The following is a 57,671-nucleotide window of genomic DNA, read 5'->3' as shown; positions in this document are numbered from 1 at the left end:
TTACATGACCGGGAAGTATAAATCCATCGATGCTTGTCGCTTTATCTTGGACCAGAACCCTTAAAGCTTCAGGTACTGTCTTATGAAGGTTGTAGATGCTAAAGTTTGCTAAGCCTTCCTGCTTCGCCACTTTAACGGCATGTGCGGTAGCAGGTGCAGTTGTCTCAAAACCAACCCCAAGAAATACTATCTCACGGGATGGCTCGGCCCTTGCAAATGACAGCGCCTCCAGTGCCGAGTAGACTAATCTTATATCCGCGCCCCTTGCCTTGAGCTCGGCCAGACTCCCTTTAGTGCCGGGTACACGCATCATATCGCCATATGTTGCAATGGTTACCCTATTATCCTCTGCTAGTTGCATAAAGGCATCGATATCGGCATCGGCGGTCACGCAAACCGGACATCCAGGCCCGGAGATAAGCTCGACCTGCTGCGGTAGCACACCTCTAATGCCAGCTTTGCCTATCGCCATCGTGTGCGTGCCACATACCTCCATCAGCTTAACTGGGCGGGCTGCGACCTCATGCAATTTCTCTGTTAGTAGCTGGAAATATCTTTTCTTATCAAGCTTCGTAATCACGGAGTACTTCCTCCCACGTCTCAAGTGAAGCACTTGCCTCTTCCTCTGAAACTACACTAATCGCCTGCCCAGCATGAACTAGTACCCAATTTCCAACGCTTGCATTTGGAACAAGGATAATACCCACCTTCTTTATGTTTCCTAAGACATCAACATCGGCGGTAAAACCACCCTCGTCTATCGAGACGATCTTTGATGGAACGGCAAGACACATGCGCTGTAATCCTCCTGGTTTAATTAGAAAGTTATGCACTTGCGCTATGTTAATACCCAACCTGGCAAGAAATTAAAAGCCGTAGTGCTGCCCTTTAGGCACCAAACAAAAAGTAGTACAGCCCTTTACAACCTTACGACTGCTAAACAGGGCTAAAGCCCTGTACTGTTGTCGCCAGCAGCTAACAAAAGCTGTCCCAGCGCTATTCCGCCATCGTTCGTTGGTACCTGACGGTGAAAGTAGGGCTCTATGCTATACCTGGGAAGAGCTTTGGCTAATCTGCTTGCAATAAAGCGATTTTGAAAAGTACCTCCCGAAAAAACTACTTTGTCTGTCCTGTAACGGGCGGCAAGTCTTTTTATCATATCGCAGATTGCTGTTGCGATTGTTTGGTGAAAACGCGCTGCAAGCATGTCAGCGTTGGTACCTCTTAGTTTGTCCTCAGCCATGTCTCTTACAAAGCTCCAAGATAAGTAAAGCATCTTGTCTTCTATTATCTCGTAACCGTATGGTTTGGCTTCAGAAGCTCTATGTGCCATAGCTTCCATGCGCATGGCAGCTTCTCCCTCGTAAGTCACTCTGCCTGTAAAACCGCATAGTGCGGCAGCAGCATCAAAGAGCCTGCCGCAGCTTGATGAGGCTATACCTAAAGAATCGCTTTTTATCTGAGCTTCGACAAAGGGCAAAAGCCCACCGCTGTCTGGCAATACTTCAAGAACCTTGTCTTTATCTTCCCACATATCAAAAAGCAAAACTGCGGCCATCTGAAGAGGGTTCTTGATAACACCGTCACCCCGAGGCTGGATGAAAGGCATAAGTGAGCCAACCCTCTCAATACCGTAATAATCGCCGTAGAAAAACTCAAAGCCCCAAACGGTGCCGTCTTCTCCATAGCCCGTGCCGTCGCAGACAATACCTAAGACCTTTTCGTTTAAATTGTTATCAGCCATGGCTGATGCAAAATGCGCCTTGTGATGCTGCACCTTTATAAGCGGCATATTAAGGTCTTGGGCATATGCTTGGGCAAACTTGGCACTCACATAGTCGGGATGCAGGTCGCAGACAACTTTCTCGGGCCTGATTTTTAAAAACTCGCTAAAAAACTGGGCACCTTTTTTATACGCGTCAAGATTCTTAAGATTATCTAGGTCCCCAAAGTACTGGCTTAAAATTGCCTTGTCTTTTTGGGCGTAGGCAAACACGCTTTTCAGGTCGCCACCTGCCGCAAAAACTGCAGACACGGTAAGGGGAAGCCGTATACCCTGGGGCACATACCCCCGCGAGCGCCGTATTAAGTAGGGATTTTTATCAAATAGCATGACAACCGAATCGTCGGCCCTGTTTACTATCTCACGCTTGTGTATGACAAATGCATCCGCCAGGTCGCTTAAGTGCGCGTAGGCATCTTCTTCGGTTATGATGAGTGGGTCACCGCTGATATTGGCGCTTGTCATTACCAGTATAGAAAGCTCTTCATCAAAAAGCCCGTAGTGAAGAGCGGTGTACGGAAGCATTACGCCAAGCGTATCAAGACCCGGGGCTATATCCTCGCAGAGTTCGCTTGAGAGTCTTCTCTCAAGAAGCACAATTGGCCGCGCCGGAGACGTTAAAACCTCTTCTTCGCGAGCTGATAGCCTGCAATACCTACGAACAGTCTCCAAATCTCGGCACATCAGTGCAAAAGGCTTTGCATGACGCCTCTTCCTCTCGCGAAGTAGACGCACCGCGCGAGAATTGTGCGCGTTGCAGGCAAGGTGATACCCACCAATTCCCTTGATAGCTAAGATGTATCCCATCTTTAAAAGAGCGCGGATATCTTCATTAATAGGTGCTCCATCTGCAGATGTTAGCATCAGTTGCGGACCGCAGGCCGGACAGGCATTTGGCTCCGCATGGAACCGACGGTCGGTGGGATCTCTGTACTCGGCAGCGCAGTCCTTACACATCTTAAAAGCCTGCATAGACGTATTTTTACGGTCGTATGGTGCGGCGCGGGTTATAGAAAAACGCGGTCCGCAATTGACGCAATTAATGAATGGATAGCCGTACCGGCGGTCTTTTGCATTCCAAAACTCGCGCAGGCAATCCGGACAGGTTCCGACATCGGGAGGGATGGATACATCGGTGTCGGAGACGCTTTGACTCTCGTGGATAAAAAATGTGCTAAATCCCTCCAGCTCTACATCTTTTACCGATAGTCTCTCGATGCGAGACAGTGGTGGCGGAAACTCACGGAGATCATCAATAAATTGCGCTACCTTTCTAGCTTCGCCTTCGAGCCTTATGGTAACACCTGCCGTAGTGTTTATCACCCAACCGTTTAACCCAAGGGAAACGGCAGATTTATAAACATGAGGACGAAAGCCGACACCTTGTACAATGCCCGTAACGCGAATCTCTACTGCCCTTTCTTCATGGGCTAAGCGCACCATGAGTTACTCCATTGCTCTTACTTTAACAATTTTGCGTCTTTTGGTGGCCAGAAGACAAAAACAGCCTTAGCAATAACATTTTCTCTTGGGAGCTGACCCCAGTAGTGACCGTCAAAGCTATGGTTGCGGTTATCTCCCAACACAAAGAGCATATTATCTTCGACCCTTACCGGACCATACGAGTACTTCGGTTTACTGGCTCCGGGAACATTATACACTTTACCGTTCACATAAACCTTACCATCACGAATTTCAACGGTATCTCCAGGTAATCCGATTACTCTTTTAACCCAGGGAAACGTTGCTTTCGGATCGACACTCTTTGGAACATTAAAAACAACGATATCGCCACGTTCAGGATTTTTAAAGTAATATAGGGCTTTTACGGTAAAAAGTGAATCACCTGCATGAATTGTAGGCTCCATGGAACCTGTCGGTACATCTCTTCTTTCTGCTACAAACATTCGGATTCCCAATGCTAAAACATATGCAACAAGAAGCAAGACTAAAAACTCTGCTACAGAACTCCAAAAACTTTTCTTCAACTAGAGTACCTTCCTTACTAGGGGTCAGAAGCCAGGGTCCTGAACCCTATATTTGTTCTTCTGCCTTCAATATCGACTCTGCAACTTGCTTTAGTGATAGCTGCTTATCCATACTCCACTTCTGCAATTGCCTGAATGCACTCGCTTCATCAAGGTCGAGCTTTTTCATAAGCGTGCCTTTTGCGCGCTCAACCAATTTACGTGTTTCAAGCCTGTCTTCCAGGTTTCTAACTTGCTTTTCAAGCTCCTGCATCTCCAAAAACCGGCTGCGCGCAACTTCGATAGCGGGCAGCAAATCTGATTTGTTAAAAGGTTTAACTAGATAAGCCATTGCTCCAGCCTTAATCGCCTCATCAATAAGAGACTTCTGACTATATGCCGTAAGCATCACAACAGGACAAATCCCTGCGGCGGTTATCAATCGTGCAACCTCAATTCCGTTCATCCCCGGCATCTTGATATCCAAAATTGCCAGGTCGGGCTTCAATGTTTCGGCCAGCTCTAGCGCCGTCTCCCCATCCCAAGCCTCGCCAACTACTATATGCCCAAGTTCCTCGAGAATCTCTTTTAAATCGAGACGAATTATCGCTTCATCTTCAGCAATTAATACCCTGAGCCTCGACATATATACCCCTTCACTTGATTAAAGAATCTGACTTTGCTCATCCGGTACCGGTACCTTCACTATAACTTTTGTCCCACCGTTGCTTTGCATATCCCAGCTACCACCAAGTTCATCGGAAACAAGTGTATGCACTATTTGCAATCCTAGGTTGCTGTTTTTAGATATATTGAAACCCTTTGGTAGCCCGTTCCCATCATCGCTAACAGTCATGGTAAGCGATTTACCGCGCCGCATAAGGTCAATAACAATCTTTCCGGCCTTTCTTTTTTCATACCCATGCTCAACAGCGTTTTGAACTAACTCGGTTAAAACAAGGGCAAGGGCAGTAGCAACAGGAGCCGGTATTTGTCCACCCATCCCTTTGGTAATAATACTTATCTTTTTCTCAGGATGAACCAGACTGCTTTGAATCATGGCGTTAATGTTGTCAGCAATCTCTTTAAAATCTAAAGTGCCGCTCCTGCTTTGCGATAAAACCTCATGCACAACGGCTATGCTTGAGATGCGCCCGACACTTTCTAAAAGAGCTTGGCGAGCCTCCGGCGATGTCATCCTGCGCGATTGCAGCCTTAAAAGACTTGCAATCGTTTGAAGATTATTCTTAACACGATGGTGTATCTCTCTGATAGTAGCCTCTTTTATCTTGAGTTGCTGCTCTCGAGCACGCACATCGGTAATATCCCGCACAATTGCAACAACCCCTTTTACTCTGTCTTTTTCAATTAAAGGAATTGCTCGCTTGATTAATGTAACACCCTTTTCAACTACCTCGCGCCTGATTGCCTTGCGATCCTCTAGAGCGCTCGATATCGGTGTCTCATCAAGCCCAAGTTTATATATCGAGCTACCTACCAGCGAATCCTGAACGCCAAGCCGCCGATAAATCGTGACGGCATTTGGGCTCGCATAGGTAATATTGCCGTTAAAATCCACACGGAGTAGGCCGTCGCCTGCTTCTTTTGAAGGCGAGAAGTTGATTCCAACGTCAACTCCTTCTTCTATCATGTGGATTAGGTCATCTGCTGAGGCCATATACATTTTTTCCATTTCACTCGGTCGCCATTCGTCAGGTGAGCGGCGCTCGCTGGTCATAACAGCTATGACTTGTTCGCCAGACTTTATAGGGATTGCGTAAATCCGGATGGGAGTACCATTTGGATCTTTGCCATCTGCCTCAACTCGTTTGCCATCAGAAAAAGCTTCAAGCACTGCTTTCGGTGGTTTTTTAATGATCTGGCCAACTGCAATATCGGGCCTCAACGATATTGAAGTGTTGGGTTTAGCTGCAGCTACGACAGCCATCTGGCCGTTGCCTACCGGACAATATATGATAATATCCGAATAGCTTAAGTCAGCGATAAGCTGGATATTTCTGCCTACCGCTTCGATCTTTTCTATTTCCTGACCACCTAAATTAGCCACCTTGCGGTATGGATCTGCTGTTTGCAAACTATTTCCCCCACATAGAGCTGGGAACTTGCATCCAAGAACAGCCCTATCGTTGATTTGATTTTATCATGTCTTTCATGCAGATGCATTGATTTGACTCTCTCCTTCTTACTATATGGCCTGCAATACAGCTTACGCATGTCATTGCTCTGAGCTGAGTAAACCAGTATACTGGTTCATGACAACCTATAGTTCGGTAGGTGTACATACGAGTGTTTATGGCATCATCAAGCAGCTATAAGCGGTATTCTAAGCTCATTGACTTACTGCTTATCGTAGCACTAGTCGTTTCAATATATGCGATAGATAAAGTGGTAGTTGGCTGTGCATGGCCGGCCTTACACCAGGCAGGCAGCAGAAACGCTGCAGACCACAACCAGATAAAACTTGCCGCAAGAAACACAACTATACTGACTATAAACACAAAATCCGCCGAAAAAAGCAACGCCATTGCCGCAACCAGCAATGGCAAATCAAGCACAGCAGCAATCTCAAAGCCAGCTGCAAATCTTTCTGCCACGGCCCAGACAATCCCAAATACCGCCCGTGTTGGACAAGTACGCTCATTCAGCATATATAAATTCAACACAAGGAGCAAAATTAGAACACTAAAAGCAAGTTTAGTCGCTGTGGGAAAACATACCGATATATGGATAGACCAGGTAACTCCAATCCCAAACAAATCAGTAACTGCCCTCCTGGATCACTTTGACGAGCGTATTTATTCCAAGAACATCAGCTACTTTGCAAGTGAAACAGCTGCAAAACGGGCTTCACACATAAGTATACTTATCACCAATTTAGGAGAGATGGATGGCTACTTCGACCCAAACGATATTGCCAGCCAGAATCAAACAACAATGCTTTACCTCAACTCAAAGGTTGTCAAAAACGAGCCCTCTGAGGCATATAACACGCTTGCTCATGAGTTTGAGCATTTGCTTTATTATGTCGGCGGCGGTGCAGATATCGCCTGGCTTGATGAGGGCATGGCGGTCTACGCCGAGTACCTAAATGGCGGTTATCCAAAACTTTATGTAAACGATTTTAAAAACAACCCTAACGTTAAGCTGGCAAACAGCTTCTCCTATTCAAACAATAACTACGGTGCAGCATTTCTATTCATCGCCTATGCCGCAGACCAGGTTGAGAAATCTCGCCATTCTGTGCCGTTATTCCTGCAGTCGACCATCCGCAACTCAAACAACGGGCTACCCGGCATAAACGCAACTTTGCATAAATATATCTCCAACCCAAACTACAACTCCTACAGTGAAATCTACCAACCCTGGCTGCTCATTGACTTCGCAAGCAAGCTTAAATTGAAAAGCGCATAGGCAGAAATGGTAGGATTGACTAATTCAACGACTTTTCCTGCCCTCAGCACCTCCCCACCTGCTAATTTACATCTGTATGTTTTACATCTATATGTTTTCCTGCTTCCTCCGAATCTCCTCAGAAAACCCAGAGGCAAGAATACCCGCTGGCAATGCAAACATGCCGATTCCAAGGATTGCCACTATGGCTCCAAAGATTTTTCCTAAAGGGGTAATAGGATACACATCACCGTAGCCGATAGTCGTAAGAGTAACTACTCCCCACCACATAGAGGCAGGGATATTTGGAAAAGCCTTAGGCTGAGCATCATGTTCAGCGTAGTAAATCAAGCTTGAGGAAAATACTAGCAAAACAGCAATTACAAATAAGATTATTGCAAGCTCTGCACTTTTAGCCCTCATTACCCTTCCAAGAGTCATCAACGATTCAGAATACCTACCTAATTTAAACACACGAAAGATTCTAAAAAGGCGCAGCACCCTCACGAACCTTAAATCAATCAGTACCGCAGGAATATAGAACGGCAGAATAGCAACTAAATCTACAATAGCCAGCGGTGTGATAGCATATCTTAGCCTTCCTAAGATAGGTCTTCTGTATTTTTCACTAGCGGTGATGGTCCATAGCCTTAGGATATATTCAATCGTAAAAATTGCCACCGAAAATGCATCAAATAATACAAAGAAGCTTCTATATCGAGATGAGATGCTCTCAACCGTCTCAAACATTACCGCAATTGTGCTTGCTATAATCAAAGTCATTATAAAAACGACAAAAACCCTGCTGGTTAAATCCCCTGGAGGTGATACTTCTATAATCTCATATACACGCTCTTTTAACATATGCGCTTCTATCCCTCCTTAACCATCATAGAAATTTGATCCTTAACAATCGTTATTTATGTGATTAAATCTGCAAACCCCCAATACAGATTTACCCTGGTTGATAGCGGCCGTTTTTTTGTGTACCCAAATAGGTTACAGCAGTTATAAGCATTTCTGTTGTAGATACTTTCAAGTGGTTGCTGCAGTTTATCGCTAAGAGTCGTTTTTCCGTTATTTCCTTTACTCCACTACAGTAAAGCTCGTGCTTCGGCTAACACTTTTGCCACCCATCGATGCGGTTACAGTAATTGGCCAAGTTCCAAGTGTTGTCCTTGTCCCAACTATCCACGTCCATGAAACATAACCATTTGCATCGGCTACTTTGGTTCCAAGCCCCTGAGCACGGCTGGGTCCACTCTTATACATGACCACAATACTGCAAGTTGCACCCGGCGTCGTCTTTGCTACCAATGTTACAGCATTACCACGTGAAACCGGCGATGTAACAGAAACTATATCAAGTGTTAGTTGTGCAGCTGGAGCCTGAGTAGTAGTTGATGCGGGTTGAGTTGTCGTAGTGGTTGGCGCCTGGGTCGTGGTCGTAGGCAGTGTCGTTGTGGTTGTTGCTTGCGTAGTTGTAGTTCTCGCCTGTGTAGTTGTTGTTCGCCTTATACGCTCTCTTTGTGTTGCCGTCGTTGTAGTTGTCGTTGTTGGCGCACACCCTGAGAAAATAGTTGCCAGAATAATAAGTGTAGTAAGCATTTCACCACCGTGAGTTGGACTGCGTAGCACCCCAAAGCAGCGCTCTTGTTATCGATTAGAAACTTAGTGGTATAATCACAGACTCAACTCATCAGCTAGACAAAAATATTCTTTAAATTTAAAATAGATAAGGTCACCTGCCGAAGTGGCGGAATTGGCAGACGCGCTGGTCTCAAAAACCAGTGAGGGCAACCTCATGCCGGTTCGATCCCGGCCTTCGGCACAAAAAAAGACCCGTAGGATCGGGTCTTTTTTATTACCTATCGCCCGCATAACAACTCACCTTTAATAGGCATAGGTAAGCAGGCTAAAGTCCTGCGCTACTTTTCTGTTGGCTAAAACTTTGCGCTGCGATTCACTGCAATTAAATCTATCAATCGGCGATCTTAAATCGTAAATCGAAATTTCCTAGATAACCCAATCGCTAATAAAGCCCTTGGATTTTGCTTCACTTTCCTCTGAAGAAGCTTTGAACTTGCCATCCAAGCTTACAGCAATTATTGCAACGTCGTCGTTTAGCTTCCCGCCTGAGTATTCTTGGGCAGCTTCAAGCAGCATACCAGGAATCTCTCGTACATTAGGCCGGGCAACACTTAGTGACGTGTTGATTATTCCTTCCTCGCCAAAGAAATTGTCGGCACCTTTTCTTGCCTCAAGTAACCCATCGGTATAAAGAAGTATGACTTCATCGGGTGACAACAAATCGGTAAAGTCGTCATAATCGGCGCCGATCAATACGCCGAGAGGGGTTGAACCAATACTGAGCTGCCGTACTGCCAGTGTCTCATAATTTATAATGATTGGCGACGGATGCCCTGCGATCGCATAACGCAATTTCCCTGTCCTTGGGTCGATAACAATGTAAGCTATAGTAATAAAATGACCCGGCGCAAGCTGAGAGCTTATAACCCTGTTGGCACGCGCCAGGACCTCCGCAGGAGAATCGCACTCATATGCAAAAGCTTTTATAGTCATCTTGGCTAGGGCAGTGGCTGTTGCAGCCTCCAAGCCTTTACCCGACACATCACCTAGCACGATGCCGATTTTGCCATCCATAAACTCTATGAAATCATAGAAATCTCCGCCGACTTTGGATTTATTGGTCGCTGCGCGGTAAAGCAGGCCAATATTGATACCCATGAGGTTATCCGGCACAGCTAGAAGAGCATTTTGCAGAGTTTCTGCAACATCTCGCTCTCTGCTGTATAGGTTTGCGTTTTCAATTGCAACGGATGCCTGGCTAGCGACAGCCTCAAGCAGCGATATGTCGGCCTCGGTAAATATCTTACTTCCCATCATCGCAACTTGAATTGTTCCGAGAATGCGATTCCCGATTAAAAGAGGCGATACAGCAACCGCATTTATTCCCAGTGCAATCGCATCTGCAGATGCCCTGGGGTCATGCCTGTAGTCGTTGGTAAACACCGACTTCTTAAATCTAACCGCAGATTCAGCCAAACCTAGATCTTCCGGTAACTTCGCGCTTGCAACAGGCTGGTTTGCAATAATCTTATACCTGCACTTAACCTTCCCGCCCTCTTCATCATCACAGAGCCCGATTGACCCTAAGTCCGCACCAACCAGCTCTACCACATTCTTAACGGTCTTTTCAAGAAGCTCGGTAAGGTCCAAGCCGGATGATATATCCAGAGCGATTTTATTTAAGATTCTCAAATCCTCATTTGAGGCCTTGAGTTTAAGTTCGGATTGGCGCGTCTCCTCATACAGGCGTGCATTCTCTATCGCTACAGCCGCCTGATTTGCCAAAGCCATAAGTAGACCCATTTCTTTTTCGGTAATTTTGTCCTGGCTAAGCAACGGAGTATAAAGCCCTATCGCACCCAAAGCTCCGCTACCCGATATAAGAGGAAGTGTTATCGCCGTATTTATGCCGATATCAACTGCATCATCTTTTGGAATAAAATCGGTCGCAGCCTGATCTCTTACTATAGACGGTTTGCCCGTCATGAGCACCTTACCGATCTCTCCCTGCCCAGCCATTAACCTTGTACCTGCAAAATTGACGTTCTTCTCGCTCCAGAAGTGATCAATAACTATACTCTTTGTGCTTTCCTCATAGAGCGCGACCCAGACTGCCTCCGCTTTAAAATAGGTTTTAAGTGCGTTGACAATTGCATTTTCAACAAATGGGATGTTAAGTGCTAAGTTTATCCGCTCGCCAACCTTAACCAAACCGCTTAGTTCTTCCACGTATTCTTTTAAGTTAACCCGCATCGCGTCAAAGCTCTCTGCAAGGTCTTCAATCTCGTCGCCGGTTATAATTGGCCCAATTTCCTCATCAAAATTGCCCCTGGCGATCGCATGTGCTTTACTTGCAAGCTTAACCATTGGCTTTACCATTCTTCCGCTAATCCAAAAACCAAGGGTCACTGCCAACAGAGCAACTAAACTTGTTGCTACGGCACTTCTTAGAACATCATCCCTAATCGGTGCCAGGATTTCCTCAACCGGCACGAAGGAACCCGCACTCCAGCCTATGCTTCGTATCGGAACCTGCGCACCCATCCGGTATGAATCATCTACCGGAAATATCAATCCGTCTGAGGTATATTCCTTGCCCGATTGTGCCACTTTAACAAAGTTATAGTTGCTCCAGTCACGCTCAGACATAGGTTTGTTGGGATACTGGTTCTGATAAACAAGCATTCCGTTGCTGTCTGTAATGTTATACCCACCGCCGGGAACTTCAACGGTAATTATTTCATTCAGTCTCGTAGAATCGATTGAGGCAACCATAACAGCGGCTAGCTTCCCGTTATGCCATATTCCAGTAACAACGTCGAAACCAATCCCCCCGTTTTCATGGAGATGAATCGGGGTTACAGCCCATTCTCTGCCACTGCTTAATGAGTTGATATCAAACCTGTTATGCGTCTCTTTATGTCCTATAAGAGCGGGGTCGGATGATGCATAGATTTGGCCATCAAGCCCTACATAGTCCATGCTAAATACCGGGTATCTACTTGCTATTCTTGCTAGATACCCGCTTGCATCGGTGCTCGTATAATTATTTTCCGTAATCGCAATACCCACGGCCTTTTCGGTAGTCGAAACCTCTTTTATAAAGTGATCAAAGTTGCTTGCGATATTGCGGGCAAAAGCAACTCTTGCAGTCATGATGGCCTGGCGCTTATCATTGTAATAACTATAGTTCGCAAAGACGATCGCGAAGATTAAAGGTATGGTTATCACAAGATAACTTAAGAGAAGCTTTTTCCTGATACCTTTCCGAGACCTAAATACGCCCAATATGCTCATATATTGATTATCATTGTCGCCGGTATTTAAGTCAAAAGCAGCCGGGAGCATGCTCATTGGCCTTTCTTAGGCCATTTCAAGGCCTGTTTTGCCTAGTAACTGCGTTGGTCGGCCAGAATAATATATTTAAAAGTATAGAAGCCTCTCCAAACTATGGGGAGGCTTTTTTGTCAGGCAAGGCGATTGCCACGCTGCAGAAGCCCTTCCTAGGGTTTCTAATTTTTTTCGTCTTGCCTTTTAGCTTCACAATCGTGTATTTGTGATTCACGAAATCACAAATTAATTATAACAGCTAAGCGCTATAAGCACCATACCGTAATCCGAAAATTATTGATTTACCCCTAAAGGGTGAGAGTAAGCCCATTTACAATTTGAAATTCAGGATTGTTTTAGTGGTTGAGTTTTAGTGGTTGACCATTTCACCGGTGTTTAAGTTGATAGCTTTGGGATCTGTTTGGGTGTACACTCCGATGTTTCGCAATCTTGCATATCTTTTTTCAACGAGTTGCTTTGGATCAACATTTTTTAGATCTGCTAGTGCTTTTTCAAGCTCTTTTTTAACATCGCGTGCAACAAGTGCGGGAGCATGATGTGCTCCGCCCAGGGGTTCTTTTACCACAACATCAATGATCTTAAGCTCGAGCAACCTTTCGGCGGTAAGACCCAGCGCTTCGGCAGCTTTATCCGCCCCTCCTCCGCCATCCCAAAGAATACTTGCACAACCTTCAGGGGTTATAACCGAATAGTAGGCATTCTCAAGCATTATTATCCGGTCACCAAACCCAATAGCAAGAGCACCACCGCTGCCACCTTCGCCGATGACCGTCACAATAACTGGCACTTCAAGTACACTAAGCTCCATCAAATTCTCGGCTATTGCCACAGCCTGGCCTCTTTCTTCCGCCCCGATACCGGGATACGCACCCTGGGTGTCAACAAAAGTAATCAATGGCAAGCCAAATTTATTTGCCATCTTCATTAGCCGCCTTGCTTTGCGGTAACCCTCAGGATGAGGCATTCCGAAATTTCGCGCAATGTTCTCTTTAGTATTGCGACCCTTCTGGTGGCCGATAACCATCACCTTCTCGCCTGCAAGGCGTGCCAGACCTCCGATTATCGCAGGGTCGTCCCTGTACGTCCTATCGCCATGAAGCTCTATGAAATCGGTAAATATCGCTTCTATATAATCGCTCGTTCGGGGCCTATCAGGATGCCTGGCAATTTGTACCTTTTGCCAGGGAGTAAGGTTCGAGTACGTTCGTATGCGCAGCTTCTGGATCTGTTCTTCCAGGTATCTGATCTCGGCTGCAATATCCGCTTTTTCGGCGGGCTGTAGCCGCTTGAGTTCATCAAGTTTGGTCTCAAGCTCTATTAACGGTCTCTCAAAGTCAAATGCAAAACGCTTCATCTTGCTACACCTTTAACCGCAAGATAATCTAGTAGCTTAGATATTGTATGTTTCATTTCCAGCCTGCCGACAACCATATCAACCATGCCGTGCTCAAGGTTAAACTCGGCTGTCTGGAAACCCTTTGGAAGCTTTTGTTTTATCGTCTGCTCAATAACCCGTGGTCCAGTAAAACCAATAAAAGCATTCGGTTCGGCGATAATGACGTCAGCCAGAGTAGCGAAGCTCGCGGTCACGCCGCCGCTTGTTGGGTGCGCCTGAACCGATATATATGGAAGTCCGCGCTTATGGTGGCGCGCCACCGCTGCGCTTGTTTTTGCCATTTGCATAAGGGATACCATCCCTTCTTGCATCCTTGCCCCGCCTGAGCTGCTTATTATAATAAGTGGCAATTGTTCACCGGTTGCTAGTTCGGTTAACCGAGCTATTTTCTCACCAACAACTGAGCCCATACTGCCGCCAATAAAACTAAAATCCATTGCGGCAACCGCCACGTCGTGTAAATTTATCTTGCCGGTACCGCAAATCACAGCATCGTTTAATCCAGTTCTTGCCTTTGCGGCAGAAAGCAGATCCGTATAAGCTCTGCCCGCAACAAACGCCAGCGGGTCTCCCGAGCTTAAATCGGACCATAGCTCATTAAAGCTACCGGGATCGGTAAGATAAGTAATCCGCTCAAAAGCAGAGATAGGAAAGTGATATCCGCATTTTGGGCAGACCTTGTAGTTTCTTTCTAGCTCTTTAATATAAATGGGCTCGTTGCAGCCCTTGCATTTTTCCCAAACACCATCAGGTACCGCCCTTTTCACCACCATGGGGTCCTCGGACGGTTTCTTCTTTTGCTTGCTAAACCATTCACCTATCGGCATATTGCTCCATAAAACAACGTTTGGCTCTAACTTTGATGCTGAAACAACTGCAAAATAAAACTTTCAGCCATCAGCTGTCAGCCTTTAAAATTCAAGCTGATAGCTGATGGCTAATGGCTGATAGCTTATATAGTATATCGCTTTGCAGCTTAACTGTCCATTGACGCTTTTATTTCAAAGATGTACTTCTTCGCCGCTTCTATGCAGCGAGCTCCAGTATCTGCAATAAGATTTACTAAAGCGCTACCGATAATAACACCATCTGCAACCTGTGATATTTGTTTGGCCTGCTCGGGACGAGAAATTCCAAAGCCGACGGCTAGAGGCTTATCGGTAACTCTTTTCACCCTATTAATAAAATCGGTCAAATTTGAGGGTAGATTAGCCCTGGCACCAGTAACACCGGTCAGGGATACGCAATACACAAACCCCTCGGAAGCTTCGGTTACCTTTTTGAGCCTTTCATCTGTGCTGGTAGGAGCTGCAAGCATAACTGTAGCCAGACTGTACTTTATAGCAGCCTCCCTCCATGGAGCGGCCTCTTCTGGGGGTAAATCAGGTACTATAACGCCGTCTACACCGGCACCGGCCGCGTTATTAGCAAAACGCTCAAGCCCATATCGGTATATTGTATTATAGTAGGTCATTATAACGACAGGTATATCGGTCTTTTCTCTGGCCCTCTTAACCAGATCAAAGACAATATCCGTGTTGATATTGTTTCTTAGGGCTCTTTCAGCGGCCGCCTGGATGGTCGGTCCATCGGCCAACGGATCGGAATACGGGATACCAAACTCCACTAAATCTGCACCGGCCTCCGCAACAGCTATCAGCAAATTTAGGGATGTTTCAATATCTGGGAAACCAGCCATCAGGTAAGGCATCAAAGCAGTCTTATTGTCTTTCTTGAGTCGGATAAACAGTTCATCTATGCGATTTAACTTTGTCGTAATCATAGCTTTACCCCCAGAGCGTTTGCGGCAACCTGGACATCTTTGTCACCGCGACCCGATACATTCACAACTACGATGTCGTCTTTTGAAAGCTCCGGCATGATTTTCTCTAGGTAAGCAACGGCATGCGAGCTCTCAAGCGCAGGCAGTATGCCCTCAGTCCGGCAGAGAAGCTTAAATGCTGCCAGTGCCTCGTCATCAGTTACAGAATCGTATTCTGCAAGGCCGTTATCTCTGAGGTAACTATGCTCGGGGCCAACACCCGGATAATCCAAACCTGCGGATATTGAATGAGCCGGCAATATCTGCCCGAACTCGTCCTGTAAAAGATAGCTGAGCGAACCGTGAAGAACGCCTTTGTAGCCCTTTGTTAGCGGCGCTCCGTGCTGGCCTGTTTCAATACCAAGCCCCGCCGGCTCAACACCTATTAGTCTTACGCCAGTACCTATAAATGGATAGAAGATACCCATGGCGTTACTGCCGCCGCCTACACAAGCGATTATCACATCAGGATTGCGTCCCTCCGCCTCCTGCATCTGGTATTTTGTCTCAACCCCTATGATGCTTTGAAAATCTCTTACCATCATCGGATATGGATGGGGCCCAGCAACTGAGCCGATTATATAATAGGTCGTCTCAACATTGGTAACCCAATCACGGATGGCCTCATTCATGGCATCCTTTAATGTTTTAGTACCGCTTGTTACCGGTATTACTTCAGCGCCGAGAAGATTCATCCTGAAGACATTTAGAGATTGGCGTCTTGTATCTTCTTCGCCCATGTAGACCTGACACTCCATTTCAAATAGAGCGGCCGCAGTCGCAGTTGCAACCCCGTGCTGGCCTGCACCGGTTTCGGCAATGACCCTTTTCTTGCCCATCCTTTTAGCTAGAAGAGCCTGCCCGATTGTATTGTTCATCTTGTGTGCGCCGCCGTGGCACAGGTCTTCACGCTTGAGGTAGATCTTGGCACGGGCGTAGTGCTTCGTTAATCTTTCAGCATAATAAAGCAAAGTTGGTCTGCCGATATAGTTTTTAAAGTAGAATTCCAGCTCGGCTTTGAATTCCTCATCATCTTTATACCTGGCATATGCCATCTCCAGCTCTTCAAGTGCGGTCATTAAGGTCTCCGGCACGTATCTGCCGCCAAACTCACCGAAATGGCCTCGCTCATCCGGTAACACGCGTTGCATCGCTTTACTCCTTAAATTTAGCTCTATATTACTTAGCTTTGGGTTCCTGGCTGATAACTCGCAATGCAGTGTTTTAGTCCATATAATAATTCAGACCCATGTTAGTCTTTGCCTCTAAAAGGGTTTGTCTGGCAATCTCTCTTGCTTTTCGGCTTCCCTCAATTAGGAGGTCTCTTACGTAATCCGGCCTTAGTGCTAACTCCTGCCTGCGATCTCTTATCGGTCCAAGAGCGCTAATTACGTCATCCGCCAGCTTCTCTTTCATATCGAAGTAGCGGATTTTCCCCTCCTCATACAGCCCCATGAAATGCTTGTATGTCGCCTCCGACGAGAAGATTTTCATCAACTGGAACAGATTTTTTACTCCAGGGCTCATCTCTTCGCCCCTCGGCCCTATATCGGTTACTGCCTTTGCTAATTTTGCGCGGATGACATCAGGAGGATCGGCTATTGCTATGTAGTTTTGCGGGCCAAGACTCTTGCTCATCTTCTTGGTTGGCTCAGTAAGCGACATTATTTTCGATCCTGTGCCTAAATAGGGTACCGGCTCAGGGAAGATATCTCCAAACTTACTGTTAAAAGCCCTTACGATCTCTCTTGCTAGTTCCAGGTGCGGAATCTGATCCTCGCCTACCGGCACTATTGTGCTCTTGTACAGCACAATATCGGCCGCCATCAAAACTGGATAACTTAAAAGCCCCATATTTACGCTCACGCGAAGCCGCTTGGCTTTCTCCTTATAGGTCGGCACTCTCTCAACCCATGAGACCGGAGTCACTGTGTTTAACAGCCAGGCCATCTCGGTATGTTCGGGAACCAGGGACTGTATCATAATTATGCTTTTGTTTGGGTCAAGTCCAGCCGCCAGATAATCGAGAGCCGCGTCGATAACCCTTCTTGCCATGTCCTCCGGTTTATATGGCTCGGTTATGGCGTGGTAATCAACTATGCCAAATATTCCCTCATAGTTATCCTGCAGGTCAATCCAGCTCTTGATAGCCCCAAGGTAATTGCCGATATGTAACGCCCCTGTGGGCTGTATCCCGCTAAAATACCGCTCTCTCATGATTATTTACAGCTGAAAGCCAATTTGCCTGTTTTTAGAAGCATTTTGCGCTCAGCTTATCCGGCCCCCAATCATTACATTACATTAGCTTCTAGCACTTCTTGCAGTACGCGCTGCTATCTATCGCATTCCTTAACAACTTTCATGAATTCACGCAACTTGTACCTATCCTTTTTACCCGGTTTTAATTCAACTCCACTACTAACATCAACTGCATACGGTTTTACAACCTTTATGGCAAGTGCAACATTTTTGTGGTTTAGACCTCCGGCAAGAATCAATGGCTTTCTTGATTCCAAGTTCCGAACCAGATCCCAGTTAAGATGAATTCCGGTTCCACCATGCTTGCCCCGTGCATACGCATCAACCAGGAAGGCCACAACGTTGCTAGTTGGATCCAGTAATGTATTTGCCTCGTACTCGTTCTCCTGAAATATCCACTCTTCAATTTCGGTATAGTTGCGCATTCTAAAAGCTTTAATAACCTTTTGGTTGAATAGCCGGCAATACGACGTATTTTCCTCACCATGAAACTGCAAAGCATCTAACCCACAAAAATCGGCTATCATTTTGACCTCGTCATAGGGACGGTTAACAAAAACCCCAACCGTCGTCACAAACGGCGGTAGCTCGCCAATAATCTTAGCAGCCTGTTCGGGAGTGACCTTCCGTGGGCTTTCTGCAAAGACAAATCCAAGAGCATCTGCTCCCAAATCCACGGCTATAAGGGCATCTTCTATGTTGGTGATACCGCATATTTTTACTTTTACCAATTTATTGCCTTGCTCCTTACACTGCCCGGTCTCCCGGTCTCGTAGCGCTTTATCTATCTTCTTCGCTGCAGGCGAGCGCGAAATCGTAGTCTTTGAGTCCTTCCTTTAGATAGCTATCGTAAGCCGTCATATCAAAGTAACCGTTTCCGCTCAGACCGAAGAGAATTACCTTTTCCTCACCAGCTTCTTTAGCCTTCAGGGCTTCGTCGATAGCAGCACGGATTGCATGCGAGCTCTCAGGTGCCGGTACAATCCCTTCTGCTCTTGCAAATTGAAGCGCGGCCTCAAACACACTTGTCTGGTGATATGCAACCGCTTCGATTACACCCTTCTCGTACAATAAGCTTACAATGGGCGAGTCACCATGGTATCTCAAACCACCTGCATGAATGCCGGCTGGAACAAAATCGTGCCCAAGCGTATACATTTTGGTAAGCGGTGTCATACCGGCGGTGTCGCCAAAATCGTATCTGTATTCACCCTCTGTCAAGGTTGGGCAAGCTTTTGGTTCTACAGCAATCACCCTCATATCCCTGCCGGCGAATTTATCCTGAAGGAATGGGAAGGTAAGTCCAGCAAAATTACTGCCGCCTCCACAACATCCGATAATAATGTCCGGATAATCTCCGGCCATTTCCATCTGTTTCTTGGCCTCAAGACCTATAACCGTTTGGTGCAAGAGCACATGGTTTAGTACACTTCCCAAAGAATAATGGGTATCGTCTCTCGTTGCGGCCTCCTCAACCGCCTCGCTAATTGCAATACCCAAGCTACCGGGGGAATCCGGATCGGCCTCAAGTATCTTACGTCCCGCCTGAGTATTAGTTGTCGGGCTTGCGTAAACCGTCGCGCCATAGACCTCCATCAATGAACGCCGATATGGTTTTTGGTTGTAGCTCACTTTAACCATATAAACCACGCATTCCATGCCGAAGAAACTGCACGCCATCGATAGCGCACTGCCCCATTGGCCCGCGCCAGTCTCGGTTGTAAGTCTCTTTATACCTTCCTGTTTGTTATAATACGCCTGCGCGATAGCTGTATTTGGCTTGTGACTACCTGTTGCATTTCCGCCTTCGTATTTGTAGTAGATCTTTGCAGGAGTATCGAGTATTTTCTCAAGCCTGCGTGCTCTAAATAATGTTCCCGGTCTATAGAGATTATAGACAGCGAGCACCTCATCCGGAATCTCGATATACCGCTCGGTGCTGACCTCCTGGGCAATCAGTGCCATCGGGAAAAGCGGGGCCAAATCATCTGGACCAATCGGCTCTTTCGTCACCGGGTGAAGATAAGGCTCCGGTGGATAAGGCAGATCGGCCAGGATGTTATACCACGCGGTAGGCATCTCCTTTTCGCTTAGAATAAATTTTGTTGTTTCCAAATCGATTCACTCCTTTGTTTTATTTAAAACTTATCCATTAAGTTTTTAGCTTTAGCTGCCAAGTTACTAGTTGTTAAGTCTATTAATCCCGGCTACTGACCTCTATATCCTGAACCCCGCTAATAAACTCGGCCAATTGCCGGCCTGGGTTGCCGCTTTTTAATAGCGCCTCCCCAATTAGAAATCCGTCGGCTCCAGCATCAAATAGTCTCCTGATATCTGAACTGCTCGAAATACCGCTCTCGCTTATTGCAATCCTATCATCCGGGATAAACCTCAGTAAATCAACAGAAGTTCTTAAATCGGTTTGCAGCGTATGCAGGTTGCGGTTATTTATCCCCAGCAGCTTGGTCCCGGTAGTTACCGACCGCCTGATTTCATCCTCGGTGTGGGATTCAAGCAAGACCTCAAGTCCTAACTCGTGCGCAAGAGTGATAAACCGATCAATCGTGCCATCATCAAGAATTGCAGTTATCAGAAGTATAGCATCAGCTCCAAAGGCCTTAGCCTCATAGATCTGGTACTCATCAATGATAAAATCCTTCCGCAGAATAGGGAGCGATACCACCTCCCTTACTTTAAGCATATCCTCAGGTTTGCCGCCAAAATATTTCTCGTCGGTTAAGACCGATATGCCTGCGGCACCGTTGGCTTCATATATCGAGGCAAGTTCAGCCAGACCATAGCCCGAATTCATCTCTCCGCCTGAAGGTGAGCGCTTCTTAATCTCCGCTATAATAGCCGGCTTTCGCGCCTTTATAGAACCAATAAGACTGCGCTTGTTATCCCTGCTTGCGGATATCAATGCCTCAACGGACCTTTTTGTTTTGGCCTCTTCAACGTATATTTTCTTGTCGGCAACGATTTGGTCAAGTATCATTTTAGTTCTTCTACGCCAGGTTTTACTTTGAAATTACGCAGGGCCTCTAGTTTGGCAAGTGCGCTGCCGCTATCAATTGATTCTGCCGCTTTCTTCATCCCATCTTTAAAGGACACGGCCCTATCGGCTGCTATAAGCGCGGCCGCCGCATTCATCAAAACAATGTCTCTTTTCGGACCTTTTTCGCCTCTTAAGATGTCGAGTGTTATTGCCGCATTCTCCTTTGCTGTTCCGCCTTTCAAATCCTCGATAGTTGCGCGACTAACCCCGCAATCTTCAGGTTTAATGGTATAAGTGTTAACCTGACCATCTTTTAGCTCGGCGATTATACTCTCGCCCGTGTTTGACAGTTCATCAAGCCCACCATCACCATGAACGACAAGAGCGTGTTTTACACCAAGGTTTCCAAGTACAAGAGCCATAACTGCAGTTAAGGAAGGGTCATATACGCCCAAAAGCTGGGCTGTCGCATTAGCGGGATTGGTTAGTGGGCCAAGAATATTAAATACAGTGCGCACACCGATCTCACGCCTTGGGCCGATCGCATGTTTCATTGCGCTATGAAAGTTGGGGGCAAACATAAACCCAATACCAATCTCCTCGATACAGCTTTTTACATCTTCGGGGGGCAGGTCAATGCGCACTCCTAATGCCTCTAGAACATCGGCGCTTCCGCTTTTGCTCGACACCGAACGATTGCCATGTTTTGCTACAGGTACCCCGGCTCCCGCTACGACAAAAGCTGAGGTTGTTGAGATGTTAAACGTGTGCAGCTGATCACCGCCTGTGCCGCAGGTGTCTACAATATCCACAACTTCCGGACTTATCCGGCTAGCTTTTTCACGCATAGTTTTTGCAAAACCGGAAATTTCATCAACCGTTTCGCCTTTCATTCTCAAAGCGGTTATGAGCGAAGCTATTTGAGCTGGCGTAGCGTCCCCGCTCATTATGACATCCATTACGCGCTCTGCCTCTTCCATCGTCAGGTGCTTATTTTCAATAACCGTTTGTATAGCTTGAGTTATCATACCCTTCCTCCTCACTCCTATCCGATAGCCACCCTCTTTGGCTGGTTTGTTTTTAAGAAATTCCTTAGAATCGCCTTTCCCTCTTTTGTAAGTATTGATTCAGGATGGAACTGGACGCCCTCGATAGGCAGCTCGCGATGCCTTATTGCCATTATCAAGCCATCCTGCGTCTCTGCCGATATCTCAAGGCATGCAGGAAGCGATTCTCTCTCGATCACCAGCGAATGGTACCGCGTTGCAACAAACGGGTTTGGTATGTCTTGGAATATTGTTTTTCTGTCATGGTATATTTGCGATGTTTTGCCGTGAACCAATGTACCGGCATGTACAATTCTTCCACCAAAAGCCTGCCCTATAGACTGGTGGCCAAGGCACACACCAAGCACTGGCACTTTTCCTGCCGCTTCCTTTATCAAATCAACCGAGATGCCAGCATCATCAGGTCTTCCTGGACCTGGTGATATTACAATCTTATCCGGCTGCATCGCTATAACATCTTTGACCGACACTTCATCATTTCTAAAAACCATAAGCCTCTCGCCCATCTCCGAGAGATACTGCACCAAATTAAACGTAAATGAATCGTAGTTATCGATCATAACGATCATTTGCTAATCCTCCGCCTGTTTTATATCGGTCATTTTTAATTAATAACGCTCTATTTTCTCTATTAGCTACTAGCTCTCAGCTTTCAGCTCGCAGCTATTAGTTTTTATTCTTCTTTAGCTAACTGCTGATAGCTAAAAAGTTATAAAAATAAAAAAACCCTCAAATCCCTATCATGGGACGAGGGTTATCTCTCTCGTGGTGCCACCCAACTTTACAGAGACCAGATATTAGAATCTAAAAACAATCTCTAACATCTTTTACTCTGCCTCTTTTAGGATACGATAGCTTTTAAGGCTATTTATATCCCTCTTCTTTTAACGGTGAAGACTCCGGCAGGACTACTCTTAGATATTAGCTTTTACTTTCTAATTTCTAATTTCGCCCTTGCGCCTCCGGGGCCCACTCAGCTAGTCTTCCGGTACCGGCTTTCACCAAACCCGGCTCGCTTATTACCTTCTTCTCTAGCCTACTTTCCCCATCTATGGCTTTAAGCTATTTATTTAGTATCAGGTTATCACATGGGGGAAGGGGTGTCAATTTATTATCTTGGTATTATTTTGGATATTTTAGCCTTTGCCCTGGCTCCAAACATGCCAATGCCGCTACCTGGTAGCGGCATTGAATAATTCACTGCCCGAGAAATAGAAAATATAACGCTCGATGGGGGAGGCAGGGTAGATGGCATCTTACATCTTATAACCTTTGGTATTCGAGCTTTCAGTTCTTCTATCTTGACCCTCTTTATTGAGGCCCTCTTCATCAGAATCTCTATCGTAAGAATCATTCCGATAATTCTCGCGCTCCTGGTTTGTTGAAGGTGTCGTACCGTAAGAACGCCCTCTATTGCCGTTACTATTACTATTCTTATTACCGTTGTCACGTTTTGGTTTTTGCTCGGTCTTTGGCTTCACAGGGGTATCTACCTGCGTATCCTTATCAACTTTGCCTGGTTTTTCGCTTGCTTTTTCTGAGTTTTCAATGGCACGCTCGAGTGCAGGCTTCGCGCTTGGTGGTACTTTATCGAGTATGTTTTTTAAGACCTCTTTGTTTTTACCTGCCATATCTGCTAAGACGTCCTCAAATTCTTCCGAATGGTCTCGGCCCCAAGTCTGGCCAGCTTTTTGAATGTTTTCAGCAACAGCCGCTACTAGCTCTTCGTAATGCGCATCGTCGTCTTTAAGCCTCTTTAGCTCGGATATCCTCTCCTGCGCTGCGCTAAGATAAAGTTTGCTCTTTGCAACCCTATCCATTGTCAGGCCAATTTTTGCCTTCTCAAATGCAATTTTAACCGGATATAAAATGCTCCCAGGCATGCTTTCTCTCGCAAAAGCTAGCGTTGTGCCGCTTAATAGCATAAAAATAGCCGTAATTGCAACCAGCCGGGCAAACCCAGTCCGCCACTTGGATAAACGCTTTAAGCCTGTTGGCACCGCTTTGCGTTCGACCCCTGCTTCCCAGCGTTTCTGCTCTACTGCTTCCATCAGCCTAGCCCTGGCATCCTGTTTTCTCCTTGCATCAGGTGCAATTCTGCCCGCTTTGTTAAGCTTGATGACAGCAGCTAACATGGGTTCGAGTTCTGCCCGGATTTCAGAGTACGTGCTCAAGCAATCCTCAACCGTACTTTGCCCGCCCTCTATCGCCTCTATGCACTTATCGAATATCTCATTAATGTTAGGCTTCATCGCTAATCCCATCCAGTATTCTGCCTAGGGCCCCAATTGCCCGATGCTGCAGAGCCTTAACCGCACCAATATTTTTATTGATGGCCTTGGCAACCTCTTCGTTTGATAGCCCAACGATAAATCGCAGGATAATCACCTGTTGTTGCTCGTCGGTTAAACTGCGTATCGCACTTACAACCTCTTTGCGGTCCAATTCCTTCAGCACCGTGTGCTCTGGGTCGTGACTATCATCTAGCGCAAGGTCTGCTTCCTCCCCAATGTCAACCATCTTGTACTTGTTTGACCTGTAGTAGTCGACAACCAGGTTGGATGCTATCCTGAACAGCCAGGCTGAAAACGGAATACCTCTCCATTCGAACCCCGATATGCTCTCCAAGGCTCTCAAAAACACCTGTTCAGCTATGTCCTCAGCCTCATAACGATTACCTACTTTGTAGTAGGCATATCCAAACACCTTGTCAAAGTACATATCGTACAGTTGCCCAAAGGCCTCAGAATCGTAATTCTTAGCTCGCTCTACTAACTGTTTTAAATGCTCATTGTTATCCATAGCCTCTAGTGCTTTCATTTATATAAACGGAAAAACAATCCTAAGGTAACGCAAAACCGCTAAATATCGCCCAAAAGGAAAAGGAACCGGCTTGCTCTTACTTAATAATTTGCGCCAGCTCTATAGATTATAGATTACTCTTTTTATTTTAACTTTATTCCGATATAAACCACAAACAGGCCAAAACTAAGGTAATTACCGCCATGATAATTAACAATAGGAATATCTATAAGCAATTTTAAATTTAGCCGTAACTCCGAAAGACTATCTCCGTTTTAGATATTGAAAGCTGCTGCGGCAAACGCTTTTAAGGATTAAAAATCCCTTAAAAGCAATTGGTACGAAAACTTGCTTTATCAGGTTAAATTTCTGAATATGAGGAGGAATAAACATGTTAAAGAAACTTTTGGCCCTACTAATAGTAGCAATGCTTGTAGCGCCTGCTACTGTACTTGCAAAAAACGAGCGGGGATTTTCCGGGCAATCTCAAACACAGGTCTATAGCGAACAGGACGCAGATGCTAATGAGGACATTGGGCAAAGTGAAGCAGATAACGCTGGCAATAACGCCGCAGCCCGGATAAAGCACAGAGAAAAGAAAGAGAAAAGCAAAGAGTTCAAGGAAAAAGGTATCAAAGAGGCAGAGGACACTAATAACGATAGCGATACTGCTGAGAACAAAGCATGGGGCAAGGAGAAGGCAAACGAGCACAAAAAGATAAAAGAGATTAAAGAGAACAAAAGAATTAACGCGAGCGCTGAAGATAGCGAAAGTGCCAATGGTGGCACGCACAGGGGCAAGGGTATTGCCAAAGCGATGAGCAAAATCATGCGAAATATTGAGAGAAAAATTGCCAATGGAACGATCAGCGCAGTAGATGCTCTAAAAACCGTTGTGAACAAATTCGCCTCATGGCTTGGCCTCGGCCCTGTATACACCGATATTGGTAATAATACCGGGGGCGGCACTGAAACAACAGGTACAGCTGAAACCAGCGGTACGGTAGAGACCAGTGGAACAATCGAGACGAGCAGCACAATAACAGAGAGCTCAACCGCAGGTTTCTAAGGATGAGAATAAGTAGGTAGCCTAAAGAGCAAGGAGCACGATCTAAGCAACCAGCGCACCATAAATAAAAAGACCCGATAGTCAATCGGGTCTTTTTATTTATTCGTTAGCAACGCCATTGCTATCATCGTTGACAATCTTTTTCATCAATATAACGCTTGTGCCTTCCTTGCCCTCATCAATGGTGACTCGATCCATAAGGGCAAGCATCAACGGAATGCCACGCCCTCGGAAGTTGGTTTGTTCTATACCAGGGTCAGGCATACGGCGCTTAAACTTCCCCTGATCCTTGACTACTATGACCAGAGCTTTGCCATCACAGCGTGCCTTAATCAGCACAATGTTATCGGGACCAACCGGAGATCCATGTTCAATAGCATTTGCAGTCGCCTCACCGACTGCGACTTGAAGATCAAAGATTTGTCTTTCACTGAGATTGCAGCTTTCGCCTATTTCCCTAATATGATTTCTCACTGTGGCTAGGTTTACGGATTCGCTTCTTATGGCGATCTCTTTCTCGCTCTTATGCAGTGCGCAACCCGCACACTTCTTTTGCCTACCTTTAAGTCTTTGCTTTTGCAAAAGATTCAATCCCCTTCTGTAAAGCCTAAAAGGCTTTATGCTAAACCAGCCTAGAGCAGTTCGGAGAGATAAACGTAGCTATATGCTTAGACTTTAACAGGGTAATTTAGAAGTCTTCCAAATTATTCTGTTTATAGTATTCCAACTTTGACACCATTCCGACTTTGATTTTATGGGCATGTAGAGGTAACGTCAACAGCAAAGCGTTAGCTAACTTAACAAGCAAATCAACCTGAATACTAATCGATATACTTTTGACATACTTATTATTTACATCATATACCCAGCCTGGTCAACAGCAGCAAAAAGTGCCCTGGCTTTGTTTTTGGTCTCTATGTATTCTTTTTCAGGAACCGAATCAGCCACAATTCCGGCACCGGCCTGAATATAGGCCCGTCCGTCCTTCACAACTATCGTTCTTATAGTTATTCCACAATCAAGGCTTCCATTAAACCCAAAGTAACCGTAAATTCCTGCGTAAGGTCCCCTTGCAGTCGGCTCAAGCTCGTCGATTATCTCCATCGCCCTAATTTTAGGAGCACCCGACACGGTACCTGCCGGAAATGTAGCTCGTAGCGCATCAAATGCACTTTTGCCCTCAGCCAGTTTTCCACTTACAGTGGAAACAATGTGCATCACGTGTGAATATCTTTCGACATACATCAAGTCATCCACCTTGACTGTTCCAGCTCTACAGACCCTTCCAATATCGTTTCTCCCAAGATCAACAAGCATGACGTGCTCGGCCTTTTCCTTCTCATCCGCCAAAAGGTCCTGCTCCAGCTTTTGCTCCTCTTCTGTAGTCTTTCCCCTTGGCCTCGTTCCAGCAATTGGCCTTGTCGTTACGGCGCCGTCCTGCACCTGGATCAAAGGTTCAGGTGAGGCACCCGCGATTGTGCAATCTTTTAGCTTAAGGTAGATCATGTAAGGCGATGGATTGATTGTCCGCAGGACACGGTACACATCAAACGGGGGGATTTTTAAAGGCGTTGAGAACCTCTGCGACAGAACCACCTGAAATATATGGCCGCTGTGAATATATTCCTTTGCCTTTTTAACCATTTCGATAAATTGCTCCTCGGAAACATTGGATGAGAATTCTTTGGTTTTATACCTTGCCATTTCAACCAGCTGGGTGGAAGTATGTGGATTTCTCAGTTTCTTTATTATATGATCAATTTTTTCTATAGCTTTGCTGTAAAGCTTATTGATATCACCGCCGTTGATTCGCATGTTGGCGATCACCTTTATTTTGTGCTTAATGTGATCGAAGGCGATAACGGTATCGGTAAAAAGAAATACCATCTCTGGGATTTTTAAATCATCGACCGCAGTTTTAGGTATGCGCTCGAAATATCTAACAGCATCGTACCCGATATACCCGACAGCACCACCAAAAAAAGGGGGAAGGCCGTTTACTTGCGCTGCGTTAAACGCGAGCACCTTCTCCTCAACTATTTTTAATGGGTCATCTACGTTATCCAGCTGAGCCTCTTCCTTGCCTTCAATCGTTACTCTATTCCCGCGCGCAGTAATTATCAGATAAGGATCGCTGCCCAAAAATGAATACCTGCCGAGCTGATCTCCACCAACAACACTTTCAAGCAAAAACGATCCGACTTCATCCCCCAGCTTATTAAACGCGGAAACGGGCGTATCCATATCGGCGATAATTTCCCTGTAAACCGGAATAAGGTTGTGCTCTGATGCCAGCTTCTTAAACTCGCTTCTGGATGGTGTATACATGCTAATCCTCCGCCTGTTTTATATCGGTCATTTTTAATTAATAACGCTCTATTTTCTCTATTAGCTACTAGCTCTCAGCTTTCAGCTCGCAGCTATTAGTTTTTATTCTTCTTTAGCTAACTGCTGATAGCTAAAAAGTTATAAAAATAAAAAAACCCTCAAATCCCTATCATGGGACGAGGGTTATCTCTCTCGTGGTGCCACCCAACTTTACAGAGACCAGATATTAGAATCTAAAAACAATCTCTAACATCTTTTACTCTGCCTCTTTTAGGATACGATAGCTTTTAAGGCTATTTATATCCCTCTTCTTTTAACGGTGAAGACTCCGGCAGGACTACTCTTAGATATTAGCTTTTACTTTCTAATTTCTAATTTCGCCCTTGCGCCTCCGGGGCCCACTCAGCTAGTCTTCCGGTACCGGCTTTCACCAAACCCGGCTCGCTTATTACCTTCTTCTCTAGCCTACTTTCCCCATCTATGGCTTTAAGCTATTTATTTAGTATCAGGTTATCACATGGGGGAAGGGGTGTCAATTTGCTTAATGCGCTTTGAGCCTACGCTACCTCCTCTTCCAGCCCCGTGATGTAATCAGAAACCAGATTACATAAAGCCATCAAATCACCTTCTGAAATCGCCGTGAAGATGTTATCGCTTACCGCAAGGGGCACTTCTGAGAGCTTTGCGCCCACTTTCTGCAGTTCATCGCTTAGTTCCCGTGGTGCTGCAACCGTTCGCCCGCTTATAACATCTGCGGCGATAAGAGCTTTCACGCCATCATCGATTGCTACAACTGCCGCCCCACGGTCGTTTGCATCCCTTATAATAGTTAACGCATCATCATCATTCATAATTGCCTCAGCTGTCTTATTATCCGCTATAACAACAACATCGGGGAACGGTTGATCGCCGGGCATCCGCACAGCGGCATCATTAAACGACATGTCGCTGCGAGTGTTGACAATACCGTCAACACTCCTTATCTCGTCATCAGCGTTAAAACTGGCAATGCGCGTGGATGCGTTAAGATTTCCAAAGCAGCTCCATAGCGTCTCAAATGCCCTTGCCTCAAATCCATTAACTGCTAAGAACAGCACCGTTTTATTCATCATATCGGCCATCTTGAATCCCTCCAGATTTATAAGCCTTAGCTCTACCCATACGTATTTTTACCCCCGTATCCTCTTTTTAGCGTTAAGGTTGGGTAAAAATCCGCCATCAAGCACAATACGTAAACAAAACCAAGTACTGCTTTTATGCTTGGAAAATCCATTTGCGATTTTAGAGAAGTATCTGAGTTCTAATCACAGGTTATTGCAGATGATTTGATTGTTTTGTTTAGGCTAATTTAGTTTAGGCTAAATACATACACTATTGGCTAGCAGTATGATTGGTAATTTCAATTGGCAGGCGACCAACTATACCAACTAAAGATCGATGCTTTCGCCAGTTTTCTTATCGATCGCGCGAAAGAAACAGGTTTTGTTGCCGGTGTGGCAGGCAACGCCAATTTGTTCTACCAGAACGAGAAGGCAATCAAGATCGCAATCATAGCGGATTTCTTTGACGTTTTGAATATTTCCAGACGTTTCCCCTTTGCACCAGTACTCCTGGCGGCTCCTGCTCCAAAACCAGGTTCTTCCTGATTCAACAGTTCTCTTGACCGCCTCTTTATCCATATAGGCAACCATTAACACTTCGTTAGTCCCTACCTCCTGAATAACAGCGGGTATAAGCCCTTTGTCGTCAAATTTCAGCTCATCTAATACTTGCACTCACGCTCTCCTTTACATTCTTGATTTTTTGCTAAAAACCGCCAGGTTGGTTGGGCCTGACCTGTTCTGCAAGCGACACAGCAAACTCCTTTAGTATATCTTGAACCGCCCGGCTAACAGCATCGATTATTCTTGCCATTTCGCCCTCGTACGGATCAAATCCCGCCTCAACCAGATGCTTATCAATAATGCTTTTTATATGAGCCCTTCCGACATCGCTCTCCAGCATGCGTACCATCTCCCCCGATATTTACTATATTACGACATTAGAGATGATACCCATAATAGTTTAAGGTTCATGGACTAACCATGGACCCTTTTCTCCCAGGCCTACATCCTCACCGGAATTCCCTGCTTAGCCATATACTCTTTTACTTCGCGGATGGATAGCTCGCCATAGTGGAACAGGGAAGCAGCAAGTACGGCGTCGGCTCCTGTCTCAACAATAACTTCCGCGAAATGTTCAAGTTTTCCGGCACCTCCAGATGCGATAACCGGAATGTTGACCGCATTAACTATCGCCCTGGTAAGCGGCAGGTCGTAACCGTCTTTTGTGCCATCACAATCCATACTAGTCAAAAGAATCTCGCCAGCTCCAAGCTCCTCAACTTTTCTGGCCCATTCGACTGCGTCGAGGCCGACTGGCACACGCCCACCATTTACGTAGACCTCCCATTTATCCGGCCCTACTTTTCTTGCATCGATCGCAACAACTATACACTGCGAGCCAAACCGGCGGGACGTTTCCCTGATTAGTTCAGGATTTCTAACGGCTGCGCTATTCATCGAGATTTTATCTGCACCCGTGCTTAACATACGCCTTATATCATCGCTCGACTTAATGCCGCCGCCAACGGTGTAGGGAATGAACACTTCCTCGGCTGTGCGTGAGGCGACATCAAAGATAGTATCGCGCCCTTCATGGGAGGCGGTTATGTCCAGAAAGACTAGTTCATCTGCTCCTTCTTTGTCGTAGGCCGAGGCAAGCTCAACCGGATCGCCGGCATCGCGCAGATTCACAAAGTTTACGCCTTTTACAACACGCCCCGCATGCACATCAAGGCAGGGGATTACCCTAACGGTTAGCATGATCCCACCTCGCGGCCTCTATTGCCTCGGCCAAGGTAAATTTTCCCTCATAGAGAGCGCGTCCAATTATCACACCTTCGACCCCGGAGGCCTGCAGTGGTTTTAGTTGATGGATATCACTTATAGTGGATACGCCACCCGACGCTATAACAGGTATGTTTATATTCTCAGCAAGCTCCTCTGTGGCAAAAATGTTTACCCCTTTTTGCGTGCCGTCTGACAGTATATCAGTATATACGATTCGGCTGATACCATACAGCTCAAGCTGCATAGCTAAGTCGGAGGCAAAGATATCGGTATCCTCGACCCAGCCTTTGATAGAAACTCTGCCGTCCCGAGCGTCGATTCCGGCAACTATTTTACCCGGATACTTTGAACAGGCCGCTTTAACAAGCTCAGGGTTTGTGATAACAGAGGTACCAAGTATCGCCCTGGAAATACCAACGCTGAAGACCTTATCCAGGTCTTCTAAAGTTCTTAAGCCGCCGCCCAACTGAACCGGGATGTTTACGGCATTTACGATATTTTCAACAGCGGCCAGATTTCGTAGCGAGCCCTCGAAGGCACCATTAAGGTCAACTAAGTGCAAAAATTCGGCGCCTTCGCTCTGCCATCTCAAAGCCATATCGGCTGGCTCATCCGCATACACGGTGACCTTATCTGCACGTCCCTGATACAACCGCACGCATTTACCATCCATGATATCGATGGCCGGGTAAATTATCACTTGCATAACCTCCCAAAATTTGCCAATACTTTTAGGCCAACTTCACCGCTTTTTTCCGGATGAAACTGGACGGCAAATATATTCTCACTCCACACACTGGATGTAAATTCCAAGCCGTAATCCGTAGTCGTAGCTATAATCCCTTTATCATCCGGGTCCACATAATAGGAATGGACAAAGTAAAAATTGGACCCCTCAGGAACGCCCTCGAAAATAGGTGCTCGCTTTGTATATCTTACCTGGTTCCATCCCATATGAGGGATTTTTTGACCCTCAGGAAGCCTTCTTACTCTGCCATCAAAAATAGCAAGTCCATCGTGCAGGCCGTCTTCCTCGCTCTGTCTAAAGAGAAGCTGCAGACCAAGGCAGATACCGAGAAACGGTTTGCCGCTTGCTATACTATCCCTAACAGCTCTTTCCATACCGGCTGAGAGAAGATTTGCCATGCAGTCAGCGAATGCACCGACGCCAGGCAGTATAACGCCATCAGCCCGGCTAATGAAGCCAGGATCGCTCGATATCGCAACTTCAAAGCCTAGCTTCTCAAAAGCCTTCTCAACGCTTCGCAAATTCCCCATTCCATAGTCGATTATGGCTATCAAATTTTGTCTCACCCTATCCAGAGTCCTTCTCCGCTTTGCTTAGACTGCGGCCCATTCAGAGCCCCTCAGGGCTCTGAGTTTTGCGTTGCAATTTACTATTTTAATTCTTAACTAAAACTTGCGTTATAGCGCCAACACTTTATCCTTCAATCATGTCTTTTGTTGAAGGCACCATTTCCGCTACTCTTGGATTGATTTCAACTGCGGCCTGCAGTGCCAGCGCCAATCCTTTAAATATGGCTTCAACCATATGGTGTGCGTTTCTGCCTGATAACATCTTAACATGTAGAGTTACTCCTGCGCTGGCTACAAATGCCTGTAAGAACTCGACTGTTAGATTTGTATCATACGTCCCTATTGTCTCAACCGGCAAATTAACATCATAGACAAGGTATGGCCTACCGCTTATATCCATCGCAACAAGCGCGAGAGACTCATCCATAGGTATAACAGCGCTTCCGTAGCGCCTTATCCCTCTTTTGTCACCCAGGGCTTCTTTTAACGCCTGGCCCAGGCATATCCCAACGTCTTCAACAGTATGGTGGCCATCTACCTCAAGGTCCCCTTTGGCTATTACTTTTAGATCAAGAATGCCGTGCTTACCCAACGCGGATAGCATGTGGTTAAAGAACGGGATGCCCGTGTTTATTTCAGTGTTACCCTGCCCATCCAGGCTCAATTCGACCCGAATATCCGTTTCCTTGGTTTTCCTTGCTACTTTAGATACCCTATCCAATTTGTCCTCCAGTTACACCCGGTAAAAACGGTACAACCTTAAATATTAAATAAGTTCTTTCTTAAGTGCACGCCGCAACCGGCGGTCAAACACTGCTATACGCTCTCTCGCAATGCATCTAGAAATGCCCGGTTTTCCTCCGGCGTTCCAACCGTCACGCGCAGGCAGTTCTCAAGAAGCACCAGATTGCTGCAATTTCGGATAAGGATTCCCTTATCCAATATAGACTGCCATACATCGGTTGCCGGCTTGTTTGTTCTAAACAAGATAAAATTCGAGCGGCTTGGAAAAACTTTTATCCCCTCAATCTTAGACATCTCGGCAAAGAGCTTATCTCTATCCCTCAAAATCACCTGTATTTGTTTATCAAATACCGCTCGATTTGCAAAAGCTATTTTTGCTATTGCCTGTGATAGCTTGCTAAAATTAAAGAATAGCTTTACCTTCATAAGGTTCCCGACAACCTCTTCGCTTGCAAGCAAATACCCTGCTCTTAAGCCTGCCAGAGAGAACGCTTTTGAAAACGTCTTTAAAATCGCCAGGTTTTCGTACTTTGCAAGAAGTGGCAGTGCAGTCTCACCGCTAAACTCGCCATACGCCTCATCTATCACCACTAAGGCCTCTGTGTTTTGCAGAAGCTCTTCAATTCTATCTATGGGCACGGTATCGCCGGTTGGGTTGTTAGGGTTACATAAAAATATGAGTGCTGCGTCTATCCCGTAGGCCTGCTTTATAGAATCGTCTGCTTTAAGGTCGTCGGGGTTACGCAAAATAGAAACTATCTCGGTATCGGTCATGCGACCCGTTATCCCGTAAACCTCAAACATGGGCTCAAAGGTGACCGCTTTTCTGCCGGAACCGCCGTATGCGAGATAGAGATTCTGTATGACCTCATCACCACCATTACCAACAAATACGTTACCAGCTTCTAAGCCAAAATGTGAACTGATAAGCTCCCTCAGCTCAAGCGATTGTGGATCTGGATACCTATTGTATGCTATATCGTCAAGCGCATCTTTGATTTGTTCAAGAATCGCCTCAGGTAAGTTGTACGGGCTCTCGTTTGCAGACATGAATATATCCGCCTTAACATCTGGTATGTGGTATGGTTTTGTCGCCGCAACCTGCGGCCTCGGACCGATCATAATAGTTCTCACGCGCCTCAAAATAAATATTTAAGGTTAACATTAAATCAACGTTGCCAGCAAATAGGACCTTCAATCGCCGCTCTCAAGCCTATATCTCACCGACTTTGCATGCCCAGACAGTCCCTCGCTATTGGCTATGCTGATGGCAGAATCAGCAACATCTGTAAAAGATTGCCTTGAAAAACTTAACACGCTTGACCTCTTCAAGAAATTATAAACGCCAAGCGGGGAGTAAAAGCGAGCTGTCCCACTGGTCGGCAAGATATGGTTTGGCCCAGCTATGTAGTCTCCTATCGCCTCGGGCGCATATGCACCCAAAAATATCGCTCCTGCGTTTCTGACCGATCCCAAAGACTCAAGCGGATTTTCTATCATTAGCTCAAGGTGCTCAGGAGCTATTATATTTGCAAGCCGTATTGCATCGGCAATCGACTCGACTACGAATATCTTACCGTTATCTTTGATGGATTGCTCGGCTATTTCTTTGCGCTCTAACCGGCTGATCTGCAGGTCAAGCGCTACCGCCACCTCTTTAGCTATACGTTGCGAGTCGGTTATAAGTATCGCGGTGGCATCAGGATCGTGCTCAGCTTGTGCAAGCATATCGGCGGCTATATAGGTTGGGTTTGCCTTTGCATCGGCAATTACTACAATTTCACTGGGGCCTGCCAACATATCTATATTTACGCTGCCAACGACCATCTTCTTTGCGAGGGTAACATAGATATTGCCTGGGCCTGATATGACATCGACTTTTGGCACCGACTCAGTTCCAAATGCAAGCGCCGCTATCGCCTGGGCTCCACCGATCTTGTAGACTTCGTTTACGCCAACCTCGGCAGCAGCAACTAAAACCTCGGCACGAATGGCTCCTGGAACTACCATTACTATTTCAGGAACTCCGGCTACTTTTGCAGGAATCGCATTCATTAACACCGATGATGGATATGCAGCTCTCCCACCGGGCACATATATACCGGCTCTTTCCACCGGCCTGACCAGCTGGCCAAGAAACGCCCCGTTTCCAGTTGTAAACCAGGAGTTCTCCTTCTGCTTTGCGTGAAAAGCGGTAATCCTTCTTATGGCATCCTTTATGGCACCCAAAAGATCGGCTTCTATCAGCGAATACGCAGCATCAAACTCCTCCTGAGTAACTTTTATTGTTTCAGGAGTAAGCGATATCTTGTCAAACTTCTCCGTATATTCGAAAAGCGCCTTGTCGCCGTTACGCCTTACGTTATTTACTATTTCGTATACGGCTGCTTCAACTTCTGGTTTTTCGAAAAGCGGCTTCGCTATATACTTTCGCGCTTCTTCGTCACTAAAGCCTGCACTTAATTTAATTTGTGGTAACAATATAATCACTCATCCAAGTATTTATTCACCATCTACCAAATCTATCCGCTATCCAGCAAATATTTGCCTGAACAATATTGAAATCCATTTAACTACTTATATCGACTAAAAAACCGCTAAAACTGACTATAACACGTAAATTTAAACACTACCAAATAGTGCCAGTTACGCTAAGAGATATAGAAACAATCCAATCTCTCACAACCCGTAAATCTTACAATCCCATAAACTTAAACATCGCCAAATGACACCTTTCTATGCCCTATCAAGGGCTATTATACACTGCAGGCGAACTTTAGTAAAGTAATGCGTTAATTTACTAAACCTACTGGTTTACCGGGTTATATGCAATATCTCTTCTCGAAAGCGCTCAAGGAAACCTCTTGGCTATCCGATATTTAATATATAAAATATAGTACTGTTCCCTAGCATTTTTTAACGTTAATCTAACGTTAATCGTTCGGCCAACCTTTGCTTATGGTCAGATTAAGGGCAGTTCCTAAAATTGAAGACCCCAGAATTTTAATTGTTGAGGACAGTCAGGCTCAAGCTTTTTGGCTTCAATCCGTTCTTAAAGATAATGGTTACTGTGTTTCGGTTGCGTACAACGGCAAACAAGCCTTGGCTGAGATATCCAAGAAAAAGCCAACTATTATCATTAGTGATATCATGATGCCTGAAATGGATGGCTATGAGCTCTGTCGCCACATTAAAACAGACCCCGGCCTTAAGAATATCCCAGTTATACTCTTGACCCTGCTTGATGACCCAAGAGATATCTTGAAAGGTCTGGGATGCGGAGCCGATTATTTCATAACCAAACCATGCGAAGAAAGATATATTCTGGCTCGCATCCAATATATTCTAGAAAACTGGAATCCCCGGCAGCTTGAGGATAAAGACGGAGGCGCTGAGGTCTTTTACGGGCACCAACGATACCGCATCAATTTAGCACGCCAGCAAATCATCGATAACCTTTTATTTGCGTACGAAATAGCGATTCAAAGAAACCGCGACTTGATCAAAGCGCAGGAAGAGTTAAAGGCGATCAACAACAATCTTGAGGAAAGAATTAAGGAGAAGATGTCTGCTTTTATGGCAGAACACGCGGAGCGCAAACGGATAGATGAAGAACTCAAGCACAGCCTCGAGAAACTGCAGAGAACATTTCAGGAAACCGTCCAAGCCCTCGCATCCACCTCTGAGAAAAGAGACCCTTATACAGCCGGGCACCAGCAACGTGTCGCTGAGCTAGCTAGCTCTATTGCCAAGGTTATGGGTTTACCTGATGACCAAATTGAAGGTGTTCGCGTTGCCGGTTTGCTGCACGATATCGGAAAGGTATCGGTACCTGCGGAGATATTAAGTAAGCCGAGCAAGTTGGCTGAATTGGAGTATAGTATAATCAAAAATCACCCACGGCATGGATTTGAGGTATTAAAACCGATAGAGTTTCCCTGGCCGATAGCTTATATTGTGCTTCAGCATCATGAGAGGCTCGATGGCTCCGGTTACCCTTCTGGTTTAAGCGGCGATGACATTCTTCTTGAGGCAAGAATCCTGGCTGTTGCCGATGTTATCGATGCAATGATATCTCACCGGCCTTATCGCCCTGCCTGCAGCCTAGAGGCTGCCCTGCAAGAAATATCAAACAATAGGGGTAAGCTTTATGATGCTCAGGTAGTAGATGCCTGCTTAAAGCTATTTGGCGGCAGGGAACATGAATGTGCATAAAACATCTACCAGCATTCTAGCCACGTGAAATAAAGGACTGAAACCTAAGCCTACGCGGTGACAGGCACCGATAACAGTTCAATGGCTTTTTCTCCAGCAAGAGCTTTGAGCTCGGCAAAAAGACCGTTTCTAACCGCTACGTTGTATCCTTCTGCAAGAGACATCAATATAGGCCTGCCATTTTCTATCTTAAGGTAAACAGGGATATTGCCTGGGTGAGACCTTAATACTTCTTTCAGCCGATTGATAAACGCTGTTGTCATCATGGATTTATTGACCGTAATGACCAATACAGGATTTTCAATAGTTTCCGCACTGTTGATTTTGCTTCCATTGGCTGCATTTGCTTTAATGTTGTTACCGTTAAACTTATTATTAGCGCCAATTTCATTTGAGGTGCTGTTCGGTTTGGTTTTATGCTTACCGTTGCCGGTATTCCCGGCCTTGGCATCAAATTCCTTGATCTCCTGGGCAAGCATTTTTACTTCATCTTCTTTGATATCGAGCCTGCCCTTGACAAGCACTATTTTATCTTCCACAATCAGTCCTTTGTATTTATCAACAATGGAAGGGAATGCAACAACCTCGACAGTGCCGTCCAAATCCTCGATGGATAAGAAGAGCATTAGGTCGCCCTTCTTGGTGTTTATCTTCTTTATGCCGGCAATAATTCCGCCAATCCATCCGACAGTTCCGTCCTTTTGCTCTTTTAGTTCAGCTGTTGAGAACTCGATTTGGCTTAGGAGCGCTTCTTCTATACCAAATAGCGGGTGGTCGGATACATAAAGCCCAAGCATCTCCTTCTCGTATGCAAGCAACTCGTGCTTTTCGAACTCGGGAACTTTCTCGTCTTTCGGCTCTTCTACCCGCGAAGCTAAACCCGCATCTTCCTCGTTGCCAAGATCAAATATAGTGAACTGGCCAGCAGCCTTGTCTTTTTGACTACGGATTCCTAGCTCGACTGCCTTCTCATAGGTTAAGAGAAGCTGCCTGCGGCTTACTTTGCATGAGTCAAATGCACCGGCCTTGATTAAACTCTCGATGGTTCGTTTGTTAAGCGCGCCCATATCGACCCGTTTGCAGAAATCATAGATTGATTTAAACGGGCCTCCGTGCTCGCGCTCGCTTATGATGCTATCGATTGCCCCGTCACCCACATTTCTAACGGCAGAGAGACCAAAGCGAATCGATTGACCGACAATCGTAAAGTCATGGTAGCTCTCATTAACATCTGGCGGCAGTATCTCTATACCCATGCGCCTGCACTCGCTGATATACTGGGCAACTTTGTCTTTGTTGCTCATGATGCTGGTGAGTAAAGCCGCCATGAACTCAACTGGATAATTTGCCTTAAGCCATGCGGTTTGGTAAGAAATAAATGCATAAGCCGTCGAATGTGATTTATTAAATCCATATCCAGCAAAGTGCGCGATCAGGTCAAATATCTTGCTGGCAATTGCTGCTTCAACGCCGTTTTTTACTGAGCCGCTAATAAATTTTTCTTTTTGCTTTGCAAGCGCTTCAGGCTCTTTCTTGGACATGGCTTTTCTCAAAATATCAGCCTCACCCATACTAAAGCCTGCCATGGTTGAGGCAATACGCATGACTTGCTCCTGGTAGACAATAACACCGTATGTCTCTTTAAGGATCTCTGCCAGCGAATCATGTAGATAGCTTATCGGTTTTTTGCCATGCTTGCGTTCGACAAAATCTTTGACCATACCTGAGCCAAGCGGACCCGGTCTGAACAGGGCAAGAAGAGCAATGATATCCGAAAACACGGTCGGCTGCAAGTCGCGCAGCAGCGCCCGCATGCCGGAACTCTCAAGCTGGAACACGCCGATGCTCTCGCCCCTCTGAAGCATCTCATAAGTCTTGGGGTCATCAAGCGGTATTGCATCAATATCGATGTCGATACCATGGTTTTTCTTTATATTTTTTACGGCGTTGTCTATAACGGTAAGCGTGCGCAAGCCCAAAAAGTCCATCTTAAGAAGGCCGATTTTCTGTATTGCTCCCATGTCGTACTGGGTTACAATTTCAGCGTCACCCTTCTTCTGCACCGGGGTGCGGTTAGTGAGCTCCTGGTCAGCGATAACAACTCCAGCAGCATGAATAGAATCCTGTCTTACCAGCCCCTCAAGATTCCTGGCCATGTCAATAATTGACTTTGTTATCTCAGCATCGTTCTCATAAGCCTCTTTAAGCTCGGGAACGAGGGCAAGCGCAGCATCTATCGTCCAGGGTTTGCCCTCGTTAAAACCTTCGGGAATCAGTTTGGCGATTTTGTCCACCCTACTATACGGAATGTCAAAGACTCGACCGGCATCACGGATAGCTGCCCTTGCAGCCATTGTGCCAAAAGTTATGATCTGCGCGACCTTATCTTCGCCGTACTTTCGAGTAACATACTCTATGACTTCGGGGCGGCGTTCGAAGCAAAAGTCTATATCAATATCGGGCATGCTTATACGCTCTGGATTTAAGAACCGCTCAAAAAGCAAATCGTATGTTATGGGGTCGATGTTAGTGATCTCAAGACAGTAGGCGACAATGCTTCCCGCTGCCGAGCCCCTTCCTGGACCAACCTTTATTCCTTTAGACTTCGCATACTTAACAAAGTCTTGCACCACGAGAAAGTATCCCGGGAACCCCATCTGCTTGATCATCTCAATTTCGTATTCCAGACGATCCTTGTGCTGCTGTGTCGGCTTGGGGTATCGCTTTGCAAATCCCTCACGGCACAGCTTTTCAAAGTAGGAGTCAAGCGTGTACCCCTCCGGTATCTCATAGTTTGGAAGCAGGTATTCGCCAAACTTTATCTCGACATTACATCGCTCGGCTATCTTTACGGTATTCTCAAGTACATCCGGCCTGTTGGGGAACAGCTCTCGCATCTCGGCTGCCGATTTGAGGTAAAACTGGTCGGTATCAAATTTCATCCTGGTCTTATCGGCAAGCGTTGACCCAGTTTGGATACAGAGAAGGACGTCGTGCGCCGGGGCATCCTCCTGGTTTGTATAATGGATATCATTTGTCGCGATAATTGGAATGCCGGTCTCTTCCGAGAGCCTCCACATGCCCTCGTTTACCACTTTTTGCTCTTTGAGACCATGGTCTTGTACCTCTAAGAAGAAGTTACCCTCGCCGAAAATCCTATTTAGCTCGAGTGCCTCTTGTTTTGCCGCTTCATAGTTATCCTGCATAAGATGCCGTGCAATCTGTCCAGCAAGGCAGGCGCTTGTTGCGATAATTCCTTCATGATGCTTCTTAAGTATTTCTTTGTCCACCCGAGGTTTATAGTAAAACCCATCAAAAAAGCTTAGGGTGACGAGTCGCATCAGGTTGCGATAACCCTGCTCGTTCTCAGCCAAAAGCACCAGGTGAGTATAGGATTCCTCGCTCTTGGTTTTATCAAAGCGACTGCCTGGGGCGACATAGACCTCGCAGCCGATAATCGGCTTAACCCCTTGCCTGATAGCCTCTTTATAAAAATCGATAATGCCGTACATCACGCCATGGTCTGTTAATGCAATGGCGTGCATGCCAAGGTCTTTTGCTTTTATTACCAAGTCTTTTATCCTTGAGGCACCATCAAGCAAAGAGAACTCTGAGTGTGTATGTAAGTGGACAAACTCCGACAATGTTGCTCCTTGGAATACAATAATATGATTACTCATTGTATACCCTTAGAGGGCTAAAATTAAGGTAATTTATGGCAATAACATAGATTAGATAGAGTTTGTAGCTTAGTGCCTAAAGTAACGATTGGTTTGATTATCTAATTAATTATTAATAGAAATTATTTTGAATGAAATAAGGTTATCAAGGTTAACAGGTAGAGGATCAGGCAGGTAAAGGGTCAGGTCTTTAATCTTTGAATTTTAGTCATTGATAGTCTAAAATTCAAAGATTAAAGACCTGACCCCATTTACACTTAGCGTTACAGTTATTCAGTTTTTCAGAAACGTCCCCGGTGTCGCCCGGTGTCGATGCTCGGCTTTTATTAAGCTTTTAAACCCTGACCAAGTTTCTTTAGGAAGTGGATCAGGAATCCCGTGGCTCTCTGGACATCCGGGTCTCTAAATGCCGATAGCATCTTAACCGGTGACACCGGTTTTATATCGGCATCGGTCGTTTCTTTCATGGTAGTTGCTATAGTATTTACCATATTCTGAGCCAGCGGTGTGCTTGCGATTTGGGTAAGCTTCATAAGTGAGTTCAGAGACGCTTCAGCAGTGGTCGTATCGTCCTCGCCGTCTTCGCTCACCCTGCTGCACATGCAGCCCATAAATTGGGTGATTGGCCCTTTAAGGCTGTTTGCCCGGGCTATAACACTTTGAAGTTCCTCGTCTGCTGCAAAATCTTTCAAAGTGTTAAACATGCCAACCGCCATTTTTACAGTCTTTTCGTCCTCCGCAAACGTGCGGAGTGCGGTCACTGCCGGACTGATTTCGGCCATCATTTTCTTAAGCTGGGGCTCCAGCTGGTTCTTTAGATCAGTCAAAGCCTCCATGTACGACATGAGCTCGATCATCGTGCCCATGCTCGATGTGAGTTTCTCAAGAAGCAGAAGCGTTTCGTCCTTATCTATATTGGCTTTGATCTTGTTAAGAACTGGAGAGACCTCTTTCGCCATTCCCTTAAGCTGAGGTTCGAGCTGATTGCGCAAGTCATTAAACGCTTCCATTAACGAGACCAGCTCAAGTAATGTTCCAGTATTTGCCGTAAGCCTTTCTAAAAGAACCAGTGTCTCATCTGCGTCAATATTGGTTTTGATTTTGTTAAGGACTGGAGAGACCTCTTTCATGATTCCCTTAAGCTGGGGCTCTAGCTGGTTCTTTAGATCAGTCAAAGCCTCAAGGTAAGACACCAGCTCAAGCAGCGTTCCGGTATTTGAGGACATCCGCTCTATCAGCAGAATAGTTTCATCCTTATCCAAATTCGATTTAAGGGCATTTGTTACCGGCTGCACTTCTTTTACGATACTTTTAAGCTGAGGCTCCAGCTGGTTCTTTAGATCAGTCAAAGCCTCAAGGTAAGAGATTAACTCAAGCAAAGTGCCGGTATTGGCTGTGAGCTTATTAAGAAGCACAAGCGTCTCTTCTTTGTCGACGCTTGTTTTGAGTTTGTTAAGCGCCGGTGACACTTCTTTTGAGAGCTTCTTGAGCTGCGGCTCTAACTGGCCCACAAGATCTTTTAATGTTTCCACGAAGGAGACCAAATCTTGATTGACGATTGCAACGGCCTTATCGCTTAGCATGACCTCCTCTTCTTCCATGATATTGTCCACCATAGGCTTTAGAGCCTCCCTCTAAGCATTAGACTCCAGTATAGAGGTCTTAACATATAGACCTTCATCATCCAGTTTGACCACATTTCCTCCGCCGGAGAGATTGACTTCTCATAGTCAAATTCTGCGAACAAGGCTTTCCCGAACCTTGTAAGGATCGGTCATATAATGTGGCCTGTGTAATAAGCTTTACCCTCCTGTCCTCTTATCCTCGCAGCCAGGTTAGTTGCCAATACCTCAGCCTGTTTCCTTGCGCCGGCTCCAGTTTTTGAGGTAGGATAATTTGCGCAATCGCCGACCGCATAGACATTATCATAGGCCTCAGATACCAATTTATGCTTATCTGCTTTGATAAAATTGCTTGGATCGGCAACAGGTGTATCCTCATGGATGCCCTCGCCCTCATTATGGGGGATAACAACGGCTAGATCGTATTTGACCTCTTTACCCTCCCAGGACTTAACAATTTTGTTCTCGACATCTACTTTACCAGGGTTAAAGCCGGGAACAACATTGATGTTGCGAGCCTCAACGATTTCATTCAGTTTGGTCGCATAGGGCTCGCGGGAGAAGACTGATGGAAGTGCTGTTGTTAAGGTAACGTTAGTTTTATTCCTAATGCCTTTCCTTCTGAAATAATCCTCTGCCATAAGCGTCATCTTGATCGGTGCGCCCGGGCATTTAAACGGCATCGGCGGCTGTACAACGGTGAAGTCGCCGCCCTCGAACTCCTCAATGGCCTTCTTGACTGCAATCGCGCCCTCAAGCGTGTAGAATGTGTGGACGCCATCTTTGCCTAAGTTATCTTTTAAGCCTTCGATTTCATCCCAGTTATAAGTAGCACCGGTTGCAAGGATTAAGTAGTCATACTCCAACTTCCTGCCGCCTTTTGTCTCAACCTGCTGGTCATCGTAGTTGATTGAGGCAACCTCGTCGTTGATGAAGGTGCAACCGGCCGGTATAACACTAGACATCGGCCTTACGACATTCTCGGGCTCGTCGAGGCCAAATGCTATCAGGGTAAAAGCCGGCTGATAGATGTGTTTGTCGCTCGGGTCAATAATCGTGATCTCCGCTTCGCTCATTGAGAGCGTGTTGCGAAGTCTTGCGGCAGACATGATACCGGCGCTGCCGCCACCAACAATTACAATTCTACTCATACTCATCCCTCCGTTTGATTAGACGTTAGCGTGCCCGTTTATCGACTAACGTGCCTGGTTGCCAAACATGGCCTTAGGAAAACCCTATAACGATATTCCTAAAACAATGCCTGGAAAAAAAGACTTGAAATACACTAATCTATATAAATAACCGGCTTTTAACAGTAGTTTTAAAAACCGGTTACTGACTGCTTTAGTAACAAGCCAGAAAACCCTTTTACCCGCTACTTTATCTTAGTTTTTGATGAGGTGTAAAAGTCAAACCTACTGCTGAAATCCCCTGAGAATAATCTCACTATATCCTAGATGAATACTAGGATATTATTTAACAATGTATCAACCGTAATAGCTATTGTCAAGCTATTACCATAAAATTCGTAGAATTAGTTATTTTGCTAAGTAGCCGAGGCTATAAATCATAAAGGTTGCGACTTCTAAAATGCTATTATACCCTGAGAACGAAAAGTAAAACATACATCTAGCGGTATTTTGGGTCAAAATTCCTATTTTTTTGAGCCCTCGAACCACTTTAATATGTTCTCGCAAAGGGTGCGATTACTTGCTAGTGACAGTGCCCTATTGGTAAACACCGCATCATCGCCAAAAAAAGCTACTCTACCCCTTCCGTAACTTGAAATAGCTGCCAGACCATATGCCCCCACAGGCTCTCCCACCCTATATATATCATCGGCCTCCAAATCGGCCCAGGAATCTTTCTCGCTTGATATGATAACCATCGCATGCTCGCCCCTCGGCCTGAGAGCCCATGAGGCAAGTACAGCAAAGCTGGTTACGTTATTGTTTATTGGGCTATCTGCAATGTTTCTGGTTATAAACCACTTGGGCCTGTTTTCTATAGTATCATGGGACTGCGCTATTACAGCATTTGATAATTGGATTCCAAAGCGCTGTGCCAGGGCTTCAACAGTATCTGAGATATGCGTGGTTATCAAGATATCCCCGCCTAGTTCAGCAAAACGAGCAAGGGCATCTATCTCTTGCACTGTAAAATCTGCCATCGGCCCGGCAATTACGACCGCATCCACATCCTTTAAGACCAGATCAGTGATGGGCCCGGTGTTCATACGGACATTGTAGCCGTATTTATTGAGTATGGCCTGCATCTCGGAGTATCCTGTTTGTCCGGTTCCATATGGAGTAAAAAGTTCTTTATGGGCATTGTCGAAGAGAACTATTTTGTTGGGCCGAATAGTTGCAGGGTCGCTTTCAAATGTTATTACCGATGAGCCCCTAGTAGCAGGCCCTCCCGTCTCGGAAGAAGGAACGCTGGGCGATATCTCAATATTCCTTTTCGTGCTTTGCGTTCGGGCCACCGGTGCGGTGTCTTCATCGGATGATTGCCGGCCACAACCTACAGCCGTTAGGGCTAAGGCGACTATCACCAAAAACACCGTAACCGTCTTTGCTCTCATCATCCTGCCCCTGGCTAATCAAGTCTCAACTTATACGACCTATTTTTCCTTCATACGGTCGAGGACAAGCCTATAGCCGTCGGCGCCGTATTCTAGATACCTTTTTACCCTGCTTATAGTAGCAGTGCTAGCACCGGTTTCAGCCGCTATGTCGATATAGGTTTCACCGCTATCGAGTTTCCGTGCAACAGCCCAGCGCTGTGCCATTGACCTTATCTCGGCTACCGTGCATAAATCCTCAAAGAACCGGTATGCTTCCTGCCTGGTTTTGAGTTTCAAGATGGCATCAAAGAGGTCGTCAACCTGCTCTGTTTTTAACTTCTCATCAAGCGCCACTTATATTCCCCCAAGCATAGACCAACCGACAGTTTAAATAAGTCTTTAATATTTTAACATAAAAAAGCATTGAAGCGGCATAGCCTTGGTTCATGTCTTGCTTAATTGCAATATGCAGCATTACCCTACAGATCGCCATATGAGGCGGTTTGCGGCAAATTCGTAAGTGGCCAGACCTTTTTCCAAGAGAAAGCTAAGGTACGCTTTTAAGGTGTCTAAACAAAGATAGTATTGCTGCAGATTGCGAATTTTAAGGCCGTATTTGTCGCATATTTCTCGCAGAATGGTCGCAGTATCATTCGGCATGCGGATGATTTTAAGAAGACTATCGATAATCGACTGAACCCAGGCTAGATTTAAATCAACCAGCTCTGTAATATCGCCTGTTGGCACATCATGAGATGGTACAAAGCTCTCAGCTTGCACTTTCTTTAACTTCTCAATGGACTTAATCGTCTCACCAATGTCCATTGCATAAACCAGAACCAAGCGCTCCCATGCCCTGGAAGAAAATACGCTGTCGCTACAAAAAAATACGCCGTCGACAACGACTCCAATCTGATTCGGAGAGTGCCCCTTAAGTGTAACTATATCAAAGGTCATGTCACCTATCTTTACAGCAGGCTCATCTAGTAGCACATCAACAGGAGATACTTTTGCCATTAAGAAAGGCTGGCGAAGCTCTGCTGGCGGATAGGCACCGTAGAGATAAAAAGACTCAAGGGATGGGTTGGCCATTATGGCCGCTTCGATAGGCGGCGCATAAACCTTGCACGCGGTCTCACCGACTAGATAGTTATTGCCACCGTAGTGGTCGGCATGAGAGTGCGTATTGATTATTGCAGCAAGCCCAAGCCCTTTGGATTCTAGTGCTGCTAAAATCATCTGGCCATCGGCATCATTCATACCGCTATCTACGGCAACGGTCCGGTTGTCGCCTATCTCGACGATTCCAATATTTGTGTGGTGGGAATCAGTTAGGTAGTAGATGTTCTCTTTGATTTGTATCAATTCCGGCATAAGATACCTCTTACCTTAATAAGCGATGTCTAAGCCTTCAGCTATCGGCTATTACAACTTAATAAATTACAACTTGATAACCTTATTCTTTAGCGTGCCTATCTCTTGAATCGTAACTTCGACCTCATCGCCAGGAGTTATCGGCCCAACACCGGGTGGAGTCCCTGTTAATATAACGTCTCCCGGGCAGAGAGTCATAACGTGAGAGATAAAGGAAATAAGAGTTTCGGGTCTAAAAATCATATTCATTGTGTTGGATGACTGCTTGGTCTCACCGTTTACTTTCAGCTCAATACTGAGGTGGTGTGGATCTATATCACTTACTATGCAAGGGCCAAGTGGACAAAACGTGTCGAAACCCTTTGCCCTTGTCCATTGACCATCTTTCTTCTGAAGATCGCGCGCGGTCACATCATTTGCACAAGCAAACCCAAGGATGTAATCAAGGGCCTTGGTAGGCGCCACATGCCGCGCTACCTCTTTCATTACAATTGCAAGCTCAGCCTCATACTCAACATGCTTGCTCATGCTGGGATAAATAATTGACTCGTCGGTTCCAATTACCGACGATGGAGGCTTAAGGAAAATCAGCGGCTCATCAGGAATCTCCATGCCGAGTTCATGCGCATGATCAGTATAATTTAGGCCAACCGCTACTACTTTTGATGGGATAGTTGGCTCAAAAAGCCTCACCTTTTCAAGCGGATATATTTTCTCAGTTGGTATGAAAGGTCGAAAAGGAGTTCCATCGATTTGCCTGACGGTATCGCCCTCTAAAATCCCATAATAAACCGGCCCACCATATGAGAACCGAACGTATTTCAAAACGTCCTCCTTCGAAACATAACTCTTATGCGCTACTCTTATGCCCTAATAACTGTAACAGGGTAAATGAACGGTTTTATGCCAAGGTGAACGCGAGAATATCGTTCACCATCTTATGCACCGAGACCATTAAGTCCGTTCTCTTCGTGCACCCTCTTATGCATTAGCCCGTACTCGATACTGTCAACCAGGGCTTGCCAGCTCGCCTCGATAATATTCTCCGATACGCCGATAGTGCCCCAGGTTTTTTTGCCATCACCGCTCTCGATAAGAACCCTGGTAACTGCACCTGTGCCCTTCTTTTCGTCAAGTACGCGGACCTTAAAATCGTTAAGTTCGATGTCAGCAAGCGCCGGGTAAACTGACTGTATAGCTTTTCTTAAGGCACCATCAAGCGCGTTTACAGGGCCATTTCCCTCTGCAGTCTCGATAACCGTCTTACCGCTAACTTGAAGCTTGATTGTAGCCTCAGTTGCCACTTTGCCGTCTTCGCGCTTCTCCATGATTACCCTAAATCGTTCAAGTTTAAAGAACTGGGGATGAATGCCCAATGATTTCCGCAGAAATATCTCAAGAGACGCGTCAGCCGCCTCGAAGTGGTATCCGACATGCTCTAAGCCCTTTATGCGGTTAAGGATATCGTTTACTTTGTGCGGCTCGCCGGAAAGGTCAATGCCCAGTTCCTGGGCTTTAAGAACAATGGTGCTTCTTCCGGCAAGTTCAGAAACAATGACTCTCTGGATATTTCCGACCAGACTTGGGTCGATATGTGCATAACCCTTCTCTTCACGTTCGACTGCGCTTGTATGAAGTCCCGCCTTATGTGCAAAAGCACTCTGGCCAACGTAGGCCTGATGTGGGTAAGGACTTAGATTGGCAATCTCGCTTACGAAGTTCGATACTTCAGTCAGCAGCTTTAGCTGCTCAGCTGAAACAACTTCGATGCCAAGCTTCAATTGAAGCGCCGGTATTATTGAGCACAGATTTGCATTACCGCAGCGCTCGCCATAGCCATTGATGGTGCCCTGCACCTGGGTTGCCCCCGCCTGCACAGCGATTATCGAGTTTGCGACTGCACATTCCGAATCGTTATGCGTGTGTATTCCGATTGGAGCTTTGGCTTTTTGCATCACCGCCTCGATAATATCCTTGATTTCGAAGGGCATCGTACCGCCGTTTGTATCGCAAAGAACCAGCCAATCGGCGCCGGCATCCTCCGCTGCCTTTAGTGCAGAGAGCGCATAATCCGGGTCGTCTTTAAATCCATCAAAAAAGTGCTCGGCGTCAAAAAACACCTCAAGACCATTTTTCTTTAGATAAGCAACTGAATCAAAGATCATATTGAGATTCTCTTCGCGTGTGGTTCTTAAAGCCTTCTCAACATGGATATGCCAGCATTTGCCAACTATACATGCACCGGCAGCGCCGCTAGCGACAAGTGCTTTCAAATTGGAATCGTCTTCAGCTCTTATATCTTTTCTCCGGGTGCTTCCAAACGCAATTATCTTTGCATTATTAAGCCGCAAATCGCGCACACGCTGGAAATACTCGGTATCCTTTGGATTGGAACCTGGCCAACCGCCTTCAATATAGTGAATACCAAGCTTATCTAGCTCGCGAGTAATTTTCAGTTTATCCGTTACGGAAAACGATATCCTCTCGCGCTGCGAACCATCTCTTAGTGTTGTGTCGTATAGTTTGACTTCTGCCATGATTCCTCGTTCCTCGAAAAAGTTATCAGCTAGCAACACTCAGCCATCAGCTTTTAATTCCTTTATCTTTAAGCGGCAGCTGAAAGCTGAAGGCTGATAGTTAAAAAGCGGGGGATTTTTCCTCCACTTCTATATGCTCTAGCCAGTGAGAATATTTCTCATCTTCGCCCTTTACCACCGCAAAGAATTTTTCCTGAAGCGCAACCGTAACCGGGCCGGGTTTGCCTATCTCCCGCTTGTCTACCTCTCTAATAGGCGTTATCTCAGCTGCAGTTCCAGTTACGAATATCTCATCGGCTAAGAAGAGGTCAGACCTTACAAGATCGCGCTCGACCACTTCAAAGCCCATATCTCTTGCCAGCTCCATCACAGTATCTCTGGTTATACCTTCCAGTATGCTCGATGCAGTCGATGGCGTATGGATAACGCCGTTTTTGACCACGAATATATTCTCGCCGGTTCCTTCTGAAACAAACCCCCTGGAATCAAGCATGATTGCCTCTTCGTAGTTGCTGTAGATAGCCTCCAGTTTAGCAAGAATTGAGTTTATATATTGCCCTGTGGCTTTTGCGGCGGGCGGCAGAGAGTTCGGATCTATCCTTCTGAATGAGGAGATCATCGCTCTTATACCATTTTTGAGCCCGTCGTCACCAAGGTAGGTTCCCCAGGACCACATCGCAATGGCAACATCGACCGGTGCGTTAAGAGGGTTTAAACCCATCTCGCCGTAACCTCTATAAACAATTGGTCGAATATAGCAGCTCTTAAGCCCATTGATGCTTACGAGCTCTTTTGTGGCCTTGACAAGCTCCTCAACCGAATACGGCACCGGCATCATATATACTTTCGCTGAGTCATGAAGCCTCTTGATATGCTCAGTTAGACGAAACACCGCAGTGCCTCTGGGAGTTTCATACGCCCTAATGCCCTCAAATACGCCCGACCCATAATGTAAGGCATGGGTCAATACGTGTACCTGCGCTTTGTCCCAGTCCACAAACTCTCCGTTTAGCCATATCTTATCAACTTTCTCAATAGGCATATTGCTTTACCTCCCAATTAGCTCTGAGCTCCTAGCCGCTAGCTCTTAGGATGAGGGTAAGTAACGTGGGCTTCACCCTCCCCTAGCCCCTCCCCTCAAGGGAGGAGATTTTATTTCGACATTCGAAATTCGTAATTCTAAATTAACTATCCTTCTCTCACAAAATTAGCGACCATATCGCCGACCTCGGACGTGCTATATCCCATCTGGCCAGCGGCAAGGCTCTTTAGTTTCTCGCCTGTGACCTTCATAACGGCTGCTTCGATCTTCTTTGCGACATCCTTCTGGCCAAGATGCTCAAGCATTAGCTGAGCGGCCGAGATTGCAGCCAGCGGATTTATTATGTTCATGCCCGTATATTTCGGGGCAGAGCCGCCGATAGGCTCAAACATCGAAACGCCTTCAGGGTTGATATTTCCGCCTGCAGCAATTCCCATACCGCCTTGAATCATCGCACCAAGGTCCGTGATAATATCACCAAACATGTTGTCTGTCACAACGACATCAAACCACTCCGGGTTTTTAACAAACCACATGCAGATTGCATCAACATGCGCATAATCTGTCTTAATATCCGGGTATTCCTTCGCTACATCGTAGAATGCACGCTCCCAGAGGTCAAATGCATACGTTAAAACGTTGGTCTTACCGCAAAGGGTGAGTTTTTTTTCTTTGTTACGCTCTCGGGCGTAGTTGAAGGCATAGCGGATGCAGCGCTCCGCACCTTTGCGCGTGTTTATGCTCTCCTGCACGGCCACTTCATCAGGTGTTCCTTTTTTTAAAAAACCACCCGCACCGGCATAAAGACCCTCTGTATTTTCACGCACTACAACAAAATCTATGTCTTCAGGACCTTTATCTTTGATCGGCGTGTAAACGCCCGGATAGAGTTTTACCGGCCTTAAGTTTATATACTGGTCAAGCTCAAACCTTGTCCTTAAAAGAATGCCTTTCTCAAGAATTCCTGGTTTGACATCTGGATGACCAATTGCACCAAGCAGGATTGCATCCAGCTGACGGAATTCCTCGATTGCAGAATCGGGCAGAATCTCGCCGGTTGCCAAATACCTGTCACCACCAAAATCGTAGTGAACTAGCTCGTAGCTAAAGCCCGCGACCTCGCTTGCCGCCTCTAAAACTTTTAATGCTTCCCTTATGACTTCAGGACCGGTTCCATCACCGGGCATAACTCCAATCTTATACAATTTATCTCCTCCACCTTTTTATAATCTTAATCGGCTTGTAACCTAACACTCTACTCTCTGGCTTATAGGGCTGCCGGCTTGCTTTTTACCTTATCTTTTACGTAATTTATCAGTCCGCCCTGACGGATGATATTGCTAATAAACTCTGGAAAAGGCTTTGCCTGGTATACTTCGCCGGTTGTAAGATTGGCTATCTCGCCTTTATCTGTATCAACCTGAACTTCATCTCCAGGATTAATACCGTCTACTGCCTCTGGGCTCTCCAGGATAGGAAGACCCATATTAATCGCATTGCGATAAAATATCCTAGCAAAAGATTTGGCAATTACGCAGGATATACCAGCTGCCTTAATTGCAATCGGCGCGTGCTCCCTTGATGAGCCGCAGCCAAAGTTCTCCTCGGCTACAATAATGTCGCCTATGCTTATCTTGCTAACAAACTCGGGGTCGGCATCTTCCATAGCGTGCTTGCCAAGTTCCGCCGGATCGCTAGTTTTCAAGTAACGCGCAGGTATTATTAAATCTGTATCGATATCTCTCCCGAATTTCCAAGCTTTGCCTTTATAATTCATCAAAACCTCCGGTTTAGTTTATGGTATGAGGACTAGAGACGCGGGTCTTACCCTCCTCTAACCCCTCCTCTTAAGGGAGGGGAACTTCTTCACCCTGACCCCCGAACTGCAGTCCTTCAACCCTACAGCTGTTCTGGGCCAATAATCTTGCCTGCTATTGCCGAAGCCGCTGCAACTGCGGGACCGCTTAAGTAAACTTCGCTCTCCGGATGGCCCATACGGCCAACAAAGTTCCTGTTGGTGGTTGCGAGGGCTCTCTCGCCTTTTGCAAGAATACCCATATGCCCACCAAGGCAGGGACCACATGTCGGCGTACTTACGGCCGCTTTGGCTTCAATAAATATATCCAGCAGACCTTCTCTCATAGCCTGGCGATAGATCTCCTGAGTGGCAGGAATAATAATACAGCGAACCTTCTTATTCACTTCACGACCTTTAAGAATTTGTGCTGCGATTCTTAAATCTTCGAGTCTACCGTTCGTGCATGAACCGATAACTACCTGGTCAATAATAATCTCCCCAACTTCGCTTATGCCGCGAGTATTTGATGGTAGATGTGGGAATGCGACCTGCAGCTCGATGTTGCGGGCATCCCACTCATATACGCCTGCATACTCGGCGTCGTTATCGCTCTTATAGATAGAGTGCTCACGGTTTGAGCGACCTTGTATATACTCAAGTGTTTTTTGATCAGGCTCGATAATGCCTGATTTGCCGCCCGCCTCGATCGCCATATTGCACATGGAAAACCTGCTGTCCATCGAGAGAGCAGATATCGCCTCTCCGGTAAACTCCATCGCCTGATAGAGCGCGCCATCTACCCCAATTTGACCTATTGTATAAAGAATAAGGTCTTTCCCCGAAACCCACGGGTTAAGCGTACCGTTAAAAACAAACTTGATTGTCGACGGGACTTTAAGCCATGTCTCTCCCGTTGCCATAGCAGCTGCAATGTCGGTACTTCCCATCCCAGTTGAGAACGCACCAAGGCCACCATAGGTGCAAGTATGAGAATCCGCACCTATAACTGCATCTCCTGGCAGAACAAGGCCCTGCTCAGGAAGAAGTGCGTGCTCAATACCCATCCTTCCTACTTCAAAGTAGTTGGTAAGATCTTGCTCATGGGCAAACATCCTTACCATCTTGCACTGCTCAGCCGAATCGATATCTTTATTAGGCGCAAAGTGATCGGGTACCATAACCACTTTATCCTTATCAAAAACTTCTTCGACACCTATCTCTTTAAACTGCTTTATCGCAATTGGAGCCGTTATGTCATTGCTCAGAACAAGATCTAACCGTATATTAACCAAGTCGCCGGGACTTACCTTGTCTTTTCCTGCATGGGCTGCAAGAATTTTCTCAGTTATAGTCATCCCCATATTCGCTACTCCGTTTCTTTTGCTTACTTGCTATCGCTCTAATATCGACCAATGATGGTCATTTCTGCAATGGTATTAACTGACTACTGACAGCTGTCAGCTTTCAGTAGTCAGACTATTTAAAGCTAATTGCTAATTGTTTCTTAACTACTCAATGCTTTATTGATTGCGTTAAGATAGGCTCTGGCGCTGGCTTCAATAATGTCTGTGCTAACACCCCTACCTAGCACAGATTTGCCATTAATCTCCAGTTGGATGGTAACATCACCCTGAGCGTCAAGACCCTCAGTAATTGAGTTAACATTGTAGCTAATGAGCTCGCCCCTTACACCGGTCGCCCGCTTAATCGCTTTGCAAGCTGCGTCAACCTGGCCATCGCCAATGGAGGTTTTCTCAATTACCTCACCATTTTTTCGAAGCCGAACAGTCGCAGTAGGCGTGGTATCGGTGCCACTACAAACGTGGATATACTCAAGTGTGTATACATCCGAGGCAGTCCTGACCTCATCGGCCAGTATCGCCGCTAAATCGATATCAGTTATTTCTGCCTTCTTGTCGGCCAGGTCTTTAAACCGCTCGAATGCCTTTTCAAGCTCATCATCGGCAAGCTGATATCCCAAGGATTCCAGATGCTTTCTGAACGCGTGTCTTCCCGACGTTTTGCCAAGAACAAGCGCGCTCTCGCTTATGCCGACCTTCTTGGGGTCGATGATCTCAAATGTTGCGCGTTCTTTAAGCACGCCGTCCTGGTGAATGCCAGAGGAGTGAGCAAACGCGTTTTTGCCGACAATCGCTTTGTTAAACTGCACTTGATACCCGGTTAGACTGCTTACCAGACGACTTGTTTTTGCGATTTCCTCTGTTTTTATGTTCGTATACTTGCCGAGAGTTTGGCGTCTCGTATCAAGTATCATCGTAATTTCCTCAAGTGCGGTATTCCCTGCACGCTCCCCAATGCCATTGATCGTACCTTCAACTTGCGTAGCCCCGTTTATAATAGCGGCTAGCGCATTTGCAGTCGCCATACCAAGGTCATTATGGCAATGTACGCTAACTATGACATCGTTCAATGCGGGGACCGCTTTGAAAAGATCGGCTATTAGCCTCCCGAACTCGTCAGGTGTCGCATATCCAACCGTATCAGGTATATTTATAACTGTCGCCCCGCTTTCAATGGTCGCCTCGACAAGCTTGCAGAGAAAATTAAAGTCGGCGCGGGTTGCGTCCATCGGCGAAAACTCAACATCTTCGAAATAAGACTTTGCCCGCTTAACAGCCGCCACCGCCATCTTGAGCACTTCTTCTCTCGTTTTCCTAAGCTGACGCTCTATTTGTATATCTGAAGACATAACAAAGGTGTGGATACGCGGACGCTCAGCCTTCTTTAAAGCTTCTGCAGCCCTGTCTATATCGGCATCAATGACTCTTGCCAGTGCGGCGATTACCGGTTTACGCACCTTCTCAGCGATAGCACTTACCGCCTCAAAATCTCCTGGAGAAGTTATTGGAAACCCCGCCTCTATGACATCTATGCCAAGTTTAGCTAACTGGTCAGCTATCTCTAGCTTCTCCCTGGTGCTCAAGCTTATTCCTGGAGATTGCTCACCATCTCGTAAAGTTGTATCGAAAAGGTATATGCGATTTTTATCTATAGTCATAAGACACTACCACCTTACAGGATAAATGCAAAATTGCTTAATAGCTCTCAGCTTTTAGCCATCAACTTAAAGACGAATAACTCAAAAAGCTGAGAGCTAACCGCTTGCCCCAAATTCTAGACCTACTTTATAGCACCATAAACTTTGCGAAACTAATGCCGGCGGCTATCTTTATTTCTTCGATAACTTCATCGGGTATTGGGGTATCAACATTTACACCCATCAGAGCCTCGCCGCCGAGTTTCTTTCGGCCAACCTGCATATTTGCGATGTTGATGTTATGCTGGCCAAGTATTGTTCCAACCTTTCCGATCATGCCGGGGACATCCTCATACCTGAAGAACGCCATATACTTGGATGGAACCATATCTATATCAAATTTATAGATATTAATGAATCGCTCCTGATTTTTCTTGCCAACTAGCGTACCGGCGACCATTACATCGTCGCCGCCATCACGTCCTTTCAACCGGATTACATTGATGTAATCCTGAGAGGAAGATTTTTTGCTCTCATTGACCTCAATGCCCCGCTCCTCAGCAAAAACCGGCGCATTTACATAGTTAACCTGCTCTTCAACAACGCCATCAAAGACCCCTTTGAGAACAGCTATGGTCAAGAGCTTGGTATCGTATTTAGATATCGGGCCTACATACTCAACATCCAGCGAGTGGATCCCTTCCTCGGCAAGTTTGTTGAACATCTTGCCTAATTTTTCAGCAAGCGGCAGGAAAGGCTTCACCGCCTCCATCGCCTCAACCGATACAAGCGGGATATTGACCGCATTACTTACAAACTCGCCTTTTAGACCCGCGATTACCTGTTCGGCAATCTGGGTGCCCGCCCTATCCTGCGCTTCAACAGTGGATGCTCCGAGGTGAGGCGTGCAAATCACCTGATCAAACTCAAGCAGCGGGTTGCCAACAGGTGGCTCCTCATCAAAAACATCCACGCCAATAGCCGCAACTTTTCCTGTCTTTATCGCATTAACCAAAGGCTCGAGCTGATAAATGCCGCCCCTGGCCGTATTAACAAGCCTGATGCCGTCTTTCATCATGGCAAACTCACGATCACCGATCATGCCGATCGTCTCTTTTGTTTTCGGGAGGTGAACCGTTAAAAAATCAGCCTCTTTAAGCACGTCATCTACTGTGCCGGCTCTTTCAATGCCCAGTTGAGCAAATCTCTCTTTTGACACGTACGGGTCGTAAGCCAGCACCCTCATACCAAGACCAAGTGCTCTGGTTGCTACCAAGGTTCCGATGCGGCCAAGGCCAATGATGCCCAAGACCTTCTCATAAACCTCAACGCCCTGAAACTTGTTTCTCTCCCACTTGCCCATCTTCACAGATGCATTTGCCTGGGGGATATTCCTGGCGCAAGCCATCATCAAGGCAATTGTATGCTCTGCCGCAGATATAATATTGCTCTGCGGTGCGTTAGCAACGATGATGCCCCGTTTTGTTGCTGCTTCAAGATCAACGTTGTCGACACCGATTCCGGCCCGACCGATGACTTTCAGCTTATCGGCGCGTTCAATAACATCCTCAGTTACTTTGGTCGCACTCCTAATAACCAGTGCATCATATTTGCCTATCTCATCAAGCAGCTCATCCGCCGACATATCGGTTTTCACGTCAACTTTAAAACCGGCGGCTTTCAACTTATCTATTCCTGCCTGAGCAATCTTCTCTTTAACCAGAACTTTAATTTTAATTCCCTCCCCAATCATAAACTAGAAACCATGTCGCCCACCGGGCCAACTAGAGACTAGATAAAATCTTTTTTCAACTCCACCTTCTAGAAGCTAAAGACCCTATGGCCCTCACCCTAGACCTTCACAGTCTAGTTTCTAATATCTAGTTTCTAGTATCTAGTTTCTAGAATGGATTTTCCATAAAGACCTTCTCGGCAGCCTGGACTCCAACGCCCAATGCTACCGGATAGCCCAAATCAGAGAGTACCATCTCTGTTCCGGCCAGCGTAGTCATAATATCAAATCTATCGAAATATCCCAGGTGGCCTATTCTAAATATCTTTCCTTTAAGATGGTCCTGACCGCCTGCAATCGTTATGCCGTATTTGTTTTTGAGGCCTTTCACAAGCTTTCCGCCGTCGATGCCCTTGGGCACCCAAACAGGCGTTACAGCATTGCCCCTACCCTCAGGCGGAGCAAACAGCTTTAAGCCCATTGCCTGGACTCCCGCCCTTGTCGCCTCAGCAAGAACCGCATGACGCCTGATTATATTTTCAAGGCCTTCACTGCGCATCAAATTAATAGCTTCTCCAAGCCCAACAATAAGCGATACCGGAGGTGTAAATGGCGTCGTCGGCTCCGCCTTATGCAGCGAATCGGCCGATTTCTTCCAGCTAAAATAAAACTTTGGAAGCGTAGACTTCTCAGTTGCGGCCCATGCCTTCTCGCTAACCGACACAGCGGCCAACCCTGGCGGCATCATAAGGCCCTTCTGAGAGCCGGTCATAACAACATCGAGATTCCACTCATCTGTCTTGCATTCAACTGCCCCGATACCGGTAATCGAATCTACTACCAGAACAGCATCGTAATTTTTGACTATCTCGCCAATCGACTTAACATCGTTTAAGACGCCGGTCGATGTTTCGCTTTGCACAACAAAGACCGCCTTAACATCCGGGTTCGCATCAAGCTCACGCTTGATATCCTCGGGGTTTACGACTTGCTCCCAAGGATACTCGAGCTTGATTACATTCATGCCGTAGGTTTCATTTAATTTGACCAGCCGATCCCCAAACTTGCCATTGGAGCAACAGATGACCTTATCCCCAGCAGACAAAAGATTTACCACCGACGATTCCATAACGCCGGTCCCCGATGACGAGAAAATGAGCACGTCATTTTTGGTCTCGAATATATACTTCAAACCGTCTTCAACAAAGGCAAGAAGCTCTGAGAATTTCGGCGTGCGATGATGGAACATCGGTCTTGCCTGCGACAATAAAACCTCTGCCGGAACCGGTGTGGGCCCTGGCGTCATCATATACTC

The 57,671-nt window shown here is 46.1% G+C and carries 50 protein-coding genes, 1 tRNA gene and 2 other annotated features (1 of these 53 running past the window's edge); of the genes, 4 read left to right on the top strand and 47 right to left on the bottom strand.

Annotated features, from left to right (window positions below):
* From hypD to K6T91_03190, 6 genes are all read right to left on the bottom strand, one after another.
* Nucleotides 1-580, bottom strand: partial view of a hydrogenase formation protein HypD gene (gene hypD / locus K6T91_03215; protein MCL6471803.1) — the 5' portion only. The gene continues 512 nt to the left of window position 1, outside the view; only the first 580 of its 1,092 coding nucleotides appear in the window; its start codon is at nucleotides 578-580; the stop codon falls past the left edge of the window.
* Complete coding sequence (locus tag K6T91_03210) at nucleotides 564-794, bottom strand: HypC/HybG/HupF family hydrogenase formation chaperone (GenBank protein ID MCL6471802.1); 231 nt, start codon at nucleotides 792-794, stop codon at nucleotides 564-566. Before K6T91_03210 ends, hypD begins: the two co-directional genes overlap by 17 nt.
* A gap of 152 nt (nucleotides 795-946) precedes the next feature.
* Entirely contained in the window at nucleotides 947-3,226 is a 2,280-nt protein-coding gene (hypF, locus tag K6T91_03205; GenBank protein MCL6471801.1) for a carbamoyltransferase HypF, read from the bottom strand.
* 17 nt (nucleotides 3,227-3,243) lie between these two features.
* Nucleotides 3,244-3,771 (bottom strand): signal peptidase I, encoded by a 528-nt coding sequence (lepB, locus tag K6T91_03200; protein MCL6471800.1) that lies wholly within the window; start codon nucleotides 3,769-3,771, stop codon nucleotides 3,244-3,246.
* Between the two features lie 46 nt (nucleotides 3,772-3,817).
* The gene (locus K6T91_03195; GenBank protein ID MCL6471799.1) at nucleotides 3,818-4,396 is read right to left on the bottom strand and encodes a response regulator; all 579 of its coding nucleotides are present in this window, start codon (nucleotides 4,394-4,396) and stop codon (nucleotides 3,818-3,820) included.
* A gap of 18 nt (nucleotides 4,397-4,414) precedes the next feature.
* On the bottom strand, nucleotides 4,415-5,845 hold the full coding sequence (locus K6T91_03190) for a PAS domain-containing sensor histidine kinase (protein ID MCL6471798.1): 1,431 nt from the start codon (nucleotides 5,843-5,845) through the stop codon (nucleotides 4,415-4,417).
* Nucleotides 5,846-6,063: 218 nt separating this feature from the next.
* Between K6T91_03190 and K6T91_03185 the strand changes: the two genes are divergently transcribed.
* The gene (locus tag K6T91_03185) at nucleotides 6,064-7,182 is read left to right on the top strand and encodes a hypothetical protein (protein ID MCL6471797.1); all 1,119 of its coding nucleotides are present in this window, start codon (nucleotides 6,064-6,066) and stop codon (nucleotides 7,180-7,182) included.
* 87 nt (nucleotides 7,183-7,269) lie between these two features.
* On the opposite strand, the gene K6T91_03180 is transcribed toward K6T91_03185, so the two are convergent.
* Nucleotides 7,270-8,025, bottom strand: coding sequence for an ion transporter (locus tag K6T91_03180; protein ID MCL6471796.1), 756 nt, complete (start codon nucleotides 8,023-8,025; stop codon nucleotides 7,270-7,272).
* 222 nt (nucleotides 8,026-8,247) lie between these two features.
* Complete coding sequence (locus K6T91_03175; protein ID MCL6471795.1) at nucleotides 8,248-8,769, bottom strand: hypothetical protein; 522 nt, start codon at nucleotides 8,767-8,769, stop codon at nucleotides 8,248-8,250.
* Between the two features lie 139 nt (nucleotides 8,770-8,908).
* Here K6T91_03175 and K6T91_03170 point away from each other — a divergent pair.
* Nucleotides 8,909-8,992, top strand: a tRNA-Leu gene (locus K6T91_03170).
* Between the two features lie 185 nt (nucleotides 8,993-9,177).
* Here the strand turns inward: K6T91_03170 and K6T91_03165 are convergent.
* From K6T91_03165 to K6T91_03105, 13 genes are all read right to left on the bottom strand, one after another.
* Entirely contained in the window at nucleotides 9,178-12,105 is a 2,928-nt protein-coding gene (locus K6T91_03165) for a SpoIIE family protein phosphatase (GenBank protein ID MCL6471794.1), read from the bottom strand.
* Between the two features lie 346 nt (nucleotides 12,106-12,451).
* The gene (locus tag K6T91_03160; GenBank protein MCL6471793.1) at nucleotides 12,452-13,456 is read right to left on the bottom strand and encodes an acetyl-CoA carboxylase carboxyltransferase subunit alpha; all 1,005 of its coding nucleotides are present in this window, start codon (nucleotides 13,454-13,456) and stop codon (nucleotides 12,452-12,454) included.
* Nucleotides 13,453-14,325 (bottom strand): acetyl-CoA carboxylase, carboxyltransferase subunit beta, encoded by an 873-nt coding sequence (gene accD, locus K6T91_03155; protein ID MCL6471792.1) that lies wholly within the window; start codon nucleotides 14,323-14,325, stop codon nucleotides 13,453-13,455. Before accD ends, K6T91_03160 begins: the two co-directional genes overlap by 4 nt.
* 149 nt (nucleotides 14,326-14,474) lie before the next feature.
* Entirely contained in the window at nucleotides 14,475-15,281 is an 807-nt protein-coding gene (gene trpA, locus K6T91_03150) for a tryptophan synthase subunit alpha (GenBank protein ID MCL6471791.1), read from the bottom strand.
* Nucleotides 15,278-16,471, bottom strand: coding sequence for a tryptophan synthase subunit beta (trpB, locus tag K6T91_03145; GenBank protein ID MCL6471790.1), 1,194 nt, complete (start codon nucleotides 16,469-16,471; stop codon nucleotides 15,278-15,280). The genes trpA and trpB overlap by 4 nt, the downstream gene beginning before the upstream one ends.
* 73 nt (nucleotides 16,472-16,544) lie before the next feature.
* A complete protein-coding gene (gene trpS, locus K6T91_03140; protein MCL6471789.1) occupies nucleotides 16,545-17,540 on the bottom strand; it encodes a tryptophan--tRNA ligase in 996 nt (331 codons plus the stop codon).
* 113 nt (nucleotides 17,541-17,653) lie between these two features.
* Nucleotides 17,654-18,310, bottom strand: coding sequence for a phosphoribosylanthranilate isomerase (locus K6T91_03135; GenBank protein ID MCL6471788.1), 657 nt, complete (start codon nucleotides 18,308-18,310; stop codon nucleotides 17,654-17,656).
* 49 nt (nucleotides 18,311-18,359) lie between these two features.
* Nucleotides 18,360-19,694: a TrpB-like pyridoxal phosphate-dependent enzyme gene (locus K6T91_03130; GenBank protein MCL6471787.1), complete on the bottom strand. Its 1,335-nt coding sequence runs from the start codon at nucleotides 19,692-19,694 to the stop codon at nucleotides 18,360-18,362.
* Between the two features lie 82 nt (nucleotides 19,695-19,776).
* Complete coding sequence (gene trpC / locus K6T91_03125) at nucleotides 19,777-20,574, bottom strand: indole-3-glycerol phosphate synthase TrpC (GenBank protein MCL6471786.1); 798 nt, start codon at nucleotides 20,572-20,574, stop codon at nucleotides 19,777-19,779.
* Nucleotides 20,571-21,602, bottom strand: coding sequence for an anthranilate phosphoribosyltransferase (gene trpD / locus K6T91_03120; GenBank protein ID MCL6471785.1), 1,032 nt, complete (start codon nucleotides 21,600-21,602; stop codon nucleotides 20,571-20,573). Before trpD ends, trpC begins: the two co-directional genes overlap by 4 nt.
* Nucleotides 21,603-21,619: 17 nt before the next feature.
* Nucleotides 21,620-22,210 carry an aminodeoxychorismate/anthranilate synthase component II gene (locus tag K6T91_03115; GenBank protein MCL6471784.1) on the bottom strand — a complete coding sequence of 197 codons (591 nt, stop codon included), beginning with the start codon at nucleotides 22,208-22,210 and terminating at the stop codon, nucleotides 21,620-21,622.
* A 171-nt stretch (nucleotides 22,211-22,381) separates the two neighbouring features.
* Nucleotides 22,382-22,702, bottom strand: a binding site (T-box leader).
* Between the two features lie 195 nt (nucleotides 22,703-22,897).
* Nucleotides 22,898-23,893, bottom strand: coding sequence for a DUF5667 domain-containing protein (locus K6T91_03110; GenBank protein ID MCL6471783.1), 996 nt, complete (start codon nucleotides 23,891-23,893; stop codon nucleotides 22,898-22,900).
* A complete protein-coding gene (locus tag K6T91_03105; GenBank protein ID MCL6471782.1) occupies nucleotides 23,883-24,443 on the bottom strand; it encodes an RNA polymerase sigma factor in 561 nt (186 codons plus the stop codon). The genes K6T91_03110 and K6T91_03105 overlap by 11 nt, the downstream gene beginning before the upstream one ends.
* A 391-nt stretch (nucleotides 24,444-24,834) precedes the next feature.
* On the opposite strand from K6T91_03105, the gene K6T91_03100 reads away from it, so the two are divergent.
* Nucleotides 24,835-25,512: a hypothetical protein gene (locus K6T91_03100; GenBank protein MCL6471781.1), complete on the top strand. Its 678-nt coding sequence runs from the start codon at nucleotides 24,835-24,837 to the stop codon at nucleotides 25,510-25,512.
* 99 nt (nucleotides 25,513-25,611) lie between these two features.
* On the opposite strand, the gene K6T91_03095 is transcribed toward K6T91_03100, so the two are convergent.
* From K6T91_03095 to hisD, 11 genes are all read right to left on the bottom strand, one after another.
* Nucleotides 25,612-26,094, bottom strand: a complete 483-nt coding sequence (locus tag K6T91_03095) for an ATP-binding protein (protein ID MCL6471780.1) — start codon at nucleotides 26,092-26,094, stop codon at nucleotides 25,612-25,614.
* 270 nt (nucleotides 26,095-26,364) lie between these two features.
* Nucleotides 26,365-27,840, bottom strand: a complete 1,476-nt coding sequence (trpE, locus tag K6T91_03090) for an anthranilate synthase component I (GenBank protein ID MCL6471779.1) — start codon at nucleotides 27,838-27,840, stop codon at nucleotides 26,365-26,367.
* A 169-nt stretch (nucleotides 27,841-28,009) separates the two neighbouring features.
* Nucleotides 28,010-28,330, bottom strand: a binding site (T-box leader).
* Nucleotides 28,331-28,397: 67 nt separating this feature from the next.
* On the bottom strand, nucleotides 28,398-28,961 hold the full coding sequence (locus K6T91_03085) for a DJ-1/PfpI family protein (GenBank protein MCL6471778.1): 564 nt from the start codon (nucleotides 28,959-28,961) through the stop codon (nucleotides 28,398-28,400).
* A 306-nt stretch (nucleotides 28,962-29,267) separates the two neighbouring features.
* Entirely contained in the window at nucleotides 29,268-29,615 is a 348-nt protein-coding gene (hisI, locus tag K6T91_03080; GenBank protein ID MCL6471777.1) for a phosphoribosyl-AMP cyclohydrolase, read from the bottom strand.
* Between the two features lie 31 nt (nucleotides 29,616-29,646).
* Complete coding sequence (locus tag K6T91_03075; GenBank protein MCL6471776.1) at nucleotides 29,647-29,844, bottom strand: hypothetical protein; 198 nt, start codon at nucleotides 29,842-29,844, stop codon at nucleotides 29,647-29,649.
* Nucleotides 29,845-29,945: 101 nt separating this feature from the next.
* A complete protein-coding gene (gene hisF / locus K6T91_03070) occupies nucleotides 29,946-30,704 on the bottom strand; it encodes an imidazole glycerol phosphate synthase subunit HisF (GenBank protein ID MCL6471775.1) in 759 nt (252 codons plus the stop codon).
* A complete protein-coding gene (gene hisA / locus K6T91_03065; GenBank protein MCL6471774.1) occupies nucleotides 30,691-31,431 on the bottom strand; it encodes a 1-(5-phosphoribosyl)-5-[(5-phosphoribosylamino)methylideneamino]imidazole-4-carboxamide isomerase in 741 nt (246 codons plus the stop codon). Before hisA ends, hisF begins: the two co-directional genes overlap by 14 nt.
* Nucleotides 31,428-32,033 (bottom strand): imidazole glycerol phosphate synthase subunit HisH, encoded by a 606-nt coding sequence (gene hisH, locus K6T91_03060; GenBank protein MCL6471773.1) that lies wholly within the window; start codon nucleotides 32,031-32,033, stop codon nucleotides 31,428-31,430. Before hisH ends, hisA begins: the two co-directional genes overlap by 4 nt.
* 139 nt (nucleotides 32,034-32,172) lie before the next feature.
* A complete protein-coding gene (gene hisB / locus K6T91_03055; protein ID MCL6471772.1) occupies nucleotides 32,173-32,769 on the bottom strand; it encodes an imidazoleglycerol-phosphate dehydratase HisB in 597 nt (198 codons plus the stop codon).
* Between the two features lie 95 nt (nucleotides 32,770-32,864).
* Complete coding sequence (hisC, locus tag K6T91_03050) at nucleotides 32,865-33,914, bottom strand: histidinol-phosphate transaminase (GenBank protein ID MCL6471771.1); 1,050 nt, start codon at nucleotides 33,912-33,914, stop codon at nucleotides 32,865-32,867.
* 72 nt (nucleotides 33,915-33,986) lie between these two features.
* Nucleotides 33,987-35,261 carry a histidinol dehydrogenase gene (gene hisD, locus K6T91_03045; protein ID MCL6471770.1) on the bottom strand — a complete coding sequence of 425 codons (1,275 nt, stop codon included), beginning with the start codon at nucleotides 35,259-35,261 and terminating at the stop codon, nucleotides 33,987-33,989.
* Nucleotides 35,262-35,750: 489 nt separating this feature from the next.
* Here hisD and K6T91_03040 point away from each other — a divergent pair, with 489 nt between their 5' ends.
* Complete coding sequence (locus K6T91_03040) at nucleotides 35,751-37,007, top strand: response regulator (protein ID MCL6471769.1); 1,257 nt, start codon at nucleotides 35,751-35,753, stop codon at nucleotides 37,005-37,007.
* A gap of 50 nt (nucleotides 37,008-37,057) precedes the next feature.
* Here the strand turns inward: K6T91_03040 and K6T91_03035 are convergent, their stop codons facing one another.
* The 15 genes from K6T91_03035 to K6T91_02965 form a co-directional block, all read right to left on the bottom strand.
* On the bottom strand, nucleotides 37,058-40,651 hold the full coding sequence (locus K6T91_03035) for a DNA polymerase III subunit alpha (protein MCL6471768.1): 3,594 nt from the start codon (nucleotides 40,649-40,651) through the stop codon (nucleotides 37,058-37,060).
* A gap of 362 nt (nucleotides 40,652-41,013) precedes the next feature.
* The gene (locus K6T91_03030) at nucleotides 41,014-42,303 is read right to left on the bottom strand and encodes a DUF1641 domain-containing protein (protein ID MCL6471767.1); all 1,290 of its coding nucleotides are present in this window, start codon (nucleotides 42,301-42,303) and stop codon (nucleotides 41,014-41,016) included.
* Between the two features lie 158 nt (nucleotides 42,304-42,461).
* Complete coding sequence (locus tag K6T91_03025) at nucleotides 42,462-43,460, bottom strand: NAD(P)/FAD-dependent oxidoreductase (GenBank protein MCL6471766.1); 999 nt, start codon at nucleotides 43,458-43,460, stop codon at nucleotides 42,462-42,464.
* A 503-nt stretch (nucleotides 43,461-43,963) separates the two neighbouring features.
* Entirely contained in the window at nucleotides 43,964-44,896 is a 933-nt protein-coding gene (locus K6T91_03020) for a GldG family protein (GenBank protein ID MCL6471765.1), read from the bottom strand.
* Between the two features lie 36 nt (nucleotides 44,897-44,932).
* A complete protein-coding gene (locus K6T91_03015) occupies nucleotides 44,933-45,229 on the bottom strand; it encodes a helix-turn-helix domain-containing protein (GenBank protein ID MCL6471764.1) in 297 nt (98 codons plus the stop codon).
* A gap of 120 nt (nucleotides 45,230-45,349) precedes the next feature.
* Nucleotides 45,350-46,249 carry an MBL fold metallo-hydrolase gene (locus tag K6T91_03010; protein MCL6471763.1) on the bottom strand — a complete coding sequence of 300 codons (900 nt, stop codon included), beginning with the start codon at nucleotides 46,247-46,249 and terminating at the stop codon, nucleotides 45,350-45,352.
* Nucleotides 46,250-46,315: 66 nt separating this feature from the next.
* Nucleotides 46,316-47,074, bottom strand: a complete 759-nt coding sequence (locus tag K6T91_03005; protein ID MCL6471762.1) for a fumarylacetoacetate hydrolase family protein — start codon at nucleotides 47,072-47,074, stop codon at nucleotides 46,316-46,318.
* Nucleotides 47,075-47,187: 113 nt separating this feature from the next.
* Nucleotides 47,188-48,786 (bottom strand): citramalate synthase, encoded by a 1,599-nt coding sequence (gene cimA / locus K6T91_03000; GenBank protein ID MCL6471761.1) that lies wholly within the window; start codon nucleotides 48,784-48,786, stop codon nucleotides 47,188-47,190.
* A gap of 100 nt (nucleotides 48,787-48,886) precedes the next feature.
* Complete coding sequence (locus K6T91_02995; GenBank protein ID MCL6471760.1) at nucleotides 48,887-49,828, bottom strand: branched-chain amino acid transaminase; 942 nt, start codon at nucleotides 49,826-49,828, stop codon at nucleotides 48,887-48,889.
* 146 nt (nucleotides 49,829-49,974) lie between these two features.
* Nucleotides 49,975-51,015, bottom strand: a complete 1,041-nt coding sequence (locus tag K6T91_02990; protein MCL6471759.1) for a 3-isopropylmalate dehydrogenase — start codon at nucleotides 51,013-51,015, stop codon at nucleotides 49,975-49,977.
* An 80-nt stretch (nucleotides 51,016-51,095) separates the two neighbouring features.
* The gene (gene leuD / locus K6T91_02985) at nucleotides 51,096-51,605 is read right to left on the bottom strand and encodes a 3-isopropylmalate dehydratase small subunit (GenBank protein MCL6471758.1); all 510 of its coding nucleotides are present in this window, start codon (nucleotides 51,603-51,605) and stop codon (nucleotides 51,096-51,098) included.
* 122 nt (nucleotides 51,606-51,727) lie between these two features.
* A complete protein-coding gene (gene leuC, locus K6T91_02980; GenBank protein ID MCL6471757.1) occupies nucleotides 51,728-52,987 on the bottom strand; it encodes a 3-isopropylmalate dehydratase large subunit in 1,260 nt (419 codons plus the stop codon).
* 143 nt (nucleotides 52,988-53,130) lie between these two features.
* Nucleotides 53,131-54,645 carry a 2-isopropylmalate synthase gene (locus K6T91_02975; protein MCL6471756.1) on the bottom strand — a complete coding sequence of 505 codons (1,515 nt, stop codon included), beginning with the start codon at nucleotides 54,643-54,645 and terminating at the stop codon, nucleotides 53,131-53,133.
* Between the two features lie 127 nt (nucleotides 54,646-54,772).
* Complete coding sequence (gene serA, locus K6T91_02970; GenBank protein MCL6471755.1) at nucleotides 54,773-56,377, bottom strand: phosphoglycerate dehydrogenase; 1,605 nt, start codon at nucleotides 56,375-56,377, stop codon at nucleotides 54,773-54,775.
* A gap of 148 nt (nucleotides 56,378-56,525) precedes the next feature.
* The coding region (locus K6T91_02965; GenBank protein ID MCL6471754.1) for an alanine--glyoxylate aminotransferase family protein at nucleotides 56,526-57,671 on the bottom strand (1,146 nt) is incomplete at its 5' end.

The organism is Bacillota bacterium (genome assembly GCA_023511485.1).
GTDB lineage: Bacteria > Actinomycetota > Aquicultoria > Aquicultorales > Aquicultoraceae > CADDYS01.
Note: the sequence above shows the minus strand (reverse complement) of the source record. Positions and strands in the feature narration are given on the sequence as shown.

Excerpts from the sequence above, each read along its gene's own strand:
- K6T91_02995 (MCL6471760.1), bottom strand. The coding sequence starts at position 49,828 with ATGCCTATTGAGAAAGTTGATAAGATATGGCTAAACGGAGAGTTTGTG.
- K6T91_03110 (MCL6471783.1), bottom strand. The coding sequence starts at position 23,893 with ATGAAGCCTAACATTAATGAGATATTCGATAAGTGCATAGAGGCGATA.
- trpB (MCL6471790.1), bottom strand. The coding sequence starts at position 16,471 with ATGCAACGCGTGTTACCGGATGAGCGAGGCCATTTCGGTGAGTTTGGC.
- K6T91_03040 (MCL6471769.1), top strand. The coding sequence starts at position 35,751 with ATGGTCAGATTAAGGGCAGTTCCTAAAATTGAAGACCCCAGAATTTTA.
- trpE (MCL6471779.1), bottom strand. The coding sequence starts at position 27,840 with ATGTATACACCATCCAGAAGCGAGTTTAAGAAGCTGGCATCAGAGCAC.
- accD (MCL6471792.1), bottom strand. The coding sequence starts at position 14,325 with ATGCCGATAGGTGAATGGTTTAGCAAGCAAAAGAAGAAACCGTCCGAG.
- cimA (MCL6471761.1), bottom strand. The coding sequence starts at position 48,786 with ATGGCAGAAGTCAAACTATACGACACAACACTAAGAGATGGTTCGCAG.
- K6T91_03025 (MCL6471766.1), bottom strand. The coding sequence starts at position 43,460 with ATGAGTAGAATTGTAATTGTTGGTGGCGGCAGCGCCGGTATCATGTCT.
- K6T91_03115 (MCL6471784.1), bottom strand. The coding sequence starts at position 22,210 with ATGATCGTTATGATCGATAACTACGATTCATTTACGTTTAATTTGGTG.
- K6T91_03195 (MCL6471799.1), bottom strand. The coding sequence starts at position 4,396 with ATGTCGAGGCTCAGGGTATTAATTGCTGAAGATGAAGCGATAATTCGT.
- K6T91_03105 (MCL6471782.1), bottom strand. The coding sequence starts at position 24,443 with ATGGATAACAATGAGCATTTAAAACAGTTAGTAGAGCGAGCTAAGAAT.
- K6T91_03010 (MCL6471763.1), bottom strand. The coding sequence starts at position 46,249 with ATGCCGGAATTGATACAAATCAAAGAGAACATCTACTACCTAACTGAT.
- trpC (MCL6471786.1), bottom strand. The coding sequence starts at position 20,574 with ATGATACTTGACCAAATCGTTGCCGACAAGAAAATATACGTTGAAGAG.
- K6T91_03075 (MCL6471776.1), bottom strand. The coding sequence starts at position 29,844 with ATGCTGGAGAGCGATGTCGGAAGGGCTCATATAAAAAGCATTATTGAT.
- K6T91_03160 (MCL6471793.1), bottom strand. The coding sequence starts at position 13,456 with ATGAAGCGTTTTGCATTTGACTTTGAGAGACCGTTAATAGAGCTTGAG.
- K6T91_03175 (MCL6471795.1), bottom strand. The coding sequence starts at position 8,769 with ATGCTTACTACACTTATTATTCTGGCAACTATTTTCTCAGGGTGTGCG.
- K6T91_03030 (MCL6471767.1), bottom strand. The coding sequence starts at position 42,303 with ATGGTGGACAATATCATGGAAGAAGAGGAGGTCATGCTAAGCGATAAG.
- K6T91_03180 (MCL6471796.1), bottom strand. The coding sequence starts at position 8,025 with ATGTTAAAAGAGCGTGTATATGAGATTATAGAAGTATCACCTCCAGGG.
- K6T91_03100 (MCL6471781.1), top strand. The coding sequence starts at position 24,835 with ATGTTAAAGAAACTTTTGGCCCTACTAATAGTAGCAATGCTTGTAGCG.
- hisF (MCL6471775.1), bottom strand. The coding sequence starts at position 30,704 with ATGCTAACCGTTAGGGTAATCCCCTGCCTTGATGTGCATGCGGGGCGT.
- K6T91_03020 (MCL6471765.1), bottom strand. The coding sequence starts at position 44,896 with ATGATGAGAGCAAAGACGGTTACGGTGTTTTTGGTGATAGTCGCCTTA.
- trpA (MCL6471791.1), bottom strand. The coding sequence starts at position 15,281 with ATGATTACGACAAAGTTAAATCGCATAGATGAACTGTTTATCCGACTC.
- hisC (MCL6471771.1), bottom strand. The coding sequence starts at position 33,914 with ATGATCGGTCCGAGGCCGCAGGTTGCGGCGACAAAACCATACCACATA.
- trpD (MCL6471785.1), bottom strand. The coding sequence starts at position 21,602 with ATGATAACTCAAGCTATACAAACGGTTATTGAAAATAAGCACCTGACG.
- leuD (MCL6471758.1), bottom strand. The coding sequence starts at position 51,605 with ATGAATTATAAAGGCAAAGCTTGGAAATTCGGGAGAGATATCGATACA.
- serA (MCL6471755.1), bottom strand. The coding sequence starts at position 56,377 with ATGATTGGGGAGGGAATTAAAATTAAAGTTCTGGTTAAAGAGAAGATT.
- K6T91_03185 (MCL6471797.1), top strand. The coding sequence starts at position 6,064 with ATGGCATCATCAAGCAGCTATAAGCGGTATTCTAAGCTCATTGACTTA.
- K6T91_02975 (MCL6471756.1), bottom strand. The coding sequence starts at position 54,645 with ATGACTATAGATAAAAATCGCATATACCTTTTCGATACAACTTTACGA.
- hypF (MCL6471801.1), bottom strand. The coding sequence starts at position 3,226 with ATGGTGCGCTTAGCCCATGAAGAAAGGGCAGTAGAGATTCGCGTTACG.
- K6T91_03085 (MCL6471778.1), bottom strand. The coding sequence starts at position 28,961 with ATGGCCGATATGATGAATAAAACGGTGCTGTTCTTAGCAGTTAATGGA.
- K6T91_03210 (MCL6471802.1), bottom strand. The coding sequence starts at position 794 with ATGTGTCTTGCCGTTCCATCAAAGATCGTCTCGATAGACGAGGGTGGT.
- K6T91_03165 (MCL6471794.1), bottom strand. The coding sequence starts at position 12,105 with ATGAGCATGCTCCCGGCTGCTTTTGACTTAAATACCGGCGACAATGAT.
- leuC (MCL6471757.1), bottom strand. The coding sequence starts at position 52,987 with ATGGGGATGACTATAACTGAGAAAATTCTTGCAGCCCATGCAGGAAAA.
- K6T91_02990 (MCL6471759.1), bottom strand. The coding sequence starts at position 51,015 with ATGCCCGGTGATGGAACCGGTCCTGAAGTCATAAGGGAAGCATTAAAA.